The following is a 57671-nucleotide window of genomic DNA, read 5'->3' on the forward strand; positions in this document are numbered from 1 at the left end:
TTCCGAACAGAGAAGTTAAGCCCGCCCGAGCCGATGGTATTGCCGTAACAGGTGGGAGAGTAGGTCGGTGCCTTTTTTTAAACAGAAGCCTTAGAGAAATCTAAGGCTTTTTGCGTTTATAGACTTTGTTCAACATGACAGTCTATATTTATGTTGTCATCCTGACGACAGGAAGGATCTAAAAAGATGTTGATATTTAGATGTTTCACTACGTTCAACATGACATCTATACTTATGTTGTCATCCAAACGATAGGAAGAATCTCAAAAGAGGTGGATGTTTAGCTGTTTCACTACGTTCAACATGACATCTATACTAATGTTGTCATCCTGATCGCAGGAAGGATCTCAAAAGTTGTTGTTTTTAGATGTTTCACTACGTTCAACATGACAGTCTATACAAATATCCTCACTTGTCATCCTGATCGCAGGAAGGATCTAAACAAAGGTTTCATGCTGTTTAGATGTTTCACTACGTTCAACATGACAGTCTAAACACAAAAAAAACTTATTTGTTATCCTGACATTAGGAAGGATCTAAACAAAGGTTTCATGCTGTTTAGATGTTTCACTACGTTCAACATGACAGTCTAAACACAAAAAAAACTTATTTGTTATCCTGACATTAGGAAGGATCTAAACAAAGGTTTCATGCTGTTTAGATGTTTCACTACGTTCAACATGACAGTCTAAACACAAAAAAAACTTATTTGTTATCCTGACATTAGGAAGGATCTAAACAAAGGTTTCATGCTATTTAGCTGTTTCACTTTGTTCAACATGACATCTATACTTATGTTGTTCCATCTCTAACTAATCCTAACCATTTACCCCTTACTATTTCCCTAACTAAAACCCTAACCGTCATTTTTATTTCTACTGTTGAAATAGTGCTAACACTATACATATATTATACTCTTTGATAGTAAATATCTTGTAATATTAATTTGTGGTAATTAATTAAATACTATATTTGATTTGCAAATAAGTGAATACATATTATGCATTTGACCAAGACCTTAGAAGATTATTATAATTATTTCATTTATCGGTAACGTTTTCTAATTTGTTATAAGCAACTAAATATCGTATACATATGCTTTACGATTACTACTCTTAATAACCATTCTAATACTATGTCTATTAAGAGAGTAGTACTGGCGAATTAGTATGTTTAACGGCGCTAAAGGTTTTTTGTTGAAGATAATATGATCAAAGAAGTAATAATGGATGATAATTGTGGACAACAACAAGTTAATGTTGGATGCTTTGAAAAGATATAATTAGTACCGAAGAAAGCATTCAAAATAAGTATTTAGTATATATTTTTTATTGTGCCCGGTATGCGTATTGATATGTCTGTTAGGGAGGCTATATGTCGAAATGTAAAGGTGGATTTTCCTGCTATAATTCTTCAGTAGTATCCAAAGGTAAAATCGTATAGTAGTAGTTTAATTCAAAATTAAATATCATAATTAATGAAATTGATTACCAGAAAGGACTTTTTAATGTCGAGTAGCTTAGCTTTAGGATGGCTTGCTTCACATAAAGTCCAGGCTTTAGATAAGTCAAGTATACATCGTAAGCGTATCGGTATAATAGGTCTCGATACATCTCATTCGTTGGCATTTGCGAAAAGTATATTTGAAGATCCTAATCGCTATCTCAATTATCGAGTTGTCGCAGCATATCCTTATGGTACTAGAACCATTCCCTCTGCTACGGAGCGTATACCAAAGTATATAGAGGAAATTAAAAAGCTCGATGTCAAGATAATGCCCTCCATTAAAGAACTGCTAAAGGAAGTAGACTATGTATTATTAGAAACAAATGATGGCCGTCTACATTTGGAACAAGCTAAGGAAGTATTCAAAGCAGGTAAACCATTATTTATAGATAAACCATTAGCAGCTTCCTATGATGATGCTGTAGAAATATTTAAGCTTTCTGCCAAGTATAATGTGCCTTTTTTCTCTTCCTCTAGTTTACGGTATATAGATGGTATGCAAGAGGTATTGAGTGGTAAATATGGTCAAGTAATTGGTGCAGATGTTTATTCTCCTGCTGTATTAGATCCTTCACATCCTGATTTTTTTTGGTATGGAATACATGCTGTCGAAATGTTATTTACTGCAATGGGATTAGGATGTATATCTGTGAGTAGGACTTATGCTCCTAATTCTGATATGTTAGTCGGAGTCTGGCCCGATGGGCGAATAGGTACAGTAAGGGGAAAGCGAAGTGGTAAAAGTGATTTTGGAGGTACAGTTCATTGTGAATTAGCCACTATTAAGTTAGGCGAATTCAAAGGATATGATCCTTTACTACTAGAAATAGTGAAATTTTTTGATACTGGAGTAGTTCCTTTTGATGGTAAGGAAACATTAGAAATATGTGCTTTTATAGATGCTGCAGATAAGAGTAAATTAGCTAATGGTGCAGCAATAAAATTGGAAACCAATACATAATTTAAATTATGAACAGTAGAAGAGATTTTATAAAAAAGTCATTAGTCACATCAGCAGTAGTAAGTATTGGAGGGATACTCCCTTCTTTTAGTGCCAAGAGCTATAAGAATATAATCGGTGCTAATGAGCGATTACGAGTTTCTATGATGGGCGTAAATTCTAGAGGAAAGGCTCTAGCCGAAAATTTTGCTTCTCAGCCCAATAGTGAGGTTGTACATATTTGTGATGTAGATAGTAGAGCTATTATTAAATGTCAATCGGCTGTTTCTAAATTCCAAAATTCTCCAACTAAAGCAATTGAAGATTTTAGAATATCTTTAGAAGATAAAGATGTAGATATTTTAGTTGTCGCCGCACCAGATCATTGGCATGCACCTGCTGCATTATTGGCTTCTCAAGCGGGTAAGCATGTTTATTTAGAAAAACCCTGTAGCCATAATCCTTGTGAAGGTGAGTTATTGGTTGCTGCCGTGAATAAATATAATAATGTAATTCAAATGGGCAATCAACGCCGCTCTTGGCCTAATATATTAAAAGCCATTGCTTTTATTCATAGTGGTGGTATAGGTGAAGTATCTTTTGCAAAGACTTGGTATACCAACAATCGTGCTTCTATAGGGGTGGGTAAAAAATCTCCTATCCCAGATTGGTTAAATTATGAATTGTGGCAAGGTCCTGCACCTAGGCGTGATTATAAGGATAATATATTACACTATAATTGGCATTGGTTCTGGCATTGGGGCACTGGGGAATCCTTAAATAATGGTACACATATGGTTGATTTAGCACGTTGGGGATTAGGGGTTGATTATCCTTCAAAAGTAAGCTCTAATGGTGGGCGTTATGCATATCAAGATGATTGGGAGACACCAGATACTCAGGTGATCAATATAGAATTTGCTAATGATAAGTTGATTACTTGGGAAGGCCGTAGCTGTAATGCTATGCCTATTGAAGGTAGTAGTGTTGGTGTGCTTTTTTATGGTTCCAAGGGTGCTTTACAAATAGATGGGAGTAACTCTTATAAAGTGTTTGATATAACAGGCAAATTAACAGAGCATGTAAAAGATGATCGTGCTGTGGATACTAAAAGCTTGATGAGTCCATCTCAAAAGCTTGATGCTATTCATATTCAAAATTTCTTTTCGGCAATAAAAACAGGAGAAAATCTAAATTCTGATATTATCAATGGTCATAAGAGTACATTATTGATGCAATTAGGTAATATAGCACAAAGGACAGGTCATGATCTAAGGATTGATCCTACGTCAGGGCGAATCATCAATGACAATAAAGTAATGTCAAATTTTTGGTCCCGCGAATATGAAAAGGGATGGGATCCTAAGGTTTAACAGCTTATCTACGGTATAGCTAGATCTGTAAATAGTCATAGTATGCGTAAGACTTATTTTTCAATAGCCATACTAGCTGTATAGTTGTTTGTTTTGGGATTTGTAAGTTGAGTTAATTCAAAATTGATTCCATATTTTAAAACAACCTGCGAATTATCCAATTATCAATAGTATCGCGTAGCTTTTGCATTTTATATTTCTCTCCTTAGGTATCATCTTTACGAAAGGTGATATAACTTTATGGAGGCACATATGTGCTATATCTATTTGGTTTGTTATCCTATTTAGGTTGTGAAATCATTACTATGGATCGGAATATGGCCTTTAGCATGGCGTGATTTCGGAAGATTCACGAGACGTGGAGGAGCCTTATTAATCTTGGGATTGTGGGGAAATGCTATTATGCAGATGATATATGGATACATTGCTGAGTTATTCAATCTTAGATTAGCCTATTGAATTTTTAATCCATGTTATATTTATCTGATATTTTATGCTGTATAGGGCGTACAATTTGTCAATGAAAGTAAGTTAAATGAAATACTCTATTTATGGGTTTTTATAACTGCTGGTGAAATAAAGTTTTATGTCGAAATATAAAAGAAAATTTAATACAAGACTATTGGTGATAGACCCACAGCATTTTCATGCTGCATTAATACTAAAGGCGAATATTCCTTCACTTAGTAATGAAATTAAATTATTTGCACCTGATAAATTAGCTGCTGCCGATTATATATCTTTAGTTAGAGAATATAATTCGTGTAATGGTAGCGCAACTAATTGGCATATAATCCCTTACTATGGTGTTGATTTTTTAGAAAAGGCTGTACTCGATAAAAGTGCTGATATAGTTGTTTTAGCAGGTGATAATAGCCGAAAGATCACCTATATGGTAGAATCCATCAAATATAATAAGGCTGTATTTGCTGATAAGCCATTAGTAATAAATGAGAAGGGATATGCCCAATTACAAAAACTATTGAACCGTAATGGTCGCCATACTCCTATAGTATATGATATCATGACCGAGCGGTTTGATATTAAGAATATTTTGGTAAAACTTATCTTGTCAAATAAAACATTGACCGGAGGATTTGAACCCAATGCTGCTTTTCCTCTTATAGAATTTCATAGCAAGCATCATTTTAGTAAAGTAGTTGCTGGCCATCAACTTATTAGGCCAGCTATGTTTTTTGATATAAATAAACAAGGTGAAGGGATTGTAGATGTAACGACACATTATATTGATTTGGTCCAATGGATGTTAGCAGATAGTACTGTTATTGATATCCAAAGAGATTTGAAACTATTGAAATCGCAAAGATGGTCTACTTCAATATCTATGGCAGATTATGAAAAAATAACATCATTAAAAGAATATGCTCCGACATCAAATCATATCCTTGATGCGGATAATAATCTACGGGTATTTAGTAATGGTATGATTCATTATTCTCTTTTTGGAGTTCCTATTTCGGTGTGTGTACAATGGGATGTAAATTCTAATGATGGTGAAGGCGATCAATTGCGCGCTTTATTTAAAACAAAGAAATGTACCATAACAATCGAACCGGACAGTAATGGTGTTAGTAGTATTTTTGTGAAACCAAAGGATACATGTAAAGTCTTTGAAGAGGAGCTACAGCGTACATTGACGTCTAATGGGTACGCTAAAGTTACCGTTCAATACGTAGACAATTCCTACAAATTGATTATTCCTTATGCTATGTATTTGAGCCATGAAGATCATTTTTCAAAAGCATTACAGCAATTTCTTGACTATAAGGAACATGGTGCACTTCCAGAATGGGAGAAATCTTTTCTTTTAGCGAAGTATTATTTGACTACGCAAGCATTAAAAATAGCAGAAACTAAAACGTAATTTTTTCGTTAATCATATAAAATAGTCCTTATTTTTTGTGTTTTGTATTCTAAAAAGTGGATATTTATGTTTTGATATCTAACGCTATATAAGTTACAGATCGAATACCAATTATAGTAAACAAGTGCTTACTTAATAGCATACTAAATTATGAATATGGACTATGATGTGATTGTTGTCGGCTCCGGTATTACTGGAGGATGGGCTGCTAAAGAATTTGCCGAAAAAGGATTGAAAACATTGGTTTTGGAAAGAGGAAGGATGGTCAAGCATATTCAAGACTATCCAACAGCTAATTTGGACCCTTGGCAATTTGAACATTATGGTGCTAAAACGCAACAAGATATTAAGGAGTATCCTATCACCTCGGTACATTATGCTTTTGGTGAACCAACAAAACATTTTTACCTCAAAAGTGAAGAACAAGAGTATATACAAGAGAAACCCTTCAAGTGGATTAGAGGTTATCAGGTAGGAGGTAAATCATTACTTTGGGCACGTCAAACTCAAAGGTGGTCGACCTATGATTTTGAAGCTCCACAGAAATATAATTACAGTATAGACTGGCCTATACGGTACGCTGAATTGGCGCCTTGGTATTCTAAAGTGGAAAAATTTATAGGAATTTCAGGAACTAGAGACGGTATTGATGCCATGCCTGATTCTGAAGTTGTCGGCGCATTTGAAATGAATAAAGTGGAGAAAGCTATTGTTAGTTCCATTCATGAAAATTTTCCGGATCGTCATGCTGTTATTGGACGCTGTGCTAATCTAGCAGATGTCAAAGAGGAGCAATTGGCGCAGGGGCGTACCAAATGTATGGCTAGAGGAAAATGTGAAAGAGGATGTCCTTTTGGGGGCTATTTTAGCTCCAATTCGTCTACATTGCCTCATGCCGAAAAAACAGGCAATCTTACGTTGAAGACGGATGTTATTGTAGAATCTATTATTTATGATGAGGCCACAGGCAAGGCTTCTGGTGTTCAAATAATAGATGCTCATACTGGTGCTAAAGAGATTATTAATGCTAGAATAATATTTTTGAATGCTTCAACATTAAATTCCAATCTTATACTATTAAATTCAAAATCAAAGCGATTCCCTAATGGTTTGGGAAATGATAATGGCTTACTAGGTCGATATATTATATTTCATAATTACAGAGGGCGTATTACGGCAGATTATCCTGGCTACGAAGATTCGTATTACTATGGAAAAAGGCCGACACAAGTTTTTATGCCTGCTTTTAAGAATATAAAAACTACAGCAGAAAATTTTAAAGGTTCATATTTAATCGCTTTTTCCGCTTCGCGGGAAGGTTGGGGGCGTTCGGTAAATGGAGCTCAGGTAGGCCCTGAATTTAAAGATAAGCTAACGGAACCCGGCAAATGGAAGATTCATATGATGATGCAAGGAGAGGTATTACCGATCTATGAAAATCATGTCCGCTTAAGTGAGGAATTGGATAAATATGGATTACCTAAGTTGATAACGAGCGTTTCCTATACTCAAAATGATGTGGATATGATGAATGATTTTTTTGAAGAAGGGGAGCAAATGTTATTGAAGTGTGGCGCCACAAATATTGTCAAAACAGATCATCATATTGCTTTTGACAGGCAGCCAGGTTTAGAGGTTCATGAAATGGGCGGCGTACGTATGGGGAATGATCCTAAAGACTCTCTATTAAATAAATATAATCAAATGCATTTATGTCCTAATGTATTTGTAACGGATGGTGCTGCTATGATATCAACGTCTAATCAGAATCCTTCCTTGACATTTATGGCTTTTACAGCACGTGCTGCAGATTATGCCTATCAGCAGTTTAAAGAAGGAAAAATCTAATGCAAAAGATATATTGATTATAAAAATGTACTAAAAAATAAAGCGGTGAATATTCACCGCTTTATTTTTATCTTAAGTCCACTATTTCATAGCCTGGATATTTTTCCTTATTGAAGGAGAAAATTGAAGGAGGCAGATTCTTCCCTAGATATAATGACTGTATAGTATAGGTATAACGATTATTAGATTTATCAAAGATGGTAACATCATGAATATGATTATTACTATTGATACGTAATTTTATTTTATAATAATTCGTTTTGGTGTCAATAGGTGATAATTCTACAACTTTTAAGATTTCTGTTTTTCCATTTTTGGTAATCTTTTCATCCTCCATCAATAGGTATTTATATCCCGATTGATAGAATGTAAAAAGGTTATTAGGACCTATCGAGCTGTTATCATTTTCAGCATCCGTAATTTGTACTTCTTTGATATCTTTAGAAATATTCCATACTGATTTACCATTTGAAATGAATTCTTGATCCTTCAAAATTATAGCATACTCCTTCTTAGGCTTATTAAAGAACATTTCTCCCGCATCGCTATAATTTTTCTTGTTAGCGTCTTGGACAGATAAAGTAAAGTCCGATTGAATAGTTTTATAACTATTATATTTTTTGGATACTTCTGTTAATAATTTTTTAGCAGCAGGGTCATTTTGGCCATATGCAAATGCGGTGCTCGCTATTACAATAATACTTAATAACAATTTTTTCATTTTTATTATTTCTTTAATGTATCTAAAAATTGTTCTAAAGAGTATTCATCAGGGTATAAAACTTCTCTTGCTTTAGATCCTTCAAATGGTCCTACAATACCGGCAGCTTCCAATTGATCGATGATACGTCCTGCTCTATTATAGCCTAATTTCAACTTACGCTGAATTAAAGAGGTAGAGCCTTGTTGATGCATAACGATTAAACGCGCCGCTTCTTCAAAAAGTTGATCTCTGTCTGAGAAATCAAAATCTGTAGAACCTGAGCCATCACCAGATTCGTCTACATACTCAGGGAGCATGAATGCCGATGGATATCCGCGCTGCCCGCCGATAAAGTCTGAAATTCCTTCTACTTCAGGAGTATCGACAAAGGCACATTGAATACGAATCAAATCTGAGCCTGTAGATAAAAGCATATCTCCACGACCTATCAACTGGTCTGCACCACCGGAGTCTAGGATTGTGCGTGAGTCTACTTTTGATAATACTCTGAATGCTAGACGTGCAGGAAAGTTCGCTTTGATCGTACCCGTGATAATATTTACTGACGGTCGTTGTGTAGCTATTACTAAGTGAATACCAACAGCACGGGCCAATTGTGCTAATCGGGCAATAGGTGTTTCAACTTCTTTACCAGCAGTCATCATTAAATCTGCAAATTCATCAACTATAAGAACTATAAATGGTAAGAATCGATGACCCTCCTCAGGGTTTAATCTTCTATTGACAAATTTTGCATTATATTCCTTTAAATTCCTTACCTGTCCATTTTTTAATAGATCATAACGCTGATCCATCTCAATACACAAGGAGTTTAAGGTGTTTATCACTTTCTTTGTATCAGTGATAATAGCATCTTCCTCGCCTGGTAATTTTGCTAAGAAGTGTCTTTCTATTTTTTTGAATAATGATAATTCTACTTTCTTTGGATCGACAAGAACAAATTTTAGCTCGGCTGGATGTTTCTTATACAGTAATGACGTAAGAATAGCATTGATACCAACAGATTTACCTTGTCCTGTCGCACCGGCAACTAGTAAGTGAGGCATTTTTGCCAAATCGGCAATAAATACTTCATTGGAAATAGTTTTTCCTAATGCAATAGGAAGATCCATATCTGTCTTTTGAAACTTCTCTGTAGCTAATACGGAGCGCATTGATACCATTTCTGGATTACTATTAGGTACCTCAATACCAATCGTTCCCTTGCCCGGCATTGGTGCTATGATACGTATTCCTAATGCCGCTAAACTCAATGCAATATCATCCTCTAAATTTTTAATCTTCGAGATTCGAACACCTGGCTTAGGTATTATTTCATATAATGTTACTGTGGGACCAATCGTTGCTTTGATATGTTCGATCTCTATACTATAATGTCTAAGCGTATCTACAATTTTATTCTTGTTTGCTTCGAGTTCTTGTTGATTGATAGTGATTTTACCTGAGCCATATTCTTTAAGTAAATCTAAGGTTGGATGCTGATAGCCCGATAAGTCGAGCTTCGGATCATATTCACCAAATTGAGCTACGAGGTCATTTGCTGTTATTTGCTTCTCTTCTTTGACTTCTTCCACCGCCAAGGATAATGAAGTGTCTTCAACAGGCTCTTCTATCTCTAAAGGCGTATTGACCGTTAACTCTATAGCATTATCCTTTATTTCTTCGACGGGCTCCTCTATAAAAGTTGGTTTTGTTTCGAAAGTAACACTATTTATAGCTTCATCCTCTTCCAAAATTTCCTCTTCCTGCGGCAGGTTTTCCTCCTGCAAATGTGCATATCTTTCATTTAGCGTAAGAGGATTGTTTACTTGATTTTTTAGGGTATTGGAAACTTCGATAACCATTTCATTACCAAAATCATCTTCTTCTGGCTGTTCTTTGATTGTATTTATTGGGGCTGAAGGAGCGACGTCACTCTTGAATACATAATCTTCCTCTTCACTTTTTGTTTTGTTTGAGCTTGATGACAAAAATGAAAATTTGAGATCTAGATTATAAACTAAAACCAATAACGCCAAGTAAGAAAATATAATTAGACCTCCTACACCGTATTTACCGATTTGAGCATTTAATAGTTGGTTTGTCCAATATCCAAATTTACCCTCTAGTATTCGAGGCGTGTCTGCGATAAAATCTTGAATGAATCCAAATGTAATTGATAGGAATATAATACCTGTTAAAGTATATAAAAGGGTTTTCCAAATGGGAAGAATTGATTTCTTATACAGTAATTTATAACCAACAGTAAACATTAATAGAATGAATAGGAAGGAAGAGACACCAAACCATTCAAATATAAATTGATTGGCTAATAATGCGCCTAGTTTACCCAATTTGTTCTCCACAATTGGTAAATTACCTAATTGTTCTTCTAATTCTTCAGCCGTACTAAACAAAGTACTCCATCCTCCATTTGTAGAATTTATATAACTTTGGTCCTCTTTCCATGTGAATAGGTATGAAATAAAAGCTACGGCAAATAGAAATGAACTTATTATTAAAAATAAGCCTAAAATTTTAAGCGCTTTTTTTTGACCTTCTGAAAAATCTATGCTATCAAAAGATTTTATGAGTGGAGACGATTTCTTAGGTATTGCTTTAATAGTCGTTTTAGAGTCTTTTGGACGACTATTTTGACTATTATTTTTAAATGAATTTCCTTTGTATGCCATGAAAAATGTTTACTATTCCTTATTACAAACTTATTAAAAAAAGATCAAAATTTATTGCGTTATTACTTAAATAAGCAATGTTGTAGCATAAAGCTTTTTTTTATCGTTATACCTAATATGTGGCAGTTTTAATAATGATATGAATGTTTTTTAAGAATATATTAATAGTTTTTTGTGTAGTAATATTATCGATTCTCGGTTGTAATAAGGATGAAGATAGTGTTGTAAACTTGAATAGTTCGATTGCTAAGCTATCTTCTGTTGCTGTTTTCAATGCTATTCCTAATTCCACAGGTCTGACCTTATATATTGGACAAGGGACTACCCAACAAATGGTAATCTCTGATAGTGATAAATTGATTTTTGGAAGTTATGTAACTTACAAAAATTGGTATGCTGGTTCCTTCGATATAATGGTTCAAAATCAAATTGACAAAAGTAGAGAGCAAGTTAACTATAAATTATTATTGAATGCCGGTAAGTTTTATAGCCTTTTTTTATATCAGAAAAATGTACAGTTACAGTATCTTTTGACTGATGACAACATAATTAATCCTAAAGATGATTATGTGAAAATTAGAATTGCTCATTTGTGTGAAGATATTGCTAATATGAGTATAATGGATGGTACGGGAAGTTCATTATTGTTTCAAAATATAAAATTTGAAACTATTACTAATTTTATCGAAATCGATTTGAACAAATTAAAGGATCTAACAATTCAAATTGATGACCATAAAATTAATTTTAAAGATATGGCTATTTTTGTGAATAAAGGTATATATACGATTATGCTCCTACAGCCTCTTGACGATAGTAATGATGGAAAAATAACGGACTATATTAGTGTTATTAAACAATAGAAATTAGTGATAAAAAAAGCCGTTAATTAAATTAACAGCTTTTATCGATGACGACTATTTTGTCGATTTTGTAATGTATGCCGTAGCATATCATTAAAATCTTCAACAACCTGAAAAAATTGAGAAGCGCGAGATTGTCCTATGACTTTTGCAAACTCATTACGATATTGCTTTTTAATTTCTACCTCTTTCGCATCAAACGAAATAACATCTTGCCTTTGACGTTTTTTTTCCGCTTTTAATTGCCACATTAGATCATTGTATTTGTTATATACAGGGAAGAAACGTTGGGCTTCACTGGGTGTTAATTTTAGCTGTTTCGTAATGTAAGCTACTTTTTCACTTTCAATTGCTTCAAAATTATTCCTTTGCGCAAATGAGCTAAATTGTAAAGTGAACAAAAGGCACAATGTTGTAAAAATATACTTCAGTTGTAACATTATAGCATGTAATTTAAATATTCTTCTATTACATCATCTTCCAACTCTGAATTGAATTTAATTGATGCATCACTTTTATTATCAATCATTTTAGACAAATGTAGTAATTGATCACTATCATCAGATACTTGTGCCAAATAACTCACCAATTCATCATCACTTATATTTTGTAAGCTAGTACGTGTCAACGATTCTTCTGCTATAGTGGACTGGAATAATGTATTATTATTCACAGCAAAATAGCTCCCTATACCGATAAGTAATAGTACTGCTGCGGCACTATATCGAGACCAATTAGTACGTTTTGGTAAAGTGATTATTGGCGTATTGTCATTCTCGATCTTAGCAATTATTTTTTGCTCTAGATTTTCAAAATAGTTTGTAGGAGTAACAAAGCCATCACTTGATAATGTATCAGATAGTCTATCAACAGTTATATTATCTTTAATACGATCCGCTAAAGTCTCAAAATAAGAAGTAGGTGTACTAAAACCATCATTTGAAGTGACTAATTTTAAATTATTTTCAGCGATTTTTGAAGTAATAGAACTTTCTAAAGAGTTGAAATAATCACTAGGGATTTCAAATCCTATATTACTAATTTTATCCTTCAATTGAGCCTCAAATATCCTAGTTTGGATGGATTCTTCTAATTTGATAAAATAATTGTCGGGAATTTCAAATCCATCAGAGTTAATTTCATCTTTAAGTTTTATTTCACTGATTTTAGCTAAAATATTGTGCTCTAATTCGGCGAAATAACCCTCAGGGATATTTTTTTTTGTGTTTAAAGATGATGTTAGTCGATTTTCAACCTTTATTTGGTTAATAATTTCTTCTTTTTGGTGTTCAAAATAATCTTCAGGTACTACAAAAGGGTTTATACCTAAATAATCAGGGAGTTTGAAGGCTCCAAAATCATCCGTGTATGTGTTTTTTTCTTCCATAGTAGTTATAAGATACTTTTTTGTGCAAAAGGTTTAATCATGATTGTTAAAAAAGTTTTCAATCTTTTTAACGGCAAGATGATATGATGCTTTTAAAGCACCTACGCTGGTACCTAGAATTTGAGATATCTCTTCATACTTTAAGTCTTCAAAATATTTCATGTTGAAAACAAGTTTTTGTTTCTCTGGTAATGTTAATAGAGCTTGTTGTAATTTCATCTCTGCTTTATCTCCATTGAAATATTGTCCGTCTGCAAGGGTTTCTGCAAGATAGGATGTACTATCATCATCCAATGAAACATTGTATTTCTGCTTCTTTTTATTCAAAAAGGTAATACATTCATTGGTTGCAATCCTGTAGAGCCATGTGTACAGTTGAGAATCTTCTCTAAATTTCTCTAGGTTTTTCCACACTTTTACAAAAATATCTTGGGTCACGTCATCCGCATCGTCATGATCGATGACCATGCGTCTGACGTGCCAATATATTTTTTGTTGATATTTCTTCAACAACTGGCTGAACGCAGCTTCGCGCGTACGTTCATCGGCAAACATAGATATGATTTGCGCGTCTTCCATTTAATATTATTATTTTCTGCTAATAGCTTTTTGAGCAGCAGCTACAATGCTAGCAGCATTTAATCCGTATTTTTCCATTAATTGAGCTGGAGTACCTGATTCGCCGAAGCTATCGTCTACTGCAACATATTCTTGTGGAGAAGGTAGGTATTTCGCTAATACTTGAGCTACACTGTCACCCAATCCACCTAGGCGGTTGTGCTCTTCTGCTGTAACTACACATCCTGTTTTCTTAACAGACGCTAATATTGCTTCTTCGTCTAATGGTTTAATCGTATGAATGTTGATAATCTCAGCATCAATACCTAATTTTTCTAATTCTTCACCCGCTTGGATTGCTTCCCACACTAAGTGACCTGTAGCAATAATAGTAACGTCTTTACCTTCGTTCAACATTACTGCTTTACCGATTTCAAAAGTTTGATCAGCAGGTGTAAAGTTTGGAACAACAGGACGGCCGAAACGTAAATAAACAGGACCTTCATATTGCGCTACTGCGATAGTAGCAGCTTTTGTTTGATTGAAGTCACATGGATTGATAACCACCATTCCAGGTAACATTTTCATCATACCGATATCTTCTAAAGTTTGGTGTGTAGCACCATCTTCACCTAATGTAAGACCAGCATGTGAAGCTGCGATTTTTACATTTTTGTTAGAATAAGCGATTGATTGACGAATTTGGTCATAAACACGTGCTGTAGAGAATTCCGCAAATGTACCTGTAAATGGAACTTTACCACCAATTGTTAAACCTGCAGCAATACACATCATGTTTGCTTCAGCAATACCAATTTGGAAAAAACGCTCCGGAAACTCCTTAATAAAAGCATCCATTTTTAATGAGCCAATCAAATCAGCACATAATGCTACTACATTTTCGTTCTGTTTTCCGGCTTCTAATAATCCAGCACCAAAACCCGAACGTGTATCTTTAGATTCTGTAAAAGTATATTTTTTCATGTTGTTGTCGTAGTATTTAGATGTTAGTAGTTAGTATTTAGAATGATGTCTAATGTCTAACATCTGCTATCTAATTATTAATAATCGCCTAATGTTTCAGGTAATTGATTCAATGCACTAGCTAATTGCTCATCATTTGGAGCGACACCATGCCATTTGTGTGTACCCATCATGAAATCTATCCCAGAACCCATTTCAGTATGTAATAAGATGATAACAGGTTTGCCTTTACCAGTACGTGATTTTGCTTCTTCTATACCAGCTACAACAGATGTCATATCATTACCTTTTGTAACTTCTAATACGTCCCATCCGAAAGCTTCCCATTTAGCACGTAAATTACCTAATGATAATACGTGATCTGTAGAGCCATCAATTTGAGCACCATTATAATCTACAGCAGCGATTAAGTTGTCAATTTTATTGTGTGGAGCATACATTGCTGCTTCCCATACTTGACCTTCTTGCAATTCACCGTCCCCCATCAATACATAAACTAAACTATTGTCTTTATTTAGTTTTTTAGCTTGAGCAGCACCGATAGCAGTAGAAAGACCTTGTCCTAAAGATCCTGAAGCAATACGGATTCCTGGAAGATGTTCGTGTGTAGTAGGGTGTCCTTGTAGACGAGTATTGATTTTACGGAATGTCGCTAATTCGCTAACAGGGAAATAGCCTGCTCTCGCTAATGTGCTATAAAACACAGGAGAGATGTGTCCATTTGATAAAAAGAATAAATCTTCGCCAATGCCATCCATGTTGAAAGAAGGATCGTGTTTCATTGCGTGGAAATATAAAGCCACGAAATAATCTGCACAGCCCAAAGAACCACCTGGGTGACCTGATTGACAACCGTGTACCATACGTACGATGTCACGTCTTACTTGTGTTGCAGTCTGTTCAAGTTTATTGATATCTACAGTCATTATTGATTGTTTTAAACAAATTTATGCTTGTAAAGTTAATGATTTTTGTACATCTAGCCTTATAAATATCACTTTAATTGTGATGTATTTATGTAATAATGGCAGTTTTTGTATCTATAGTAGTATGTTCTGTGTATAATTATTTAATTTTAATAAAAACGAATTCATTATGATTAAAGGAAATATAAATGTTATCTATATTATCGCTACCTGTATTTTGTCACTATTGTTAGTTTTTAATCTACAAGCTCAAGATAAGGTCAATGCTACAGCTATTGTAAAGGGAGTAACGATTTTTGCAAATGCTGCAGAGATAAGTAATACTGTTGCCGTTAGTTTACCTAAAGGGAATAGTAGGTTGCTTATTCAAAATGTAGCCCAAGATATCGCTATAAATTCTGTACAAATTGCCGGAATTGATGGCGCAACTATTTTGTCTGTTAGCGTAGGTAGGGCTAGTGAAGCAGAAATACTCATACCTGCTCATCGCAGATTAAAAGATAGTCTGGATATCGCACAGGCCAAGAGAGAGGTTCTGGTCAATAAGCAGAAAGCGGCACAAGGTGCACTGAAAATATTGAGCAACGACCAATTATTAGGTGCTGGAGCTAAGTTAGATATGAATGAGTTAACCAAATTCGTTGATTATTATCAAGTAAAATCATTAGAGCTAAATACTGCTATAGAAAGATTTAATAAAAGTATTGCAGAAGAGGATAAAGTTATAAATAGACTTCAAAAGCAGATTCAAACTTATGTAGGTAATGGAAGTGTGTTGGTTGTTCAATTAACAAGTAATAAAGCTATTAAGGGCGATTTAGCATTGTCATATATGACTTATGCAGCCACTTGGCAGGCTTATTATGATTTGAAAGCCGCATCAATTAATGCTCCTTTAGCAATTTTGTATAAAGCTAAAGTGATGCAGTCAACTGGTGTTGATTGGAAGAATGTAAAGTTGATATTGTCTACTGGAAATCCGGCTCAAAATGGTAATGCTCCTGTATTGAATTCTAGCTATGCACAATTTTATACAAATGGTATTTTCGGAGATTTAGTTGGTCGTACTACAAGTATGCGTGTTCCTAAGGATAAACAATATGCTGCCGACGGGAATAATATGGAATTAGCAGAAGTATCTGTAAAGGGAATGGCCAAAGGTCCTGTAACTACTCTTGTAGAAAATCAATTGAGTGTAACATTTGATATTGATATACCTTATGACATACTTTCTAATGGAGAACCGCATTCTGTTACGCTTAAAGAATCTGTACAGCCTGCTAAGTTTACGTATTATGCGGTTCCAAAATTAGATAAAGATGCCTTCTTGTTGGCTGAAATAACTGATTTTGAAAAACTTAATCTAATTGCAGGTGAAGCAAATATCATATTTGAAAATATGCTTGTCGGTTCTTCTTATATCAACCCTAATGTTACAACAGATACACTAATTCTAACGATGGGGAGAGATAAATCGATAACCGTAAAACGTGACCGCATAATGGATGTCAAAAGTAGCCAGACAAGTGGTAGTACAAAACGACAAACTTTTAGTTATGAGCTCCAGGTACGCAATGGTAAATCAACAGCTATAGATATGGAATTGAAAGATCAATATCCTATTTCCACAGACAAAGCTATAGAGATAGAACTTATCGATAGTGGTGGAGCCGTAGTAAATAAGGAAACAGGGGTATTGACTTGGGATAAAAAAATAAATGCTGGGGAAACGCAGACGTATCGTTTTACCTATACGATAAAGAGTCCAAAGGATAGGGCACTAATTTTTAATTAATAGAGTTTTTAGACCAATAAAAAGCTCCTTCTTAAACTTAAGAAGGAGCTTTTTATTGGTTATACATTGCACTAACTTATTAGTTCAGCAATGACCAAGTAGACCAAGGTATTCTTGATAAAATAACGATTAAAGCAACAGTATACGTAATAAATACAATTTTGTTAGCAGCATAATCAGCAGGAGCTTTCTTTGCTTTTGAATATCCAATAGTGATTATGATAATTCCGATAAGCATCATCAATGGATGCTCCAAGAAATAGAAGCGAGCACCACTATTACTCATATTTGCACCGGAAAAACTTTGAAGGCCTAAAGGGGATGTAAAGTATAAAATTAAACCTACCAATAATTGTAAGTGTGCACTGATAAAACCTATTAAAGCAATTTTGCGGTTGTACGGTTTACTTTTGAAATAATTAATAGCTGTTATAACAATGGAGATTACTAAAGCCAATAGTAATATAACTGCTAAAGTTGAATGTAGATGTTTCATACCTGTTAACATATGTTTTTGTTTTTAAATTTCTTTTGATGTTTTACAAAAATACTATTTTGAAAGTCTTTTTTCTCCTAATTCTCTAAATTCTGATTTTGCCTTGAAATTAGGGTATGTTTTTTCGTGACTCATGGTGTAACCGATATCAAAAAACAACTTAATATCTTCTAGAATACCTTGGAAATCCCAATGCTCATCCACTTGGTCTGAAGGGGCATGATATCTACCGGCAAGGGCTTTTCTACGTTTTTCTATAGCGATGGTATCCGTGGATAGTAGCTCAGATCCCGATCCCATAAATAATCCCGGTACTCCTTTTTTAACAAAATTGAAGTGATCAGAACGGTAGAATCCTCCTGAGGTAGGATTTTTCTCTCCATGTACTGTTCTACCAAATTTTGAAGCTGAACGTATCACATAATCGTCGATTTCTGTTTGGCCAAATCCTACAATAGATACATCTTTAGTCGCTCCGAGGGGACTGAATGCATCCATATTGAGATTTGCTACTGTTTTATTTAGTGGATATATAGGGTTTGCAGTATAATATGTAGAGCCTAATAACCCCTCTTCTTCAGCAGTGAGTGCTATAAAAATAATGCTTCTTTCAGGTTTTACTTTAGCGGCTTTGAAAGCCTTGGCTATTTCGAATAGTGCAGCGACTCCTGCAGCATTGTCAATCGCTCCATTATAGATAGAATCACCATTTACAGCTTCACCAACTCCCAAGTGATCCCAATGTGCGGTATAGATAATGGTTTCTTCGGGTCTTGACGTTCCTTCAATCTTTGCTATTACATTATTAGAATTAGCATATCTATATTTATTCTTTAAGCTGATAGCCGTCTTTACATGCATAGGGAATGCCTTGAATCCTTTCTTTTTGGCACTGTCCATCAAACTAGGATCTAATCCACCAATTTCAAATAACTTCTTTGCTGTAGTATTTGAAATCCAGCCTTCAAAATCTGGAACAGGCTCTTCGGAAAGTGTATTCAATTGTGGGCCACTCCATCCGGAGCGTACAACATCCCAACCATAACTAGCAGCTGGAGTATCGTGCACCAATAGTATGCCTGTAGCACCTTGTCTACCTGCTTCCTCAAATTTGTATATCCATCGGCCATAATAGGTCATTGTATCTGCATTGAACAACGTACTATCGTACAAACCTGGATCAGATACAAGTACGACAACAGTTTTCCCTTTGACATCTAATCCTTCATAATCATTCCATCCGAATTCGGGTGCTACAATACCAAATCCCGCAAATACTAATGATGTAGAGTCGATGTTTATATGGTCTTGAATCTTACGTGAACTGATGACATAGTCATCAAGATGGTTGATGGCTAAATTCCCTTTCGTTCCCTCAAATGTAATTTTCTTAATGGTTGGTTGACTGCTTATCTCAACCATTGGTACTTCTTGAAAATAGGATGTACCATTTCCCGGTAATAAACCTAAATCTTTAAATTGCTTTTCGATGTAGTCAACAGTAAGTGTATCACCTTTAGTAAAAGGTTTTCTTCCTGCAAATTCATCTGATGACAAGTCTGAAACATATTTTTTATAGCTTGCTTCTGTTATTGATGCTAATGCGGTACTGTCTAATTTGCTGGCATCAAAGTTACTGCTATTTGTTTTACAGCTCACATTAATAAGTGAGCATATAAAAAGGAAATAAAGGTAATTCTTCATAAGGATTAGTAGTTCAATCAATGTTAAAAATACAATTTTAATTATGGTTAGCAGCGCTGTATCTAATCTTTGACAAGAAATACTTCTGCTAAAGGGTGAAATAGGTACGTCCTGTTTGTAGTCAGTTCGATGCATTTGAAGCGTTTACGAAGTTTTTCTCCTTTCCGAAATTGACGACCATTTTTAAGGTTAAAGATGGTGTTTTCGGCTAAGTCTTCGATGTGTATGGAGTCTTCCGCTTTATTATCGTAGTTCTTTAGGATTCTATAGAGATTTAAATCAGTACATGAGGATGCTGCGGGATTATTCATGTAGGATGATATGGCCTCTATGATATCTGGTGGAAATATATTGAGCTTTATGAAAGGGGACATTAAATTTTTAAAATTGTCTTTCCATTCTACACCATGTGGTTTGACCTGATTTTTAAAATCTTGGTACGTCTTCAGATGGGCAAATTCATGAATAGTAGTTATCAGAAAAGAATATGAATTTAAATCATGATTGACCGTGATCTGATGAGGATTACCTTTATATGGAGCGGTGTAGTCACCCAATTTACTACTGCGACTACGCGTTACCTTAAATCGACAGCCTGTATCATTAATCCATTGGGAGATGATAGGGGCTGCTGTTTCGGGTATATATTTGCTCAATTGCTTGGTGAAATCTGCCATTTGGTACAAACTTATTATTTTATAATGATAAGATGAATTTTTTCGGACTTTCAAAGCTTCAAATAATCAAGTATATTTGATACGATTATAATCCAAGATGCTTCATTAAGCTTCTTCGAATTCTAAGATGAGAAAGTAAAAATTTAACTATTCAACATTAGTTTATGCTTGTAAGATTATTGATAAAAAATTATGCCCTGATAGATAATTCGGATATCTCCTTTCATAAAGGATTAAATATGATAACTGGAGAGACGGGAGCAGGTAAGTCAATATTAATGGGTGCTTTGGGATTAATACTAGGGAATAGAGCTGAAGGGAAGCAATTTTTTGATGATACTAAAAAATGTGTTATCGAAGGTTATTTCAATATTAGCAATTATAACCTACAATCATTTTTTCAGGAGTACGATTTAGATTACGAGCTAGAAACGATTATTCGTAGGGAGATTGCTATTGACGGCAAATCAAGAGCATTTGTCAATGATTCGCCAGTGACCTTAAATACGTTAAAGCAACTGGGGGAGAGGCTTATTGATATTCATTCGCAGCATGCTACATTGCAGATTACAACAGAAGAGTTTCAGTTATTTGTATTGGATAGCTTGGCACACAATGAAGATAATTTAGTCCTATTTCGCCAAGATTGGAAAGAATTGAAGCGCATTGATAAACACCTACGTGATATCAAGGAACAGATGGCATCTGCTAATGCAGAGTTAGATTATAATCAATTTTTGTTTGATGAATTAGAGAAGTTGAATGTGCTTTCTGGGGAAGTCAAAAAATTAGAAGAGGAGCAGCAACAATTAGAAAATGCAGAAGAAATAAAGCGTAATCTTTTAGCTTCAAATTATTTAATTTCTGATGGTGATCAGAATGTTTTATCCTTATTGAAGGAAAGTATTCAGCAAGTACAATCGGCTAGTAAATTCTTATCTGATGCGACTTCGCTCGTGGATCGCTTGCAAAGTGCTTATATTGATATCAAGGATGTATCTAATGAAATCGCTTCTGAAGAAGGTAATGTAAATGTAGATGACAAACGTCTAGAGGATATCAATTCACGATTGAGTGAAATCTATAATTTGTTAAAAAAACATCGTGTAGATACGGAGGATGAATTGATCGCTATAAAAGATGCTTTAAGTCAAAAACTACTTATTGCCCTAAATCAAGATGAGGTTTTAGAGAAATTAGAGAAGGAACGCGAAACACAATTAACTAAAGTGACTGCCATCACGGCAAAGATTCATGACCTTCGTGTAGAAACAATTCCAAAGGTGCAAAAGTATGTACAGGATGTATTGACTTCCGTAGGAATGCCTAACGCCCAATTGAAAATCAACTTAGAACAACTAGGAGTTGATAAAATTAATAGTAATGGCTGTGATGCGGTTTCATTTTTATTCTCCGCAAATAAAGGTCAAAGCCTACAAGCTATACAAAAGGTAGCTTCTGGCGGAGAATTGTCACGTGTGATGTTAGCTATTAAATCTCTAGTAGCAAAAAGTTCTGCGCTACCAACCATTATATTTGATGAAATAGATACCGGTATTTCGGGGGAAGTGGCTTTGAAAGTAGGTGAGGTAATGGAAGATTTAAGTGAAAATATGCAAGTGATAGCGATCTCACATCTGCCACAGATTGCTTCTAAGGGAACAGCACATTTCAAGGTCTACAAAAATGATAAGGATAATAAAACCTATTCTAATATACTGTTGTTAGATAAGGAACAACGTATATTAGAAATAGCACAAATGTTGAGTGGTATAAATCCTGGTGAGGCTGCTTTGCAACACGCCAAAGATTTGTTGGGACAATAGTAACTAGGCGCCAAACATCTTATAGCCATCTCTGGCACCGCTTATAACTTCTTCTAATTGATCCGCTTCCAATTCATTGATCTTGGATTGGAAGTGTTTCCAAAGTGTAGGAAGTTGCTCTTGCTGGGTAGCGAGGTAATTAAAAGTAGAATTTTGAAAGGATTCGTATTCTTTGAGCTTTTTTAAGATCATTTTATTGCCTAACATTGCGCCCAGTACGATATAAAAAAGCCCTAAAGTATGGTATTTGTCAGTATCAGCCAGTGTAACGGTTGCATTAGCTTCAGTAGGTACCCCAAGGAATACTAAATCGGCGTGAAGTGCTTCTTTTTTTGTGCTCAAAATAACACTGTATTCAGGCCAATGTAAAGTGCTGCTGGGGGCAATAGCTGCTATATAAGTGTAAGATTTACGAAGGAAATTTTTATAGTGATCTGCTGTAAATTTATTTGAAAAAAGTAGTGATGAATGCATTACTTTTTCAATACTATCATGCAGATCTTGAGTTTGAGTTTTTAATTTAGTACTATTCATTTGGGAAAGATATTTTAAATGTTGTTCCAATACCTAGATGACTATCTATGCTTATTTTTGCTTGTAACTTATCGACAATTCTCTTTACGATAGACATACCAATGCCATCACCTTCAAATTCCTGTGCATTAGACAATCGCTTGAAGATACTGAATATATGTGGTTTTTCTTCTTCGGAGATTCCGATGCCGTTATCTTTAATATGATATATTGTATTGTTTTCTTCCATGAAACTATCGATAGAAATTCTAGTGAATTGCTGTTTACTACTAAATTTGATAGCGTTATTGATAAGGTTCATAAAAAGCTGAAACAATAGTGTTTTCTCTCCATAAATAGGCAATAACTCTCCTAAATCAACCTTATAATTATCAATTTTATAATTTTCGAGGGCTTGATTAATGAGTTGATTGATGAAAATATCTGTATTTATATATTCATAAGGCAAGATATCGGGCGTTGCTTTAGTGGATTCTAAGGTCTTGTTTATAATTTCATTTATGAGTGTCGTAGCATCAGCAATATTTTTGGAAAATTGGTAGATCTTTTCACGTGAGATCTCTTTTCTTATTTGAATAAATTGTGCTTTTATTTTTATTTCTGTCAAAGGATTCTTCAAGTCATGCGCCAATTGGTGCGTGTAGGTTTCTAGCCTGTTGTTAACTTCTATTAATTTTTCATTGAGTTGCTTGACAGGAATTATTTTTTGTAGGATAGAATTTCGTATCAATTTTTCAACCATGATTATGAAACCTTGGTCTATCAAAGACCATTTTTCTGATTGTCCTTTTACTTCATTTAACCATAGCTGGAATGATGTTCTAGGTGAATAGTGTATTACATTCTTTTCTTTACAATAGATGGGGTATTTTTGGGGTATACCAGCCCATTTTTCCGCTATTTTAATTTCTTCGCGAAACCAATATACAGAAGAATTATGTTGATCATCAAAACTAATGCGTGCGATGCCTGCCCAATTTGAATGGTCTATTTGTAGCGGTTCATTGTAGGTGAAATTGTGCGTGGTATAAATATTCTTCGCATCAATATTTTTATTTATATAAGCATGGATTTTGTCAAATTCATTTTTGTTAGGTGTTTTTCCTATAGTATAGAAATAATTTGCTGATTTTATTATCATCCCATGCGCTGATAATTTAACCATAAAATCTTCCGCAAATTCCATTAAGGTATCTTCCCAAGATTTATTATAATAAAGCCTTTCTTTTAAATTGATCTCGAGTTCTTTTATATCTTGCTGTTTTAAAAAAAATTTACGTTCCTTTTTTACTAAATATTTGCTAGCCGCATATTGTGTTATAACTAAGCACAAATACCTGTAATCATAAGGTATATATTTTGGCGTAAAGTTTTGACAAGTTACAAGTCCCCATAATTTATTTTCTATAATGATAGAAAAACTTGCACTAGCCCTGACACCAAAATTTTCTAAATATTGTAGATGAATGGGGGATAATGCACGTATCTGTGAATGTGAAAGATCTATATTTGAAGGCTCTAATCCAATGATATTTGATGTTGTGGCATAGATATCATGAACTTGTCGGGAGTGGTTCTTCTCATATAGTTGTCTCGCTTGCTGGGGGATGTCAAATTCCGGATAGCGATACCCCAACAGCTTCTCTTTATCTGGGCTTGTTTTTTCGGCGATTACGATACCACTGCTATCCTCTAGAAACTGATAGACCATTACTCTATCATAGCCCGTTACGGTACGGATATTTTCAACTAATACTTGCCATGTATCTTCGGATTGGTCTAGTTTTAGTTGAAAATCATTCAATTGACTTATGTGTATGATTTCTTTTTCATTCTCCTCAAACTCAAAGAATATTTTGTTATTATTCGTGTATATGGTTAATTGATATGTTTTATTATTAAGGATTATCTTATAAGAGGTCGTTTTATCTATGAGTGAAGATGGCAATTGCTCATGCAGTATAAAGCTATCATTACTACTACTTTTGAAGTAAGGCAAGAAATGATATATATCCTTATTTAATATATTTGCTGTATCGCAGTGCAGCCAGTCAGAGCAATTTTCACTTACAGCAATACAGTTTAGATCCAAATTGAATATAATTAGGTAACCAAAACTCTGGATTTTGCCGCACAAATGAATGGCCTCTTCATAACAATTTAAGGTTAATACGGTCATGATTATTTAGGTTTATTTCATGAATATGGTTAAGGTATTTTTTTTTGGTGCACTTAAATATAATAAATTATACTAATAAAGAGTTCATGATTTTTAAGGTTTGATTGTTTTTAATCTATATATTTTGACCGGGTGGTTGATATAGATATCGTGCTATACGAGAAACACCTAAATGATAATCTACAGTATTAAATATCATTTAGGTGTTTAAATTTTGTTATTGTGAATAGTAATTTATTTAACTACCACCATTGTCAGCATCAGTAAGTGTTATTTTGGCTTTCATATCCTTGTCAATAGCATTTGTATTACCTCCAGGTAATACTTCTGCAAAGACCGTAACATAGCCTACTGTATAGTCAAAGCTATAATGTACATTTTTGATCGTCGCAGGTATAGCGTTATAGTAACCTGCAGCATCTTTAAATTCTAAAGCTACCTGCACTGTACCTGATTCGTAGTACTGGTTATCTAATTCTGGGAAATTTAATTCTGCATAATAAATATTCGTAGAGCCACTCACCAATTTCCATTGATTTGGAGTAACATTTGTAGCATAAGATATACCTGGAAGGTAGTTTGTGATATATTCTTTTGTACACGAGTTAAGTGTAACTAATGATGCGCTTGCAATGGCAAATGCGAGTAATAGTTTTTTCATATTTGAGGTATTTGTTTTTCATATTTTAGGACAATATATAATATCCTAAGGTTTAATGTAATATCAAAAATATTGCCAAATTGGCTTATAGAAATAAGATATCGATTAGTTCTACCTTTTAAAAGGGTATAGAACCATTCGATATCTTATTTATCTTTTTCGTAGAACTATCTTTTATAAAGATATTTATTCAAAGGCGATTAATAAAGATTCCTTTAGTGCAGCAAGTGAAGTTGCCAAATCCTCTGCTGTATGTGCAGCGGAAATGAATCCTACCTCATAGCCTGAAGGGCCAAAATAAATCCCTCTATTCAATAATTCTCGGTGCATGATTTTATATTTTACCATCGATGCTGGGTCTATTTGATCAGCTCTTTGTATTTGGTTATCTGAAGTAAATGCAAACCAAAAGATAGATCCAATAGTGAAAATCTTAACTTCTAAGTTGTTTGCTGCAATAAAAGTGCGCAATTCTTCAACAAATGCTAAAGTTGTCTTTTCCAATTTTTCATAAAAGCCCGGTTGTGCTAATATGCTCAAGGTAGCAATTCCCGCAGCCATAGCAACAGGATTACCTGATAGTGTTCCTGCTTGGTAAACAGCTCCATCAGGAGAGATGTTGCTCATGATTTCTTTGGAAGCACCATATGCACCTACTGGCATACCTCCACCAATTATTTTACCATAAGTCAAGATATCGGGTTGGATATTATAATATTTAGCTGCTCCTTCAAAACCTAAGCGGAATCCTGTGATCACTTCATCAAATATCAATAGTGAACCATTCTCTTTTGTGATCTCACGCAAGAATTGGATGTACTCTTTATCTTGAATCAATAAGCCATTATTAGCAGGGACACCTTCAATAATAACGGCCGCTATTTGATCTTTGAAATCCGTGAATACTTGCTTTATTGCTTCTTTGTCGTTTAATGCTATAACGATAGTTTCATCAGCAAATGCTTTTGGCACACCTGCAGAAGAGGTTTCACCAAATGTTACTAATCCTGAACCTGCTTTTACTAATAGCGAGTCGGAGTGGCCATGGTAACAACCTTCGAACTTCACTATTTTATCACGTTTTGTATAGCCTCTAGCTAAGCGAATAGCAGACATCACAGCTTCTGTACCTGAGCTTACAAAGCGTATTTTTTCAATGAATTTATTATTAGAAAGAATAAGATCTGCCAAATTGTTCTCCAATGCTGTAGGAGCACCAAAGCTCAGCCCTTTACCTAACTGTGCTTGCACAGCTTCTCGGATTTCAGGCGTATTATGTCCTAAAATAAGGGGTCCCCAAGAACAACAGAAATCTATAAACTCGTTGCCATCAGCGTCCCAAATATGTGCTTTATCTCCTCGCTCAATAAATAAAGGTGTACCATATACAGATTTGAAGGCGCGGACAGGTGAATTTACACCTCCAGGGAAATAGTTTTTTGCTTTTTCGAAAAGTTCTGCCGACTTTTCTCTTGATATATCTTGTGCTTTCATTGTCTTGCTCATAAATTATACAAAGTTATCCATTTAAAATTAAAATAGATTCATCATGTTGTCAGGTTTTAGCTATAAGAAAAGCATCACCATATAGTGATGCTTTTCTTGATTCTCCAAAAAAAGATTTTATTTTATCCAACCTTTTTCGATTGCTTCTTTTGCGTGGTAGGTTAATATAGAAGTTGCTCCGGCACGTTTGAAACTTAATAACGTTTCCATGATAGCCGCTTCGGACAACCATCCGTTAGCGATAGCTGCCTTCAACATCGCATATTCACCAGATACATTATAGGCTGCAATCGGTAAATCAAAGTTGTCATTCAATAATTTGATGATATCCAAATAGGGAAGACCTGGTTTTACCATTAAGAAATCAGCACCTTCTTCCATATCAAGTTGTGCTTCGATCAGCGCTTCTCTAGTGTTTGCAGGATTCATTTGGTATGATTTCTTATCTCCTTTTTTCGGAGCAGAACCTAGCGCATCACGGAATGGACCGTAGAATGCTGACGCATATTTTGCAGTATATGACATCAAGGAAACATTCGTAAACCCATTTTCATCCAATATATTACGGATATAGCCGATACGACCGTCCATCATGTCGGAAGGAGCGATGATATCTGCTCCTTTTTGGGCATGTGCTAATGCCATTTTGCCCAATACTTCTAATGTTTCATCATTTAATATTTCGCCATTCTCAACGATACCATCGTGACCATCGGAGCTATATGGATCCATAGCGACGTCAGTAACAACACATGCCTCTGGAAAGTTTTTCTTTACTTCTTCTATGGCGCGTAAGTATAAAGTGCCTTCGCGGTAGCTTTCTGTAGCATATTTATCTTTCAATGATTCCTCTACAGCAGGGAATAAGTCGAATGCTTTAAGTCCGATATTCATACAACTATCGACTTCGCGTAGCAAGTTGTCAATAGAATAGCGATAGATACCTGGCATTGATTTAACCTCTACTTTTTGGTTTTCACCATCTACAATAAATAAAGGGAAAATTAAATTTGAAGCAGAGATATGCGTCTCTTGAATCATATCACGAATGACAGCTGACTTTCTATTTCTTCTTGGACGTTGTAACATAATATGTACTATTTGATCATAATCTGTATCCTCGTGCTATTTTTTTACGTGAATACAGATTAATGAGGTGAATTTTTTTAATTATATATCTAAACCAAATACAGCTTCTGCTAATCCCATTTCGTCAGGAGAGAATGGTAATACGTAAGATAATCCCATTGCTTCAATAGGTTTGGCTGTAGAATATCCGATACAAATAATCTTTTGATTCGGCTCAGCTAGGTTTTCTTTGAAATAGGCCTCTACATTGCTAGGGCTTGTAAAGATTAAGACATCAGCACTCGAGGCGCTAACATTATCCTCTACAACGGTTTCGTAAATTGGCATATCAATTACCGTCGTAGCTGCAGTCAATGCATTTTGAATACTCATCAGCGAATCCTTTGCACGTGGTATAAATACCGTTTGACCATCTACTAACTTGGCAAACTCTTTAGCAATTTCTTCTGTGCTGATTCCTAAATCATCACCCGAAAAATCTGCTATGCGGCCATATTTACGTAGAATAGTTTCAGAACCTCTTCCTAATACGCCAATTTTTGTCTTTTTTAATAATAAAGGCTTTAGGTTAAAGAAATGCTCTATTGCATTCTTACTGTTGAAGAAGATCCAATCTGCACGCTTTAGAATAAATGAATCCAATGTGTTAATTATTGGATATACTTTTATTAAGGAGCGATCATCAATAGCAATATTGTGTTTTTTTAGTGATTTGGCAAGGTATGAGTGCTCGTCCAAATCTCTCGATATGAATACTGAGCTAGGTAATTTTCTATCTTTTTGGTATTTGGCAAATATTTTCTCTGCCATTCCTTCCGTCGTTTCCGACTGTAGATAATAACGATCTGGAAAATCCTCATTTGTATCAGCTATAGATGTCCACGCTTCAAATTTACCATCTTTTTCACGACAATAACATCCTAATGGCGCATGGCAACCTGCATCAAACATATTTAAAACTTTACGTTCGACGGCGATAGTTTTTGCTACAGCCGCATTGTTTAACTTCTGTAAAGTATCAAATAGGTCTTTGTCTGTTTCACGGATTTGAATTGCTAATACTCCTTGAGCAGGAGCAGGGATTACCTCCACAGGAGCAATCTCCACAATGTGGAAATCTGATAAATCCATATCTATACGTGTAACACCAGCTTTGGCTAATACGATAGCGTCGTATTTCTCATCACGTAATTTTTGAATACGTGTTTGAAGATTACCACGTAAGTCTGTGAATTCTAAATCTGGTCTCAACGATAACAACTGTGCTTTTCGACGGTTGGAAGAAGTTCCTACAGTAGCATTATGTTTTAGGGATAATCGTTTGGTCAGGTCTACACAATCTTTGTGAATAATTATGACCTCTGAGGGATCTTCACGCTCTGAAACAGCAGCAATAATTAATCCCGGTGGATTGATTGTTGGTAAATCTTTGTGCGAGTGAACAGCAAGGTCAATTTTAGAACTTAATAATTCTTCTTCTAATTCTTTAGTAAAAAAGCCTTTACCTTCAAGTTTGTCTAATCTTAGGTGTTGAATGATATCACCTTGAGTTTTGATGATTTTCAATTCTGCTTCGACGCCGATTTCTGCCAATCTATCTTTAACAAAATATGCTTGCCACAAAGCAAGTTTACTACCTCTTGTTCCTATTATTAATTTTCTATTCACTGCTAATGATTTACGTTTCGTAAAAATTACATGCAAATTTAGCCAAATAGAAGCATATTCTGACCGTCAATATGTCAGAATAAAGTATCTTTTAGCCTAAGAATTGTCGAAGGGTTAGTTATTATCGAATTCTGTGTTTTTTACAAGAATATCTTTTGCCATAACCATAGGAACTTTAATGTATTTTTTTTCCATATAGTTGATTACTTTTTCTAATACTTCACGCGCTTGTGGATCAAGTTTGTTGATATCTTGAGCAAATACTTCTTGCATTGCCATATCACGAATCTCTTTAATCTTATTAGGAACTTGGCGCATTGCTACTTCAACACGTCTTTGTTTGATAATAGGTAAAAATTCTTTGATATTTTCGTCAATGATTTTTTCAGCATTTGATAATTCATTATAACGTTCTTGGATATTTTTTTCAGCAATAGCTTGTAAGCTACTTACTTCGATATAATGAATAGGGTTGTTTTCGAGAACCTCTGGAGCAATATCATTTGGAATCGCTAAATCAATAACTATTTTTTTGTCCGTTTCGCCATTTAATAGGCTTTGGTAAAGATTATTGTCTATGATAGATGTTGCAGCCCCTGTGCATGTAATTAATAAATCGAATCCTTTTTTGTAATTCTTTAACTCTGACAAAGGATATACCTCTGCATTTAAGTCATTCGCTAAAGTAGTCGCATTTTCTACCGTACGGTTGAAAATCACAAAACTCGCTTTACTATGTTTGGTGAAATACTTAGCTAAATTTCTATTTGTTTCTCCAGATCCCACGATAATCACACGAGGATTCTCTATTTGTTTGCTCTCTTTTAACTTGCGGTAAGCTAATGAAACTACAGAAATAGGATTACGGGATATATTTGTATAGGTGTATACTTCTTTGGCAGTTTTTACTAGACGATCCATCATTAGACGAAGGAAATCACCTGTAAAACCTGCGTTTTTACATTGCTCGTAGGCACGACGTACTTGTGCAAGAATTTCTTTCTCACCCACTACTAGGCTTTCCAGTGAACAAGACATACGGAATAGGTGCTTCAATGCCTCCAACCCCGAATATCGCGTTACTTGGCCTAGGTAGCATTGTAATCTATCTGATGGTACACAGAAGTTCATTTTGTCCATAAACTCAGCGATGAAATCATCCGTGAGTTCATGAGCACCATAAAAAACAAACTCCACACGGTTACATGTACCGATATAGAATATCTCCGGTATATCAAGACTGTTTTTAAGATTAATTAATCGGGAATCTAACTCCTCATTACAAATAACCAAATTGCCCAAATCCTTTAGGTCAACATGCTTATGTGTAAATGCTATAACTTTTAAATTCTTCAACGCTCTAATTTCTAGCTCAAATAACTTGATGCAAATGTAGAGTAAAACGTTGGCTATTCTGTCAAAAATCTGTCAAAGCGGCGTAATTTAGAATTGTTATAAATAATGTTAAATAAGTGTTAAATATCGGTTTCAACGTAATAAACATACTTTTTTACGTGTAAATATGATGACTGTCAGTAAAACATGACAAAATTGTGATGAGAATCAATATTTGAATTAATTAAGTAAAATAAGATTGTACTATCTTGAAAATCACTAATTATCTTTGATAAAATTATTTAATTAAAATGTTAAAATCAAGTAGTATGTATATGATTAGAAAAAAGATAGCTTTTATTGGAATTATTGTAGCTGCTGTATCTACAATTATGTGTCCTTTTCTAAAAGTAGTATTGGTTGGTAATTGGAACATGTATCAAACTGATGAAAATCTTTTTTTTATAACAAATGGTTTATTAGCTATTATGCTGTTGTTTATATTTATTCAAAAAACTAAACTATTTAATTTTTTTAGTAAATTATTTTTTGTTTGGTGCTTACTGGCAGTTTGCGCAGTTTATTTCAAAACAAATAATTATTTCGGCATGTCTTTAGCAGATGGTGTATTATCCAAAACAATCCATTTAAGGTGGGGGTGGATAGTATTATTCGGTGCAGCAGTAGTGTTATTAGTAAGTACCTCCAAAATAAAACCTAAAACAATTACCAATGAAGAGTCATCAAATAAACAATAATTCCATTAACCAGATTGTGTTAATCTTGGTTATTGCATTAATATCTATATTAATATTTACGAATTTAAGCTATTATCTAACCGGCTTTTTAGGGGCTGTGACCTTGTATATTTTATACCGTAATCTGTATAAAATATTAATTGAGAAAAAAGGTTGGAATAAGCCATTTGCAAGTATTTTATTTATCCTTATATCCATTGTATTTATTGTTTTGCCTTTATGGGCATTGATAAATTATTTAACACCACAAATTGTTAATATTGGAAGTAATACTGATGAAATTATTCGTCAATTCAATCAGGTGAAGGTTTATATGAGTAATAAACCCGTGCTAAAGAATATTGATATGTCTGATGAAGCACTTTTAGGTTTTCTTCAAGATTTTACTAAGTATTTACCGACGATTTTTAATTCTTTAGTAGAAGTTGGTGTTAATATATTGGTGGCGTTATTCGTTTTGTATTTTATGCTCGTTTATGGTGGTAGTATGGAAAAAACAATTAACAATGCGCTTCCATTTTCAAAAATGAGTAAAGATGAAATTTGGAATGAGGTATTCATGATGGTAAAATCTAATGCGTTAGGAATCCCAATTCTTGGATTATGTCAAGGAATTGTAGCCATGATAGGCTATTATTTTTTTGATGTTGAAAATTTTATTACTTGGGGTTTCCTTACTGGTATAGCTTCTTTAGTACCTGTACTGGGAACAATGATTATATATATTCCCCTTGGAATTGTTGTATTGGCGTCTGGTCAGACATACAATGGTATTGGTATATTGCTTTATGGCCTGTTTATAATTGGTAGTATAGATAATATTCTTCGTTTTACGATATTGAAAAGTTTAGGTAATGTGCCACCATTGATAACGGTTTTCGGGGTACTTCTGGGATTAAAGTTATTTGGAATGATGGGATTAATCTTTGGACCCTTGATTTTATCCTCTGTCGGTGTACTCTTAAAAGTATATAGTAATGAATATGGAAGGTCCAATGAAACCATAGAAATGGCCAATGCAAGTGATGAGGATACTATATTGGATCGTTAATAAGTGAGCACTTACTTTATTTTGAGATATATCTTTTATTGTATTGATTATCTGATTATGTTTGTAACACAAAGGGAGATGAAAAATCTATTGTGAGTTTCCACTTACAATATATAACCTCGAATAAACTAATGATAATGATAGACCACCAAGTCTTAAAACTGTAAGACATTTTTCTATCCAATTAATAAACTAATTTTGATAAAAAGACTTGACCATTCCATTATTGGCAAGTCTTTTTCCTTTTTAAGACATTCTCTTATCTAAGATGCCATTCAATTTTCTATCTTTGTACGGTATGATCGATTATAGTCGATTAGCACATTATATTAAATAGATTCAATATGGCGACGGAGAGTAAAAGACAACAACGATTCGCAGGCGTTATCCAACAAGATTTGGCCGAATTATTTCAGCGCGAGGGTACTGCTTGGGCACCAGGAGCTTTTGTGACAGTTACAAAAGTTCGTGTAACTCCAGATTTAGCGATAGCGCGTGTTTACCTTAGTTTTTTGAACACAAATACGGCAAAGGATGATTTAGCTAGTATTAAAAAGAAAACAAACGATATTCGATATAAATTAGGTGCAAGAATAAAACATCAAGCACGGATTGTTCCGCAATTAGAATTTTTCTTGGATGATACTAATGAATATGTAGAGCATATGGACAAGTTGTTTGAAGAGATTAGTAAAGAAACTAGACAGCCAGATTAATAAAATCTGGCTTTTTTGATTATGGTATTTGAATTAGACCCCGACGATTATTCTTTTCCCAAACCGGCGCTAGCCGAAGCGGATGGCCTATTGGCGATAGGAGGTGATCTGTCTACAGATAGGCTATTGACGGCGTATTATAACGGTATATTTCCTTGGTATTCTGAAGATACGCCGATACTATGGTATGCACCGCACGAGCGTTTTGTATTAGATCCTCAGGAGATAAAAATCAGTAAATCTATGTCCAAAGTTCTGCGTACTAATACCTTTCATGTTACCTATAATAAATCTTTTGATGCGGTGATAGACAATTGCTCTTCTGTAGCACGTGTAGATCAAGATGGTACCTGGATAGTGGATGACATGAAGCGTGCCTACAAGGAGTTGCATCGTTTGGGATTTGCACATAGCATAGAGGTGTGGCATGGAGAGGAGTTGGTAGGTGGTCTATATGGTATACTCGTTGGAAAAGTCTTTTGTGGAGAAAGTATGTTTGCTAAAGTTTCCAATGCCTCCAAGGTAGCATTGATTTATTTATGTCAGTCTTTCGATTTGGAGTTGATCGATTGTCAAATACATTCAGAACATTTGGAATCTATGGGTGCTAAAACCATTGAATCCTCTGAATTTTATGCTAAATTGGGACAACAATTATACGATCAACATGGACTTCAAAGATTATTTCGACATCCCTAATGGTATTACCTATCTCAATACGCCTGGGAATGGTTTGTTACCCATAACTAGCCATGTATGGCGCAGCGGATGGGAGAATGATTTTTTTGACCCTGAAGGTGATTTAAGGGATCAGCAATCTACTTTTATTAAAGCTGTTAAAGAAGATTTTGCATCTCTTTTTCATTGTGCTACTGATCGTTTGTATTTAGTACCTAGCTTTTCCTTTGGTTACAATACCTTACTCGAAGGATTAGACAAAAGATGTAAGTTTTTACTTTTGGCGGATGAATATCCATCACTCAATTATCCCGTTATCAGTAGGGGGTTTGCGCATCATATTCTTGCTATATCGCCACAGATAGAAGATGATATCTACCTGCATATCTTGAGTCATAAGCCTGATGTATTGGCATTAAGTATTGTAAACTATATCAATGGGCTACAAATAAATTTAGATTTTATAAAAAGGTTGAAAAGTGAATTTCCTAATCTTTTGATTATTGGAGATGCTACACAATATCTTGGTTCTGAACCCTTTTATTTTGATAATTCGGGATTTGATGCGCTAGGAGGTTCGGGTTACAAGTGGTTGATGTCTGGATTTGGCAATGGATATATGATGATCTCCGAAAAAATGTCTGAGTTATTATATAAAGATGCTAAAGGAAAAGATCGGCCACCAGAAGCTATGTGGTCGCACAAGACAATCTTGGATATATACTTTGAACCTGGCCATCAGGATACATTGAGTCATGGGACATTGCAGCAAGCTGTTTTATTTCTACAGAAAATAGGATTAAATAACGTAAAATCATATTTAGATGATCTTGTCAATTATGCTTATCGTATCTTTGGAGATAGAAATTGGTTATTGCCATTGATTGCAGATAGAAAGGAGCGTTCGGCATTGATCAATTTACAGATAGATCCAGCGTGGTATCCTTATTTGTTAGCAAATGGTATCAAATGCTTCCCACGAGGAACAGGTATTCGTATAGGTATTCATTTATATAATACCATAGAAGATATAAATAGATTAGTAGAGGTTATAGAGCGTAAAGAAAATGAATATAAAAATAGGTGATTTAGTACGATTTATAGATGAGCCTATCGAAGGACATATCACTTCGATACAAGCTAATGATATAATAGGCGTAACGGATGATACAGGATTTGAAATTCCGGTGTTGCGAACCAAAGTAACTTTAGTACATGGCAATATGCGTATGCCAGAGGATGATTTTGAGGAAAGTCCTGCACAGGCGAATATGCCTTTTGTGGATAAAGGGATTTATATAGGTATCGCTGGTGAGCAGAAGGATGGCTTGGCTAAATTTTATCTGATCAATGAAACTTCTTATGAGTTACTGGTTAGTATAGCTGAGGTATCAGGAACAAAGACAACGGGTCTTTTTGCTAATGCTATTCCTAAGCACGATTATGCACAAGTTTATACGGCTAATTTTTCTGCTGTGGGTAAGTGGCCTACTTTTCAGATTCAAATCATTAGACATACGCGTCAGGCACAAATACAGACTCAGCCTATCAGCAAAGAATTTCGAGTTAAGCCTTTGGAATTGATAAATTCTAAAGAGCGTGTAGACATGTTGAACGAAAAGGTTTGGTTATATGAAATTGATAAGATTGAAGAAGATATCGGTTTAGATAAATTAAAATCTCATTTTATCTCTCACCGTCCAAAGGGGAGATAATTTTAATACCTTAATAAAATAGTAAGCATTGATGTTCTTCAATGCTTTTTTTTATGCTATTTTATCTCTATAATCAATTTATGGCCGACTTTTAAAAGCCTTGAGTTGTAAATTCAATATTGGTATTTTAGTATACTATCTAGCGTATGGCATCTTTATGTTTTATAAAATGATGCTCCTATAGTGTCTCTTTGTATAAAGTGACGGTCGACTTCTGTGCTTTTGTGTCCTTTAAGGGATTGCCTATAGAGGTATACATTTACTACCTAAATCTTATTTAGGTAGGTTAAATATTTTGTTTTTGTTTTGACAAAACAGTAGAGTATCTTATAGTAACGAAATGTTGTTTCTACAGAAGCACAAATACATATTGTTAGCAGTAACTTTTAATCTGTGGATATTTTCAGCCCTATTAGTGATATAGCTAACGCTAACAGGATGAAAGCAATGTTGTTATCTATCAGTGTGACAAGAGATCATTGTAGGGGAAGTATTTGCAGGCTATTGCCATACGCTGTATTGCTACAGCTCATGGTGAGTATTTAGTACAACGTATTTAATATTATTTATTTCATCGGGCATTATTCATTAGTTTACTGCCGCGTGATTTGATTACAATAGATAATATGCATACTTAATTAGTAATTATACCGCATTAGAAATTACCAATATCCTAAGAATTTCCACCACAAACCGCCAATCAAACTCCAAATTATAAGGTTCACTATACTGACTATAAATCCTACTTTCCACCATTCGCCTAAAGTTGTATAACCAGAGCCAAATATAATCGGGGCTGTCCCCGTCCCATAATGTGTTATTGACATCATAATGGATGATGAAAAGGCTAATATCAATGCCCATAATACTGGTGGTGCTTGTAAAGCCATTCCTGCGATAAAAAAAGCACTAAACATAGCCGTAATATGTGCTGTAGTACTGGCGAAGAAATAGTGTGAATACACATATATCAATAAAAGGATCAGAATGGAAGCACTCCATGCTAAACCAAGATTATTGATTCCTGATCCTACAGTTTGAGCCAACCATGATACTAATCCCAATTTCCCCAAGAAGCTAGCCATCATGACCAAAGCTGAAAACCATGTGACTGTATCCCACGAACCTTTATTTCCTAATATATCATCCCATGTAAGTACTCCCGTTAATAGCAATATACTCAAACCAATAAATGCTGCCACTGTAGGAGGGACACTAAATTCACTACCAAAAATCATGGCAGGAATACCCGCCCAAAGTAATAGTAGTATAACAAATACAGCAATGGTAATTTTTTCTGGTAATGAAATAGAACCTAATTCTTTCAGCTTTCCTCTAGCAAACTGTGGCGCATCTGGTGTCTTTTTGATCGTTGGGGGGTAGATGAAATAAATAATCAATGGTATGATCATTAACGAAAATAAGGCCGGCAAAAAAGCCGCAACAGCCCACATTCCCCAAGTAAGTACAAATCTGGAGTCTTGGTATATAAAGTTGACAATGAGTGGATTAGGTGCTGTAGCTGTAATGAACATGGCAGAAGTAATCGGATTTATATTGTAGTTAACCAAAGCTAAATATCGGCCAACTTTTGTTCTAGAATCATCAGTGGGTTTGGAGTTGAAACTATCCGAAATAGAACGCATTATCGGGTGTATTATTCCCCCGCCACGTGCTGTATTACTAGGTGTCACTGGAGCTAAAATAACTTCAGCAACTCCTATAGCATAAGCAATACCTAATGTATTCTTGCCTACCAATGAAATAAAAAAATAACCAATACGAGCTCCTAAACCTGTTTTTATTAAGCTAATAGAAATCATAATTGAAGCCCCAATTAGCCAGATCAATTCATTGGAAAATCCACTCAAAGCATCTGCTAATGCCCCAGAAGCACTTTCTGGATTAGTGACTCTAGTAATAGCGACTGAAGCAATAGCAATAATAGATATTCCGCCGATTGGTAGCGCGTTACTGATTATAGCAGCTATCGTTCCAACAAATAGGGCTAAAAGATGCCATGCATTTGTATTTACGCCCTCAGGCACAGGTATAACAAACCAAATCAATAATGTGATGGCTAAGGAAATTAGTGCAGGAATTCGCTTAATTGGGGTTAATTTATACGACATAATGTAAGTGATCTTATATGTGTTTTAAGTGCCTTTTTTATTAACATGTAGTTTATGTAATTGTTTTACAGTTTGTTAGCTAAGTGGTGATTATTTAACAGAAAAAATAACTACTTACTGTATTTAACCTAGCAATTTCTAGGTAAAAAAAAGAAACCACATTATAAGTCAAGCTGCTAATAGAGATAGTACCAATAAAAAATGTTCTATATGATGGATTATTTATCGAAGGATTACCTATAAATAAGCATATTTTGTAGTAGTCCGTATCCTTTCTCAAATAGTAACCCTTATCCAAAAAGTCTCCCAAAAGCTGATTTCCTTATTTTATATTTAGAAATTCAAATGGCTCAGATTCTACAAATAGAGCAGATGTCTCACCGGCATATATTTCATCTTTCTCCAGCGCAAGCTTTCTTACCTTACCGTTAAAGTCTAAGTTTTTAAAATTTACCCATATCGCATTCGGGCTCAGCGCATCTTCGTAGTAATACGTTAAATTCTTTTGATCGGATACTGTTCGCCATCTTGTGGTCGACAAATTGGGATACCCTTCGATAGAAATACCATACGGTACAGAACACTGTCTTATCACGCTGAATGCACTAGCAATAGCTATCCGTTTGTCATCAGTTTGTGGAACTGCTGTTATGTAAAAAGAAGCTCTTACAAAGCGGTCTGGCGCACGATTTGTGCCTGGCAAGAATATTTTACCTGGTATATCTTTCCAGTATTCATTGATCGCTAATTGGCTTTCGTAGATTGGGTCATTAGTCATCACCGTATAGGAAGGGTGGTGGTGGATTGTTAATTTACCATTTATATATTCAAAAATTGCATTATCGCCCATTGCGTCCGATATAGAAAGGTGGACATCTACAAATCTATCCGTATTGGGGATATTATCTGAAACGATGGTAAATTTTTCCATTTTCAATTCATCTACAGCTTCAGCTACGGTAGCAAAATTATCTAAAACATATTGGGCCCAGTATGAAACTACTAAGTAGTTATCTTCAGTATCAGGATAAACATCAGGATATTGTGTACTTGTCAACCACAAGAGATTTGCTACTAATCCTTTTTCATTCATGCCGTCAGATACTGCCATATCATATGAACTGGTTGCTACGCTGCCATACTTCGAAGTCCATGATATTTCCCTTGTTTTATAAGAACTTGTTCTTTCCAGTCCTTTGGGGAATAACCAAAGGTTTGCAGGTATTTCCATGGTAAAATCCATGCTTCTAGCCGTTATAATAGTATTGTTAGGTCCCTTGTAAACTACTCTTGTACACATAATAATAAATTTAATTTTAGATTATAACTCATTATAATACAACAACACGGGAGAGTGTGTAAATGTTTTAATAGTATTGCTTATGAGATCTAATTGTAAATGTAGTACCAATCCTAATGGACTGTAAATTGCAAGCACAAATGGATACATAACTATTTTTTGTATGGAAATATCATAGTTTAGAAGTGTCATCACTTGCTCTTTTAGAGATTTACTTTTGTAGTAAGTATAGCTTTTGATTGGGTAAGATGCTGTTTAGTATTTTAGGAATGAATAGCGTGTAACAAGAGGTCTTGAAAGTAGGTATACTTTGGATGACTGCGATATATAACTATGGTCTACGCCATTATTATCGTCATGCACAGCATGAACTACGATGTAGTATGCTATAAAAAAGGCTTTTGTATTTCTACAAAAGCCTTTTTAATGGGGTATGAGTATTGTTACTTCATCAATAATTTGAAATAATGAATCATGCGCATATAATTGTCTATCGTTATAGATTCATTGTCATTATGGATAAGACGTTGATCATATTGATTGATTTCTATCGGCATAAAACGGAATACATTGTCCGATACAATTTCATATTTATAAGCATCTGTTCCTCCTATAGTCAGGTATGAAGAAATGATCGCATTTGGATATACCTCTGCTATTGTTTTTTGCACTTTCTGGAATGGCTCCCCATTGATATCTGATATCTTTGATGGTTCGCGTGAAGAGATTACTTTGTAATCGACATCATAGCCTTCACATACTTGTTTGACATGATTCATTACATCTTCAACGGTATTACCTTGCAGTATTCTGAAGTTTACCGTGATCTCTGTTGTTGCAGACAGCACATTGGGCGCATCGCTCGAGTGTGCCATAGTCAATGCTGTTGTGGTACGTATCAATGCATTGGAGGCAGCATCATTCTCTAAGCTCTTTATCAACAATCCTTTCAATAGCCATTGGTTGGAAATAGCCAATTGTGATTTGAAGTCCATGGACCCTCCTACATTTTTGAGGAAGTATTCAATAGGATCCGTTATCATAGCCGGCATTTGGTCTGTATTTAGTCGCTCTACGATCTCAGATGCAAGCACTAGAGAGCCTTTCTTTGGTGGCATAGAAGAGTGGCCACCTGTACCTTTTACAGTTATCTGCAACGTTAAGAATCCTTTTTCGGCAACTCCAACTAGTGCAATAGCTTTGTCTATACTTTTGATGACAGATCCTGGGCTTACTACGTATCCGCCTTCATCATATACAGCATCAAATTCGATATTTTTATTTTTGAAATATTCCGCTATTTTGAGTGCTCCTTGGCGGCCACTTACTTCCTCATCGTGACCGAAAGCGAAATATATATCTTGTTCGGGTTGGTAGCCTTCCTCTAGCAACTGATCAGCACCTTCTAAGATAGATATCAACATTCCTTTCATGTCCAATGTACCACGACCATATATTCTTCCATGATCTACAGCACCACTGAATGGGGGATAGGTCCAGGCGTCTTGATATTCTGTCAGTGGCGTAGCTTTTTCGCTGATATTGAACACCGGTGTATATGCTGGAGGGTTTGCAAAGTCATAATTGTTGATAGGGACAACATCATAATGCGATAAAAATAACAGTGGTTTTTTACTACTATTTTTACCTTTCCAGTGAAATACCAATCCATATTTGTTGACTGTTGCGGTATCTAATTTTTCAAAAATTAAAGGATATGATTGTTGCAAAAATGTGTGAAACTGCTCAAAGGGTTCGAAATTCGTTTCACCATATTCTACAGTACTCACTGTAGGGATTTGTATTGCTTCTGAGAGTCTTTTTACAGCTTTTTCATTTATCGGGAATTCAGCTGGATCTTTTGCTAAATTTTTGGTCGAAGCAAATGGATAGGTGAATGTTTTTATAATTAAGACAACTAGTAAAATAATCACAAGAATGATTATTCCTAATAATACTTTTTTCATATATTAACTTTTTGTGTGTACAGTTTTTGGATTACTATCTCGTATAATGATACATACTATACAATTGGACCTCCTTTATGTTTTGGTAATTCTTGTTTTTAGGTGTTTTTTTATATTATCAGCATTAATCCTCATGAATTGGTTTCTTTGGTGGGCCGACATAAAAATTTGTTTGTAGTTTGTTACTTCTTGGGTAATTAAGGAATTCATTATTATATTGCTTTGTAGACTTGGTGAATTTAAAAAATATACCTACCGCCATTTTTGGGAATATTTTTGCTAATAACATAGCTATTCTACGTGGAAAAGGATAGAAATTGCTTCCATAAAAGCTTTCTAATTGATAGCCTGATGGAAATCCTGTATTTAGGAATTTAATAATATCATTTTTTGTGTAGCCTCTTACATGTGCAGAATTATTTTTTATGCATGTTGGCTGTTTGCCTATTAGCAGTAATAATCTATTGTGAAAGGATGCTAAATTAGGTACGCCAATAATAAATGTACCTCCCGGTTTCAATACACGAGTGATTTCGTGACATATCCACCATATTTCCTTACAATGTTCAAGTATTTGATTGCATATTATAAGGTCTATACTATTGTCCTCAAAAGGAAGCACTCCTTTTTCGATATCTATACCATATACGGTAATACCATTATCTTTTAAGTTTTGCTGAAAACTAATAAATGCTTCGATCGCATATAATTGGGCCACAGGATGATGTTTTTGAACAATACTCAGATCTGTTCCATATCCAGCTCCAATATCTAATACTTTAATTGGAGTTGTAATATCTTGACAGAATTTATCAATTATAGCACGTCCATAATTTAGGTCCTTGCTATATTTTCTTTTCTGGTTCATAATGGTCATCATAATTACTAGGTTAATTCAATATAGTATTTAATTAAATATAATGAATCCTGTGTAAATAAAAAGCCCCACTTATTTAATAATAAGTGGGGCTTTGTTATAACTTTCTTTCGAAATTATGCACCTAATTGTACGCGTTTGAAAGCTTTTACAGTTAATCCTTTAGATACTGAATCTAAGAATTGAGCGATACTTTTAGAAGAATCTTTAACGAATTCTTGGTTCAATAAAGTAGTTTCTTTAAAGAATTTGTTCAATTTACCTTGAGCAATTTTCTCTGCCATTTCAGCAGGTTTACCTTCAGCAATGATTTGTTCTTTAGCGATAGCGATTTCACGCTCTACCGTATTTGCATCAACGCCGTCTTTATCGATAGCGATAGGGTTCATTGCAGCGATTTGCATAGCTACATCTTTACCCGCTTCGTCAGCACCTTCAACAGCAGCAGAAAGACCTACTAATACACCTAAACGGTAGTTACCGTGGATGTAAGCAACAACTTTCTCGCCAGTAACGATTTCGAATTTCGAAATATCGATTTTCTCACCGATAACACCAGTTTGCTCGATTAATAATTCTGAAATTACTTTACCGTCTAATGTTAATGCTTTTAATTCTTCTACTGTAGCAGGCGTGTTCGCTAAAGCTACCTCTGCGATTTTCTCCGCTAAAGCGATGAAATCAGAGTTTTTAGCTACGAAGTCAGTTTCACAGTTAACTTCTACTACGATACCAGTTTTGCCATCTGCTGTAGATTTAGCGATAACAACACCTTCGTTAGAGTCACGGTCTTGACGGCTAGCTGCTACTTTAGCACCTTTTTTACGTAGGTAATCAACAGCAGCTTCGAAGTCACCATTAGCTTCTACTAACGCTTTTTTACAATCCATCATACCTGCGCCTGTTTGTTGACGCAATTTGTTTACATCTGATGCAGAAATTTGTACTGACATGATATTTTCTTTTTAAATAAAATTACAATTGATGTATTTAACAGCTTGTAAATCACTGTTAAAAGTTGATTAACAAAAAAACCGGAAAGACAGGGCAGGTAAAGGAAGATTAAGCTTCCAGAAACCAACACTTGTCTATCCGGCTTTATATAGAATTATTATTCTACGTCTTTCGCTTTACGAGTGCGTTTTCCTGGAGTCGCTTCACCAGCTTCACCATTGTCAACTGCAGCTTTAGCAGCAGCAGCTTCTTTTTCCGCATCATCTTCTTTATCGCGTTTACGCTCTTCTAAACCTTCTACGATCGCTTGACCAATGATACCTGCGATTAAGCTAATAGATTTAGTAGCGTCATCATTTGCTGGAATTGGGAAATCGATGTTTGTAGGATCAGAGTTCGTATCTACCATTGCAAAAGTAGGGATGTTCAATTTGATAGCTTCTGCTACAGCGATGTGTTCTTTTTTCACATCGATGATGAATAAAGCTGCAGGCAAACGGTTTAAGTCAGCGATACCTCCTAAAAGGTTATCTAACTTAATACGCTCACGTTGAATCATCAACTTCTCTTTTTTAGACAATACATCAAATGTACCATCTTTTTGCATTTTGTCAATAGTAGTCATTTTTTTGATAGACTTACGAACTGTTGCGAAGTTAGTAAGCATACCACCTAACCAACGCTCTGTAACATAAGGCATGTTAACAGCCTTAGCTTGTTGCGCGATGATTTCTTTTGCTTGTTTTTTCGTTGCTACGAATAAAACTTTGCGACCTGATTTTACGATTTGTTTGATAGCTGAAGCAGCTTCTTCTAATTTCGTAAGTGTTTTGTTCAAGTCAATGATGTGGATACCGTTGCGTTCCATGAAAATGTACTTAGACATTTTCGGATCCCATTTACGTGTAAGGTGACCAAAGTGCACACCTGCATCCAATAAATCTTGATAAGTAGTTCTTGCCATTTTTTGATCCTCCTGTGATTAACGTTTACTGAATTGGAATCTTTTACGTGCTTTCTTGCGTCCTGGTTTTTTACGCTCAACCATACGGTCATCACGTGTTACTAAACCTTTCGCGCGTAAAGCAGGTTTTACTTCCGGGTTAAGTTCTACTAAAGCTTTAGCAATTGCTAAACGTACAGCTTCAGCTTGACCTTTAACACCACCACCTTGAACGTTAACTTTCACATCAAAATTTGCTAATGACTCGGCTACGCTTAATGATTGCGTAACGATGTATTGCAAAGGCAATGTTGGGAAATACTCTTTGTAGTCTTTACCATTTACGGTAATGATTCCGCTACCAGCTCCTAAGTAGATACGAGCAACAGCAGTTTTTCTTCTTCCTGAAGTGTTAGTTGTTGACATAATTGTTCTCCTTAAAATTTAACTGGTTTTGGATTTTGTGCCTCTTGTTTGTGCTCTGTTCCAGCATAAACGTAAAGGTTTTTAAATAACTGACGTCCTAAACGATTTTTCGGAAGCATACCACGTACAGCTTTCTCAATAATGCGCTCTGGATGTTTAGCCAATAATTCTTTTGGAGAAACAAAACGTTGACCACCTGGGTAGCCAGTGTAGCGAACATAAACTTTGTCGCCTAATTTGTTTCCTGTCAACTTAATTTTGTCTGCATTGATAACAATAACGTTATCTCCACAGTCTACGTGTGGGGTAAATGTTGGCTTGTGCTTTCCACGAATTACTTTTGCAATTTCGCTGGCCAAACGTCCCAAGATCTCGCCTTCAGCGTCAACAACGATCCACTCTTTGTTAACAGTGTTTTTGTTGGCAGAGACAGTTTTGTAACTTAACGTATTCACTTGCTTTTATTTAATTAATTAATAAATATTCTAACCGAGTGTAATCTCTACAATCGGAATGCAAAGGTATTAATTTTATTTGGTATTTTACAAGTAGTTAGCTGTTTTTATTTTTAACATTTTTTAAGATGGATAAGGCTAACTTTTGGTGACAATATCCTACCTTAGTGAGGTGTTAAAAAGTACGAATATGATGAATAATATTATTAAGAGTATATTAGTATTGCTTTTTGTATTAGTTTTTGCAGGAAAAAACTATGCTCAAAGTAATAATTCGCTATATAGAAGTGAGCTCGCAGAGGTAGAGGTTAAGCTTCGTGAAGGTAATTTTCCTGCGGCTATAAATATACTAGATCAAATCTTAGTTAAATACCCTACTGCGGCGGAGGTTTTTTATGCCAAAGGGTTATTGCTAGGGCAGGTTGGTAATTTGGATGGTGCCATCACTAATGTAGAAGAAGCTTATAAGATAGAGCCATTGGTATTATATACTAACTATCTAGTAGAGCTTTATAAGTCTAAAAAGGATTGGAAAAAAGCTGTGGAAGTATTGACGGCAGCACGTGCGAAATATCCCAATGATACTGCATTGGCTAGGGAATTGTTGTCGATATTGGGCTTTACAGATCAATTAGATCAAGCTTTAGTCGTATATAACCAAGAGAAAGATAAAGGGAATCATACAGATACCCTAGATGTAGCATTAGCCGATGTTTTCTTTTATGGTAATAAGAATAAAGAAGGTATAGCACTATTGCTGCCATGGTCAGGCAAATCTACATTGAGCAGTGTTTACGGTAGATTGGGGTATGGTTACCTCAATGAAAAGAAAGCTAAGAATGCTATTGCCACATTGGAATTAGGTGTCGCAAAATCCAATGATGCTAGTTTATATTTAGATTTAGCGGATGCCTATAAAATGGAAGGTAAATCAAAATTTACCTTTGATGCCTTGGAAAAAGCTTTTAAATCTACAGACGTACAGTACGTACACAAGTACCGTGTGATGTTGGACTTATTAGGTGTAGAGAATAAATCGCTCACTATGGATCAAGTGCAGTCATTAGCAAATACATTGGTGTTAGTTCACCCCCGAATTGCGGAAAGTCACATGATTAAAGGGGAGATTTTATGGAAGCGTGGTAACACCGCTGAAGCGAAATCTATGTTTTTAACCGCAGTAGGCATAGCACCAAATCAAATTGATGCTTGGCGGATGTTGATCAATGTAGATTTGGTCATGAAGCAAGTTGATGAAGCAATACAACATAGTAAGGAAGGTTTGAATGCAAATCCCGGTAATCCGGCTTTATTGTACTTTTCAGGGTTAGCTTATTTAGCTAAAGAAGATAATGCCTCAGCGCGACAATTATTGGAAGCAGCATTGAATAATAGTACAAATGAGAATAAATATTTGAGATCTATTATATATGGTTCTTTAGGGGATTTGTATCATAAGCTGAATATGGATGCTGCTTCGGATGTAGCATATGAGGAAGCCATAAAGCTGGATAGTACAAATGCTGTCGCTATGAATAATCTGGCTTATTACTTATCCCTACGTAAGTTGGATTTAGAAAAAGCAGCTGATTATTCTATGCGATCTATAGCATTAGAACCTAAAAGCTCCACTTACCAGGATACCTATGCTTGGGTTATGTTTCAACAAGGTAATTATACTGAAGCATTAAAATGGATAGAGAAGGCACTGAAGAATTCACCCGTTACTTCGGTTACCTTGATAGAGCATTATGGTGACATCTTATCCCAATTGGGGAAAACTAAGGAAGCTTTAAAACAATGGCAAAAGGCACTTACATTAGCGGATATCAGCGAGAAAGATAAATTAAAAATTCAAGAAAAAATTAAAGAGAAAAAATATGTGGAGTAGAGGAATAATCATCATGAGTTTGGCAATTTTTCTTTTTTCAAGTTGCGCATCAAAAAAGAAAGTTGTGGGCGATAAGACAGGGACAAATCCGGTCATGCTAAATGATGGATATACGATTAATAATTTGGACTTTCATACCTTTAATGGTAGAGCGAAAACAAAAGTAGAGTTTGGTGACGAAAAGCAAGATGTTACCTTGCATATTCGTATAGATAGAGATAAAGCTATTTGGATTTCCGTAACGGCTACTGTTGTAAATTATGAAGCAGCGCGGATATTGATTACGCCGGATACGGTGAAAATTTTAAATAAACTGCAAAGTGAGTATATTGTTAAGCCATTTAGTTACATATATAAGTATGCAGGGGAAGGTATTAATTTTGCTATGCTACAGGATTTGATTTTAGCAAATGTAAATACCAAATTGTTGCGTACAGAGAATCTTACGGTTGCTAGTGCAGCCGACGAGGTGCAATTAGTAGGGGTGATAAACGGTCTTTCTTTTCAATATAGCTTGAATGAAAATAATCGCCCAAAGGTATTTCGGTTAAATGCTATTGGTGCAAATGAGAATATTGAAGCATTTTACAGTAGTTTTGCTGCAGTAACAGGATATAATTTTCCACAAAACCAGAATTTAAAGGTCAATGCTGGGGCATTATCTATAAATGCTATACTCAACTACAACAAGCTAGAGTTTAATGAACCTATTGAAATGCCTTTTACAGCACCTGCAAAATATAAGGTGGTAAATTGATAATAAATGTTGGTAAAATCACTCATTTTATTAGGCATATAGTTTTGTTATCGTTATTTTTGGACATTTTAAGATAAGCTAAATAAGAAATAGCATTTTGATGAATTTGAATAAAATACTTTTTAGTATCATTATATTATGCGCCGCGACGCAAATTTCTTTTGGACAAAGTAGTGTTGCTCTAAAAAAGCAACGTGAAAAGATTGAAATAGAAATCGCTTCTTTGAACAAAGAGCTTGCCGCAAAGACGCGCGAAAAATTGCTTTCTCAAAAGGAAGTAAATGCACTCAGCCGTCAGTTAGCGTTGCGTGAGGAAAAAATCACGATTATCAGTCGAGAACTTAATAATCTGAGCACACAGATTAACAGCAACACCAAGACCGTTCAGTCGTTGAAAGAAGAATTACAAAAGATGCGTGATGATTATGAGAAAATGATCATGTTTGCTTTTCGTAATAAGAATGGCTATAATAAAATGATGTTTATTTTTGCTTCAAAGGATTTTAATCAAGCCTTTAAGCGGGTTAAGTATTTGCAACAATTTACGGATGCTCGGAAAATAAAGGTAGCAGAAATTGAAGTTGTTAAAAAAGAAATAGAGCTAAAAATAGCACAGCTAGAAGCTGATAGAAAGACACAAAAAGATCTTTTAGCAGATCAACAACAGGAACGTAATATTATAGCGAAGGATCGTGCCGAGCATCAGGGCCAACTGAGCCAAATAGTCAAAGAAGAACGGTCCGTAAAAGGTCAGCTTTCCAAAAAGCAACAAGAAAAGAAACGTGTCGATTCTCAGATTAGGGCTGCTATTGCGCGCGAAATCGCTGAAGAGCGTCGCAAAGCAGAGGAAGAACGCAAACGAAAAGCGGAGCTTGAAGCCAAACGTACCGGCAAAACTGTAGCGGAGGTAGAAAAAACAATTCCCAAGAAAACGGATAGTGAGATTTTACGCTCTACTCCAGAAGCCGCTCGCTTGTCAGCAGATTTTCAATCTAATAGAGGTAGGCTTCCATGGCCTGTAGGTCAAGGGAATATTGTACGAGGATATGGTCGTAGATCTGTCGAAGGTGTTACAATTGATGAACCAGATGTTGCTATTCGAACAGCCGACAACGCTGCTGTTAAAACGGTATTTGAGGGCGATGTGGTACAAGCATTGGGTGGTATTGTTGTCATCAAGCACGGTGAGTATTTTAGTTTTTATTCTAATTTAGGAAGTGTTTCTGTGCGTAAAGGTCAAAAAGTTACTAGAGGACAACAAATTGGTACAGCAGGAAGAGATGAAGATTTAGGTTATTCCGTTGTTAACTTTGGTTTGCAGCAGGGACAGCGTGAATTTGACCCATCGTCTTGGTTAGCAAGATAGTTGTTACAAAAAATTAATTATTTATTGATTATATTTGCTTAGTTTAGAAAAGATATAAAGAAAATAAAAATGTATACATCAAACTTATTATTTATAGGAACTCAAGAGATTATTATAATCGTTGTGTTGGTTCTTTTATTATTTGGGGGTAAAAAAATTCCTGAATTAATGCGTGGTTTAGGTCGTGGAGTAAAAGAATTTAAAGATGGTCAGCGTGAAGATAGTTCTGAAGCTCCTACTACTACTACTGACACAGAAAAAAAGAACAACTAATACATGTTGTTAATTTATTAAATAAAGATTTTACTAAGGCTTTCTTAGCTTTAGTAAAATCTTTTTTGTTTCATACTAAAAATATAATTCAATTTATTTTTAGCTAACTAATTTGTTATGAGATTAGTGCTCTGTTTATTCTCACTTTTTTTTATCGCTCATACTAATGTTCTTGCTCAAGAGGATATGAATGAGTCTTATAATGAAGATTTTCATAATGCTATTCTTGAGTTCATAGAAGCGAAAAATGAACAGTTAATAATGGAATTGGATTCAATTAAAGGGAATTCTGATTCGCCAATCACGCCTGAAGATATAGATATATTAAGGCGAAGTAAATTATTATCAAAAACGATCCCTTTAGAATATAATGAGCAGGTAAAATATTATATTGATAAATATACATCTGCAAATTACAGGCCTTATATGAATAAGTTATTAGGGTTAAGTAAGCATTACTTCCCTATATACGAATCTATTCTTTCAGAAGTTGGAGTCCCAGAAGAGATTAAGTATTTATCCTTAGTAGAGTCTTCTTTGGATCCACATCTTGTTTCTCGATCTGGTGCTGTAGGACCGTGGCAGTTTATGCATATTACGGCCAAAGAATACAATTTAGAGATGAATAGTTATTTGGACGAAAGAAAAGATCCTTATTCATCTAGTTATGCGGTATCGCAATATTTGCAGAGCGCATATAATCAATTTGGGGATTGGCTATTGGCTATAGCCTCGTATAACTGTGGCCGCGGTTGTGTGCAAAGAGCGATTAAAAAATCGGGCTATACGCAGCCTACATTTTGGGAATTATCTCCTTTCCTACCCGCAGAGACAAGAAATTATATACCAAAATATATAGCGATGAGCTATGTGTTGAGTGATCCTGGGTATTATGATATTTTTGGTGATAACTCAGATTTGAAATTTGATCATAAAGTATTATTTGTGTCCAATACTATAGATCTTAATAATGTTGCTTCCGCTTTAGGTATATCGCACGACGACCTCAAGAAGTATAACCCTGCTTATAAGCGCAATTTGGTCAATGGTAGTGTTCAGAAGCCTAAGCGACTATTATTGCCGATTACACAGAATACCAATGATAGTTTATTGTATTTAGCATTGAATGATAGTAAATCCCTATTGTATAATGATACGGAAAAAACGGATGAAGGAAGTATAAAAAAATATAAGGTAAAAAGAGGGGAGACATTAGTTTCCATAAGTCGCAAATTTGGGGTTTCTATTCAAAACCTTAAAGCTTGGAATGGCCTGGGGTCCAGTAATTATATTACGGGTAAAACGTTGATTATCGAAAAGCCTATCAACAATCAGTTAGCTAAGAATACAAAGGTGGCAACTTCCGTAAAGAATTCCTCTTCAAGAATGACTGTGTATACCGTCAAAAAAGGAGATTCTCTTGATGCAATTGCTAATTTACACAAGGGTTTAACAGTTCAAAAGTTGAAAGCTGATAATGGTTTACGTACTAATTTGATCAAACCGGGTATGAAACTTAAAATCAATAAAGGTTAATAAAAATGCAGCTTAGGAAAGCCAAGCTGCATCTTCTTCTTTATCAAATTCTTCTAAACAAACTGTTACGTGTTCTTTTAAAATCGTAGAAAGTTTTAAGCCATAAAAATCACTGAATATAGGGAATATATGATGACTTCTATCTATTAAGACCGCTGTTCTCATTTTCTTAAGTGGAATATTAATAAACACACCTAAGGCATAAGCCAATGTACGTCCACTATTTAATACATCATCAACAACAATTACCGTTTTATTATTAGCGACATCTGTAGGTTTGTCCGTTATGGCATCTAATGAGCGTTTGTTTTTCTGTATACTAACTTTTATAAGTTCAATTTCTTTGTCAGGAGCAATTTCATGTAGGATCACTTGTAGACGTTGCGCAAAAACGTATCCTCGATCTGCAATCCCTACTAATACAATATTTTTCTCATCAAAATTATCTTCTAATATTTGGTAGGCAATACGTCTTGATTTTTGTACTATTTGCGTCTTGTTTAATATTAAAGTTTTCTTAGTTGACATAATCTCTTTTTAACTGTACTAAATTAAATAAAAAGTCCGAATGAATATCAATTCATTCGGACTTTTATTAATATAGGAATTAATATTATTGTTCGTTATCGAATTCTGAAAGATCAGCAGTCATCATACGAGAATCTTCCGTTTTTGGACGTCCTCCATTATAGTAGTAGCGTTTCCAATACGAATCATTTAAATTACTTACCATTACTCCTTTACTAGAGGATGCATGTGCAAATTTGTCATCACCGATATATACGCCTACATGCGTGATACTTTTACTTCTGATTTTAAAAAATACTAAATCGCCAGGTTGTAGGTTGTTTTTTTCTATAGGGGTAACGTTAGCAAATTGATTTCTACTGTTGTAGCCAATAGTAGTGTTAAAAACATTTTCATATAAAGCTAGAGAAAATTTAGAACAATCAATTCCTTTTTTTGAATCTCCACCTAATCTGTATGGGGTACCTACCCAATCATAAACAAATTGATAAAGCTTCGTACTTGTTGTCGCATTTACAGCTACACCCATTATTTGAGAAAAATATTCCTTTGCAAGATTATCTTGCTCTTTAACTTTATTGTTTGTTTGTGCATGCGACACTAGACAAAAGCCTATAAATAACATTCCTGCTATTAGTTTTTTTGTGTTCATTAAATCGCTTTTTTTTAATTTACAACTTTGTTTTGATTTACTGAAAGTCATATATCCTTCCGTTTAGATCATAACGAAGATAGGGCTTCTTATATAGTAATCCAAGCAATTTTACCCTAATTTAACATTTTATTAACACTTTGCTATCTATAATAGTCTTTTAATAAGGTTTTTAAGTGATATTTAGTTCGCTGATTTTATGTTTTTTAACATTTTTTGTGTTTTAAGAGCTATTTCGTACAGTTTTTCAAATGTAACGGCATAAGTTGATATTTCGATTTATATAAAAATATATTAAATAAAATATTGTATTTATAAATTATATTTTATCTTTATGAAATATTTACAGAAAACAATGCAACAAGGCACGATTATTACAACGATTATTATTACCACTGGGATTACATACCTCGGAGGAAGTACTTCTATTGTTGAATAATTAGTGTTCAAAAGATATGTGAAGCCTTCCTCTTAAAAAGAGGAAGGCTTTTTTTGTTAGTCACTTATTTTAAACAACTATAAACAATAAACCAGTATGAAAGTATTAAAGTTTGGGGGAACTTCAGTCGGTTCTAAAGAGAGTATAAGGGCTGTTCTTGATATCGTAAAAAAATCTCATGATAATGGAGAAAAGCCTTTGGTCGTATTATCGGCAATGGCTGGCGTAACCAATCTTTTATCTAAGATGGCAGACAATGCTGCCGAACGCTTATCATTTGATGCCGATATACAATATTTAGAAGAGAAACATTTTGCTGTTGTAAAGGAGTTAATCGCAGTAAAATATCAAAATCCGGTACTTACCAAATTAAAGTTGATGCTTAATGATCTTGAAGAAATCCTTCATGGTGTATTTGCATTAAAAGAACTTAGTCCACAATCTAAAGATTTAATTGTTTCTTTTGGCGAGCGTTTTTCCAATTATTTGGTATCTAAAATTATGGAACAATATATCCAAGATGCTTTATATATCGATGCTTCGCATTATGTAAAGACGGATTCTAATTTTGGAAATGCACATTTGAATGAAGAATTAACTACACAATTAATACAATCTTTGGCGATAACACATGCAGATAAGTTATTATTTGTAACAGGTTTCATCGGCTCTAACGACAAAGGTCGTATAACTACATTAGGACGCGGCGGCTCTGATTATACAGCGGCTATTTTTGGATCTGTATTAAATGCGGAGGTCATTGAGATATGGACGGATGTGAATGGTATGCTTACAGCTGATCCTCGTATTGTGAAAAAAGCATTTTCTCTACCTGTTCTATCGTATACGGAAGCGATGGAGTTATCTTATTTCGGCGCTAAGGTGATCTATCCACCGACGATGATTCCTGCCTTTATGAAGCGTATTCCTATCGCTATACGTAATACTTTTGACCCCGAATTTGCAGGTACATTTATTCAGTTTGCATCAGATTGTACGCAATATCCTATCAAAGGTATTTCTTCCATATCGGATATCTCTATTATCAATCTTTCGGGATCGGGGATGATTGGAAAATCGGGCTTCTCTGGGCGATTATTTACGTTGTTGGCGCGCGAGCAAATCAATGTGGTATTGATTACGCAATCGTCATCTGAGCACAGTATTACTTTTGCAGTAAATCCTTCTGATGCTGAAAAAGCATTGAAGCTCATCGGTCAAGAATTTGAATTGGAATTGGAAGCAGCTAAGTTGGTGATTCCCGAGGTAGAAGAAAATCTATCTGTACTGGCAATCGTGGGTGAAAATATGAAACGTACGCCAGGTATGTCCGGTAAATTATTTGCTGCTTTAGGACGTAATGGTATCAATGTACGTGCTATAGCACAAGGATCTTCTGAGTTTAATATTTCGGTTATTATTTCCAAAGATGATCTAGCCAAAGCATTAAATGCTGTACATGATGCTTTTTTTGCGGAGCTAAAGAAAACATTACATGTTTTTAATTTGGGTACCGGAAATATTGGAGCGACATTATTCCGACAGTTAGCCGAACAGCATGACTTTTTGTTGGAAAATAATGATATTGAAATAAAAGTAGTAGGTGTTTCAAATTCACGAAAAATGGTGTTCAATTTAGAGGGCATTAATTTGGATACTTGGAGCGATGAGTTAGACGAAAAGGGGGAGTTAGCGGATTTGTCAGGTTTCGTAGAAAAGATGAAAGCTTTTAATTTGCCAAATTGTGTGTTTATAGATAATACAGCCAGTAAAGTGCCGGCCACATATTATGAAGATATTTTTAAAGCTAATATATCTATTGTTACGTGTAATAAAATAGCTAATTCTGGAGAGTATGCACAATATCGTTTGTTACATGATACGGCACGTAAGCATGGCGTAGATTTCTTCTATGAAACTAACGTAGGTGCAGGTTTACCTATCGTTAGTGTTTTAAAGGATTTGATGCTCAGTGGAGATCGTATTTTGAAAATTGAAGCTATTCTTTCAGGTACTATATCTTATATCTTTAATAATTTTATAGGCGATGCTTCTTTCTATGATGTGGTGAAGAAAGCCCAAGAATTAGGATATACAGAACCTGATCCTCGCGATGATTTAGGAGGTGTTGATTTTATGCGTAAGATGTTGATTTTGGCTCGTGATGCTGGCCATAAGATGGAGTCTTCAGATGTAAATTTGGGTGCTATTTTACCAGAATCATGCTTGAAGGCTAATTCGGTAGATGAATTTTATACTGAATTATTAAAGGCTGATAAATATTTTAATAGCTTGAAAGAAAAGGCAGCAGCAGCGCATAAAGTTATTCGTTATATCGGCAAATTAGAAAATGGAAAAGTGGATATTTCTTTACAGTTTGTAGATGAAAATCATCCTTTCTATGCCTTATCAGGCAGTGACAATATTATATCTTTTACGACAGAACGTTACAAAGAAAGACCGTTAGTGGTAAAGGGGCCAGGTGCTGGTGCTGAAGTAACTGCAGGTGGTGTATTTGCGGACTTAGTAAATGTTGGGTCAAAATAATTATTAGAGAAAAAATGTCAAATAATAAAGTGTCAACATCTATTGAAGGAAAAGCAGACCTATCACATGCAGTAGATAAAATTCGTGTATTTGCACCTGCTACGGTAGCAAATATGATATGTGGATTTGATATATTAGGATTCGCTGTAGATCACCCTGGTGATGAGGTGAAGATGTATAAAGTACCAACTCCTGGTGTTCGTATTCGTTCTATTGAAGGCGATGATGGACGACTTCCTTTGGATGCTGACAAGAATACTGTCAGTGCCTGTGTCAAGATGCTGCTTCGTGATTTGGGAATATTAGACCACATCGGTATTGAGATTGAATTGATTAAACATATGCCTATCGGTTCGGGTTTAGGATCTAGTTCCGCAAGTACTGTTGCTGGCTTATTCGCTATAAATGCGCTGTTAGGATTTCCATTGACCAAGGATGAGTTGATGCCTTATTGTGTAGAAGGCGAACGTTTGGCTTGTGGCCACGGTCACGCAGACAATGTTGCGCCTGCATTGATGGGGGGTGTTACCTTGATACGTGGACAGGAGGATTTGGATGTCATCAAATTGCCTGTTCCGCCAAAATTATATGCTGGTATTGTATTCCCTCAAGTTGATGTGCCGACACGCGAAGCCAGACAACTAATCAAAGACAAAGTATTGTTGAAAGATGCGGTCGTACAATGGGGAAATATTGCTGGATTAATAGCTGGTTTATTTCAACATGATTATGAACTTATTGGTCGTAGTATGCATGATGTATTAATTGAACCTACTCGAGCAATATTGATTCCTGAGTTTTATGAGATGAAGCGTATAGCTTTAGAAAATGGAGCATTGAGTTTCGGTATTTCTGGGTCAGGGCCATCTGTTGTGGCTATTACTAAAGGAGAAGAAATTGCTCGAATCGTGACCGAAAAGATTAAAGCGCATTTGTCAGCACGAGATATTGAGAGCTATCAATATGTATCTAATGTGAACGTAGAAGGTCCAAAAGTATTACCATTTAATGATTAATAGGAAATGAAATTATATAGTACAAATAATAAAGATTTACGTGTTTCTTTTGAAGAAGCTGTTTTTAATTCTTTGCCACAAGACAAAGGGTTATATATGCCTGTAGAGATACCTCAATTGGATCCATTATTTATAAAAAATATTCAACAGTATTCCTTACAGGAGATTGCCTTTACGGTAGCTAATGCTTTAATAGGCGATGATATCCCTAGAGAAGATTTAAAGAATATTGTGGAAGATGCCATTAATTTTGATGCACCTGTCAAGTTTTTAGATTCTACTACGGCCGTATTGGAGTTGTTTCACGGACCTTCATATGCCTTCAAAGATTTTGGTGCTCGATTTATGAGCCGTGTGATGGGTTATTTTGCGAAAGATGGTGATCAATTGTTAGATGTATTAGTGGCTACATCGGGCGATACCGGTGGTGCTGTAGCATTGGGGTTTTTGGGTGTAGCAGGTACGCGTGTTACCATCCTTTATCCTAAAGGAAAAGTATCAAAAGTACAAGAAGAGCAATTGACAACAAATGGACAAAATATTCGCGCTTTAGAAGTTGACGGTACCTTTGATGATTGTCAAGCTTTGGTAAAGCAAGCTTTTAATGATCAAGAATTGAATCAGCAGTTGCGATTAACTTCAGCTAATTCTATCAACATTGCGCGTTTGATACCTCAAACATTTTATTACTTCTGGGCTTATGCACAGTTGAAATCTCAAGGTATTAATGAGGTTGTGTTTACGGTACCTAGTGGTAATTTTGGTAATATTGGTGCTGGTTTATTAGCGTATAAATTAGGCCTTCCAGTAAAACATTTTGTTGCAGGAACAAACGTGAATGATGTAGTTCCACGTTTCTTACAAAGTGGCTCTTATGATCCAAAACCTTCCATCCAGACATTAGCTAATGCGATGGATGTCGGTAATCCGAGCAACTGGGTACGTATTCAAGATTTGTTTGCACATAATTTGGACGATTTGCGTGCGTTGATTTCATCATATACATATACAGATGAACAAACAAAAGTCGCTATGCAAGAATTATATGACAAATACAATTATATTGCTTGTCCACATACGGCAATTGCTTATATGGCAGCAGAAGCTTTTAAGAAAGATTTTCCCGGTGAATATGCTTCCGTGTTTTTATCTACCGCACATCCGTGCAAATTCCCTGATGGAATTGAAGCTTCTATTTTTGAACACGTAACCTATCCAAAAGGAGCAACAGAATTGGCTGAAAAGCCTAAATTGGCACATGATTTAAAAGTTTCCTATGAAGAATTTAAGACGTATCTGCTAGATAATAAATAACAGTATATAACTTAATTATTAAAAGCGGTGTTTATGCAAGTAAACACCGCTTTTTTTTGTTAAAATGGCATCGTAATTATGTTTTGTTATGATATATCATATTTTTTAGCGTAATTCGTTGATAATACTTAAATTATTACTACCTCTAAATCTATTGCATATGTCATTAAATGAATGTGGCAAAAAAGAAACTTTGCGAAGTCACTTTTCACAGCGTGTACCAAAATTAGGGACAGTTTTCTTA

General features: G+C 34.9%; 50 protein-coding genes (1 of these 50 running past the window's edge). 23 read left to right on the top strand and 27 right to left on the bottom strand.

The features are described from left to right. Window positions 1-1507 precede the first annotated feature (1507 nt). From IP023_RS12375 to IP023_RS12395, 5 genes are all read left to right on the top strand, one after another. Entirely contained in the window at window positions 1508-2467 is a 960-nt protein-coding gene (locus IP023_RS12375) for a Gfo/Idh/MocA family protein (protein ID WP_241790681.1), read from the top strand. Window positions 2468-2475: 8 nt separating this feature from the next. Then, entirely contained in the window at window positions 2476-3819 is a 1344-nt protein-coding gene (locus tag IP023_RS12380) for a Gfo/Idh/MocA family protein (protein WP_241790682.1), read from the top strand. A 291-nt stretch (window positions 3820-4110) separates the two neighbouring features. Further along, window positions 4111-4278 (top strand): hypothetical protein, encoded by a 168-nt coding sequence (locus IP023_RS12385; RefSeq protein ID WP_241790684.1) that lies wholly within the window; start codon window positions 4111-4113, stop codon window positions 4276-4278. Window positions 4279-4405: 127 nt separating this feature from the next. Continuing rightward, window positions 4406-5704 carry a putative oxidoreductase C-terminal domain-containing protein gene (locus IP023_RS12390; RefSeq protein WP_241790685.1) on the top strand — a complete coding sequence of 433 codons (1299 nt, stop codon included), beginning with the start codon at window positions 4406-4408 and terminating at the stop codon, window positions 5702-5704. A 150-nt stretch (window positions 5705-5854) separates the two neighbouring features. Beyond that, entirely contained in the window at window positions 5855-7552 is a 1698-nt protein-coding gene (locus IP023_RS12395; RefSeq protein ID WP_241790687.1) for a GMC oxidoreductase, read from the top strand. Window positions 7553-7619: 67 nt separating this feature from the next. Here the strand turns inward: IP023_RS12395 and IP023_RS12400 are convergent, their stop codons facing one another. Both IP023_RS12400 and IP023_RS12405 read right to left on the bottom strand, forming a co-directional pair. After that, window positions 7620-8273, bottom strand: coding sequence for a LolA family protein (locus tag IP023_RS12400; RefSeq protein WP_241790688.1), 654 nt, complete (start codon window positions 8271-8273; stop codon window positions 7620-7622). A 5-nt stretch (window positions 8274-8278) separates the two neighbouring features. Beyond that, complete coding sequence (locus IP023_RS12405; protein WP_241790690.1) at window positions 8279-10948, bottom strand: FtsK/SpoIIIE family DNA translocase; 2670 nt, start codon at window positions 10946-10948, stop codon at window positions 8279-8281. Window positions 10949-11178: 230 nt separating this feature from the next. Here IP023_RS12405 and IP023_RS12410 point away from each other — a divergent pair, with 230 nt between their 5' ends. Beyond that, on the top strand, window positions 11179-11811 hold the full coding sequence (locus IP023_RS12410; protein WP_241790691.1) for a DUF4397 domain-containing protein: 633 nt from the start codon (window positions 11179-11181) through the stop codon (window positions 11809-11811). Between the two features lie 41 nt (window positions 11812-11852). Here the strand turns inward: IP023_RS12410 and IP023_RS12415 are convergent, their stop codons facing one another. The 5 genes from IP023_RS12415 to IP023_RS12435 form a co-directional block, all read right to left on the bottom strand. After that, window positions 11853-12251, bottom strand: coding sequence for a hypothetical protein (locus IP023_RS12415; protein ID WP_241790692.1), 399 nt, complete (start codon window positions 12249-12251; stop codon window positions 11853-11855). Continuing rightward, window positions 12251-13198, bottom strand: coding sequence for a hypothetical protein (locus IP023_RS12420; RefSeq protein WP_241790695.1), 948 nt, complete (start codon window positions 13196-13198; stop codon window positions 12251-12253). The genes IP023_RS12415 and IP023_RS12420 overlap by 1 nt, the downstream gene beginning before the upstream one ends. A gap of 33 nt (window positions 13199-13231) precedes the next feature. Then, a complete protein-coding gene (locus IP023_RS12425; protein WP_241790697.1) occupies window positions 13232-13777 on the bottom strand; it encodes an RNA polymerase sigma factor in 546 nt (181 codons plus the stop codon). A gap of 9 nt (window positions 13778-13786) precedes the next feature. Further along, the gene (locus tag IP023_RS12430; RefSeq protein ID WP_241790698.1) at window positions 13787-14740 is read right to left on the bottom strand and encodes a transketolase family protein; all 954 of its coding nucleotides are present in this window, start codon (window positions 14738-14740) and stop codon (window positions 13787-13789) included. Between the two features lie 77 nt (window positions 14741-14817). Next, window positions 14818-15666, bottom strand: a complete 849-nt coding sequence (locus IP023_RS12435) for a transketolase (RefSeq protein WP_241790700.1) — start codon at window positions 15664-15666, stop codon at window positions 14818-14820. 169 nt (window positions 15667-15835) lie between these two features. On the opposite strand from IP023_RS12435, the gene IP023_RS12440 reads away from it, so the two are divergent. Beyond that, a complete protein-coding gene (locus IP023_RS12440) occupies window positions 15836-17461 on the top strand; it encodes a DUF4139 domain-containing protein (RefSeq protein ID WP_241790702.1) in 1626 nt (541 codons plus the stop codon). A gap of 79 nt (window positions 17462-17540) precedes the next feature. On the opposite strand, the gene IP023_RS12445 is transcribed toward IP023_RS12440, so the two are convergent. The 3 genes from IP023_RS12445 to IP023_RS12455 form a co-directional block, all read right to left on the bottom strand. Then, on the bottom strand, window positions 17541-17957 hold the full coding sequence (locus IP023_RS12445; RefSeq protein ID WP_241790704.1) for a hypothetical protein: 417 nt from the start codon (window positions 17955-17957) through the stop codon (window positions 17541-17543). A gap of 54 nt (window positions 17958-18011) precedes the next feature. Continuing rightward, on the bottom strand, window positions 18012-19616 hold the full coding sequence (locus tag IP023_RS12450; protein WP_241790706.1) for a M28 family metallopeptidase: 1605 nt from the start codon (window positions 19614-19616) through the stop codon (window positions 18012-18014). Between the two features lie 107 nt (window positions 19617-19723). Continuing rightward, window positions 19724-20392, bottom strand: a complete 669-nt coding sequence (locus IP023_RS12455) for a SprT family zinc-dependent metalloprotease (protein ID WP_317224551.1) — start codon at window positions 20390-20392, stop codon at window positions 19724-19726. A 110-nt stretch (window positions 20393-20502) separates the two neighbouring features. Here IP023_RS12455 and recN point away from each other — a divergent pair, with 110 nt between their 5' ends. Continuing rightward, complete coding sequence (recN, locus tag IP023_RS12460; RefSeq protein WP_241790709.1) at window positions 20503-22164, top strand: DNA repair protein RecN; 1662 nt, start codon at window positions 20503-20505, stop codon at window positions 22162-22164. Window positions 22165-22167: 3 nt separating this feature from the next. On the opposite strand, the gene IP023_RS12465 is transcribed toward recN, so the two are convergent. The 7 genes from IP023_RS12465 to hemA form a co-directional block, all read right to left on the bottom strand. Then, window positions 22168-22698 carry a biliverdin-producing heme oxygenase gene (locus tag IP023_RS12465; protein ID WP_241790711.1) on the bottom strand — a complete coding sequence of 177 codons (531 nt, stop codon included), beginning with the start codon at window positions 22696-22698 and terminating at the stop codon, window positions 22168-22170. Then, window positions 22691-24877, bottom strand: a complete 2187-nt coding sequence (locus IP023_RS12470; protein WP_241790715.1) for an ATP-binding protein — start codon at window positions 24875-24877, stop codon at window positions 22691-22693. Before IP023_RS12470 ends, IP023_RS12465 begins: the two co-directional genes overlap by 8 nt. 238 nt (window positions 24878-25115) lie before the next feature. Then, window positions 25116-25538 (bottom strand): hypothetical protein, encoded by a 423-nt coding sequence (locus tag IP023_RS12475; RefSeq protein WP_241790716.1) that lies wholly within the window; start codon window positions 25536-25538, stop codon window positions 25116-25118. Between the two features lie 186 nt (window positions 25539-25724). Continuing rightward, window positions 25725-27044, bottom strand: a complete 1320-nt coding sequence (gene hemL / locus IP023_RS12480; protein ID WP_241790717.1) for a glutamate-1-semialdehyde 2,1-aminomutase — start codon at window positions 27042-27044, stop codon at window positions 25725-25727. 117 nt (window positions 27045-27161) lie between these two features. Beyond that, complete coding sequence (gene hemB / locus IP023_RS12485) at window positions 27162-28133, bottom strand: porphobilinogen synthase (RefSeq protein WP_241790718.1); 972 nt, start codon at window positions 28131-28133, stop codon at window positions 27162-27164. An 81-nt stretch (window positions 28134-28214) separates the two neighbouring features. Further along, window positions 28215-29801, bottom strand: coding sequence for a hydroxymethylbilane synthase (hemC, locus tag IP023_RS12490; RefSeq protein ID WP_241790719.1), 1587 nt, complete (start codon window positions 29799-29801; stop codon window positions 28215-28217). A gap of 114 nt (window positions 29802-29915) precedes the next feature. After that, window positions 29916-31157, bottom strand: coding sequence for a glutamyl-tRNA reductase (hemA, locus tag IP023_RS12495; RefSeq protein WP_241790720.1), 1242 nt, complete (start codon window positions 31155-31157; stop codon window positions 29916-29918). A gap of 314 nt (window positions 31158-31471) precedes the next feature. Here hemA and IP023_RS12500 point away from each other — a divergent pair, with 314 nt between their 5' ends. The 6 genes from IP023_RS12500 (at window position 31472) to IP023_RS12525 (ending at window position 36054) form a co-directional block, all read left to right on the top strand. Continuing rightward, window positions 31472-31894 carry a hypothetical protein gene (locus tag IP023_RS12500; protein WP_241790722.1) on the top strand — a complete coding sequence of 141 codons (423 nt, stop codon included), beginning with the start codon at window positions 31472-31474 and terminating at the stop codon, window positions 31892-31894. Beyond that, window positions 31869-32945, top strand: coding sequence for an AI-2E family transporter (locus tag IP023_RS12505; protein ID WP_241790723.1), 1077 nt, complete (start codon window positions 31869-31871; stop codon window positions 32943-32945). The genes IP023_RS12500 and IP023_RS12505 overlap by 26 nt, the downstream gene beginning before the upstream one ends. A gap of 344 nt (window positions 32946-33289) precedes the next feature. Beyond that, window positions 33290-33661, top strand: coding sequence for a 30S ribosome-binding factor RbfA (rbfA, locus tag IP023_RS12510; RefSeq protein ID WP_241790725.1), 372 nt, complete (start codon window positions 33290-33292; stop codon window positions 33659-33661). A 21-nt stretch (window positions 33662-33682) separates the two neighbouring features. Continuing rightward, window positions 33683-34360, top strand: coding sequence for a leucyl/phenylalanyl-tRNA--protein transferase (aat, locus tag IP023_RS12515; protein WP_241790730.1), 678 nt, complete (start codon window positions 33683-33685; stop codon window positions 34358-34360). Continuing rightward, window positions 34329-35426, top strand: coding sequence for an aminotransferase class V-fold PLP-dependent enzyme (locus tag IP023_RS12520; protein WP_241790731.1), 1098 nt, complete (start codon window positions 34329-34331; stop codon window positions 35424-35426). The genes aat and IP023_RS12520 overlap by 32 nt, the downstream gene beginning before the upstream one ends. Next, the gene (locus tag IP023_RS12525) at window positions 35407-36054 is read left to right on the top strand and encodes a hypothetical protein (protein ID WP_241790732.1); all 648 of its coding nucleotides are present in this window, start codon (window positions 35407-35409) and stop codon (window positions 36052-36054) included. Before IP023_RS12520 ends, IP023_RS12525 begins: the two co-directional genes overlap by 20 nt. Window positions 36055-36716: 662 nt before the next feature. On the opposite strand, the gene IP023_RS12530 is transcribed toward IP023_RS12525, so the two are convergent. From IP023_RS12530 to rplM, 8 genes are all read right to left on the bottom strand, one after another. Further along, a complete protein-coding gene (locus IP023_RS12530) occupies window positions 36717-38186 on the bottom strand; it encodes a DASS family sodium-coupled anion symporter (protein ID WP_241790735.1) in 1470 nt (489 codons plus the stop codon). Between the two features lie 322 nt (window positions 38187-38508). Then, complete coding sequence (locus tag IP023_RS12535) at window positions 38509-39486, bottom strand: linear amide C-N hydrolase (protein ID WP_241790736.1); 978 nt, start codon at window positions 39484-39486, stop codon at window positions 38509-38511. Window positions 39487-39929: 443 nt separating this feature from the next. After that, window positions 39930-41453 carry a M20/M25/M40 family metallo-hydrolase gene (locus IP023_RS12540; RefSeq protein ID WP_241790737.1) on the bottom strand — a complete coding sequence of 508 codons (1524 nt, stop codon included), beginning with the start codon at window positions 41451-41453 and terminating at the stop codon, window positions 39930-39932. A 124-nt stretch (window positions 41454-41577) separates the two neighbouring features. Further along, complete coding sequence (locus tag IP023_RS12545; RefSeq protein ID WP_241790738.1) at window positions 41578-42321, bottom strand: class I SAM-dependent methyltransferase; 744 nt, start codon at window positions 42319-42321, stop codon at window positions 41578-41580. A 125-nt stretch (window positions 42322-42446) separates the two neighbouring features. Beyond that, on the bottom strand, window positions 42447-43283 hold the full coding sequence (gene tsf, locus IP023_RS12550; RefSeq protein ID WP_241790739.1) for a translation elongation factor Ts: 837 nt from the start codon (window positions 43281-43283) through the stop codon (window positions 42447-42449). A 158-nt stretch (window positions 43284-43441) separates the two neighbouring features. Then, window positions 43442-44248: a 30S ribosomal protein S2 gene (gene rpsB / locus IP023_RS12555; RefSeq protein ID WP_241790740.1), complete on the bottom strand. Its 807-nt coding sequence runs from the start codon at window positions 44246-44248 to the stop codon at window positions 43442-43444. Window positions 44249-44266: 18 nt separating this feature from the next. Continuing rightward, entirely contained in the window at window positions 44267-44653 is a 387-nt protein-coding gene (rpsI, locus tag IP023_RS12560) for a 30S ribosomal protein S9 (RefSeq protein WP_241790741.1), read from the bottom strand. Window positions 44654-44664: 11 nt separating this feature from the next. Next, window positions 44665-45108, bottom strand: a complete 444-nt coding sequence (gene rplM, locus IP023_RS12565) for a 50S ribosomal protein L13 (protein WP_241790742.1) — start codon at window positions 45106-45108, stop codon at window positions 44665-44667. Between the two features lie 190 nt (window positions 45109-45298). Between rplM and IP023_RS12570 the strand changes: the two genes are divergently transcribed. The 5 genes from IP023_RS12570 to IP023_RS12590 all read left to right on the top strand — a co-directional run bounded on the left by IP023_RS12570 (window position 45299) and on the right by IP023_RS12590 (window position 50931). Then, window positions 45299-46999, top strand: a complete 1701-nt coding sequence (locus IP023_RS12570; RefSeq protein WP_241790743.1) for a tetratricopeptide repeat protein — start codon at window positions 45299-45301, stop codon at window positions 46997-46999. After that, a complete protein-coding gene (locus tag IP023_RS12575; RefSeq protein ID WP_241790744.1) occupies window positions 46989-47756 on the top strand; it encodes a DUF4292 domain-containing protein in 768 nt (255 codons plus the stop codon). The genes IP023_RS12570 and IP023_RS12575 overlap by 11 nt, the downstream gene beginning before the upstream one ends. A gap of 100 nt (window positions 47757-47856) precedes the next feature. After that, the gene (locus IP023_RS12580) at window positions 47857-49122 is read left to right on the top strand and encodes a murein hydrolase activator EnvC family protein (protein WP_241790745.1); all 1266 of its coding nucleotides are present in this window, start codon (window positions 47857-47859) and stop codon (window positions 49120-49122) included. A gap of 69 nt (window positions 49123-49191) precedes the next feature. Further along, window positions 49192-49395: a twin-arginine translocase TatA/TatE family subunit gene (locus IP023_RS12585; RefSeq protein ID WP_241790746.1), complete on the top strand. Its 204-nt coding sequence runs from the start codon at window positions 49192-49194 to the stop codon at window positions 49393-49395. Window positions 49396-49512: 117 nt separating this feature from the next. Further along, window positions 49513-50931 carry a lytic transglycosylase domain-containing protein gene (locus tag IP023_RS12590; protein WP_241790747.1) on the top strand — a complete coding sequence of 473 codons (1419 nt, stop codon included), beginning with the start codon at window positions 49513-49515 and terminating at the stop codon, window positions 50929-50931. A gap of 12 nt (window positions 50932-50943) precedes the next feature. Here the strand turns inward: IP023_RS12590 and IP023_RS12595 are convergent, their stop codons facing one another. Both IP023_RS12595 and IP023_RS12600 read right to left on the bottom strand, forming a co-directional pair. Further along, the gene (locus tag IP023_RS12595) at window positions 50944-51459 is read right to left on the bottom strand and encodes a phosphoribosyltransferase family protein (RefSeq protein WP_241790748.1); all 516 of its coding nucleotides are present in this window, start codon (window positions 51457-51459) and stop codon (window positions 50944-50946) included. A gap of 85 nt (window positions 51460-51544) precedes the next feature. Further along, entirely contained in the window at window positions 51545-52111 is a 567-nt protein-coding gene (locus IP023_RS12600) for a C40 family peptidase (protein ID WP_241790749.1), read from the bottom strand. A 535-nt stretch (window positions 52112-52646) separates the two neighbouring features. On the opposite strand from IP023_RS12600, the gene thrA reads away from it, so the two are divergent. From thrA to IP023_RS12620, 4 genes are all read left to right on the top strand, one after another. After that, complete coding sequence (thrA, locus tag IP023_RS12605) at window positions 52647-55097, top strand: bifunctional aspartate kinase/homoserine dehydrogenase I (RefSeq protein WP_241790750.1); 2451 nt, start codon at window positions 52647-52649, stop codon at window positions 55095-55097. A gap of 14 nt (window positions 55098-55111) precedes the next feature. Continuing rightward, window positions 55112-56113, top strand: a complete 1002-nt coding sequence (locus IP023_RS12610; protein ID WP_241790751.1) for a homoserine kinase — start codon at window positions 55112-55114, stop codon at window positions 56111-56113. 6 nt (window positions 56114-56119) lie between these two features. After that, window positions 56120-57427: a threonine synthase gene (gene thrC / locus IP023_RS12615; RefSeq protein ID WP_241790752.1), complete on the top strand. Its 1308-nt coding sequence runs from the start codon at window positions 56120-56122 to the stop codon at window positions 57425-57427. 160 nt (window positions 57428-57587) lie between these two features. Then, a protein-coding gene (locus IP023_RS12620) for a SusC/RagA family TonB-linked outer membrane protein (RefSeq protein ID WP_241790753.1) crosses the window boundary here: on the top strand, window positions 57588-57671 show its 5' portion. Its footprint extends 3072 nt past the window's final position; only the first 84 of its 3156 coding nucleotides appear in the window; its start codon is at window positions 57588-57590; its stop codon lies beyond the right edge, outside the window.

This window comes from Sphingobacterium rhinopitheci (assembly GCF_022627575.1).
GTDB classification, from domain to species: domain Bacteria; phylum Bacteroidota; class Bacteroidia; order Sphingobacteriales; family Sphingobacteriaceae; genus Sphingobacterium; species Sphingobacterium rhinopitheci.

Coding starts and splice junctions, on each gene's coding strand:
- hemB (WP_241790718.1), bottom strand. CDS start 28,133: ATGTTACAACGTCCAAGAAGAAATAGAAAGTCAGCTGTCATTCGTGAT.
- IP023_RS12465 (WP_241790711.1), bottom strand. CDS start 22,698: ATGAATAGTACTAAATTAAAAACTCAAACTCAAGATCTGCATGATAGT.
- IP023_RS12415 (WP_241790692.1), bottom strand. CDS start 12,251: ATGTTACAACTGAAGTATATTTTTACAACATTGTGCCTTTTGTTCACT.
- hemL (WP_241790717.1), bottom strand. CDS start 27,044: ATGAGCAAGACAATGAAAGCACAAGATATATCAAGAGAAAAGTCGGCA.
- IP023_RS12395 (WP_241790687.1), top strand. CDS start 5,855: ATGAATATGGACTATGATGTGATTGTTGTCGGCTCCGGTATTACTGGA.
- IP023_RS12575 (WP_241790744.1), top strand. CDS start 46,989: ATGTGGAGTAGAGGAATAATCATCATGAGTTTGGCAATTTTTCTTTTT.
- IP023_RS12520 (WP_241790731.1), top strand. CDS start 34,329: ATGGACTTCAAAGATTATTTCGACATCCCTAATGGTATTACCTATCTC.
- thrC (WP_241790752.1), top strand. CDS start 56,120: ATGAAATTATATAGTACAAATAATAAAGATTTACGTGTTTCTTTTGAA.
- IP023_RS12590 (WP_241790747.1), top strand. CDS start 49,513: ATGAGATTAGTGCTCTGTTTATTCTCACTTTTTTTTATCGCTCATACT.
- IP023_RS12405 (WP_241790690.1), bottom strand. CDS start 10,948: ATGGCATACAAAGGAAATTCATTTAAAAATAATAGTCAAAATAGTCGT.
- IP023_RS12500 (WP_241790722.1), top strand. CDS start 31,472: ATGATTAGAAAAAAGATAGCTTTTATTGGAATTATTGTAGCTGCTGTA.
- IP023_RS12545 (WP_241790738.1), bottom strand. CDS start 42,321: ATGAACCAGAAAAGAAAATATAGCAAGGACCTAAATTATGGACGTGCT.
- recN (WP_241790709.1), top strand. CDS start 20,503: ATGCTTGTAAGATTATTGATAAAAAATTATGCCCTGATAGATAATTCG.
- IP023_RS12440 (WP_241790702.1), top strand. CDS start 15,836: ATGATTAAAGGAAATATAAATGTTATCTATATTATCGCTACCTGTATT.
- IP023_RS12570 (WP_241790743.1), top strand. CDS start 45,299: ATGATGAATAATATTATTAAGAGTATATTAGTATTGCTTTTTGTATTA.
- IP023_RS12535 (WP_241790736.1), bottom strand. CDS start 39,486: ATGTGTACAAGAGTAGTTTACAAGGGACCTAACAATACTATTATAACG.
- thrA (WP_241790750.1), top strand. CDS start 52,647: ATGAAAGTATTAAAGTTTGGGGGAACTTCAGTCGGTTCTAAAGAGAGT.
- IP023_RS12435 (WP_241790700.1), bottom strand. CDS start 15,666: ATGACTGTAGATATCAATAAACTTGAACAGACTGCAACACAAGTAAGA.
- IP023_RS12420 (WP_241790695.1), bottom strand. CDS start 13,198: ATGGAAGAAAAAAACACATACACGGATGATTTTGGAGCCTTCAAACTC.
- IP023_RS12425 (WP_241790697.1), bottom strand. CDS start 13,777: ATGGAAGACGCGCAAATCATATCTATGTTTGCCGATGAACGTACGCGC.
- IP023_RS12400 (WP_241790688.1), bottom strand. CDS start 8,273: ATGAAAAAATTGTTATTAAGTATTATTGTAATAGCGAGCACCGCATTT.
- IP023_RS12475 (WP_241790716.1), bottom strand. CDS start 25,538: ATGAAAAAACTATTACTCGCATTTGCCATTGCAAGCGCATCATTAGTT.
- IP023_RS12600 (WP_241790749.1), bottom strand. CDS start 52,111: ATGAACACAAAAAAACTAATAGCAGGAATGTTATTTATAGGCTTTTGT.
- IP023_RS12430 (WP_241790698.1), bottom strand. CDS start 14,740: ATGAAAAAATATACTTTTACAGAATCTAAAGATACACGTTCGGGTTTT.
- tsf (WP_241790739.1), bottom strand. CDS start 43,283: ATGTCAGTACAAATTTCTGCATCAGATGTAAACAAATTGCGTCAACAA.
- IP023_RS12380 (WP_241790682.1), top strand. CDS start 2,476: ATGAACAGTAGAAGAGATTTTATAAAAAAGTCATTAGTCACATCAGCA.
- IP023_RS12540 (WP_241790737.1), bottom strand. CDS start 41,453: ATGAAAAAAGTATTATTAGGAATAATCATTCTTGTGATTATTTTACTA.
- IP023_RS12470 (WP_241790715.1), bottom strand. CDS start 24,877: ATGACCGTATTAACCTTAAATTGTTATGAAGAGGCCATTCATTTGTGC.
- rpsI (WP_241790741.1), bottom strand. CDS start 44,653: ATGTCAACAACTAACACTTCAGGAAGAAGAAAAACTGCTGTTGCTCGT.
- IP023_RS12585 (WP_241790746.1), top strand. CDS start 49,192: ATGTATACATCAAACTTATTATTTATAGGAACTCAAGAGATTATTATA.
- aat (WP_241790730.1), top strand. CDS start 33,683: ATGGTATTTGAATTAGACCCCGACGATTATTCTTTTCCCAAACCGGCG.
- IP023_RS12445 (WP_241790704.1), bottom strand. CDS start 17,957: ATGAAACATCTACATTCAACTTTAGCAGTTATATTACTATTGGCTTTA.
- IP023_RS12530 (WP_241790735.1), bottom strand. CDS start 38,186: ATGTCGTATAAATTAACCCCAATTAAGCGAATTCCTGCACTAATTTCC.
- rbfA (WP_241790725.1), top strand. CDS start 33,290: ATGGCGACGGAGAGTAAAAGACAACAACGATTCGCAGGCGTTATCCAA.
- IP023_RS12610 (WP_241790751.1), top strand. CDS start 55,112: ATGTCAAATAATAAAGTGTCAACATCTATTGAAGGAAAAGCAGACCTA.
- rpsB (WP_241790740.1), bottom strand. CDS start 44,248: ATGGCAAGAACTACTTATCAAGATTTATTGGATGCAGGTGTGCACTTT.
- IP023_RS12390 (WP_241790685.1), top strand. CDS start 4,406: ATGTCGAAATATAAAAGAAAATTTAATACAAGACTATTGGTGATAGAC.
- IP023_RS12580 (WP_241790745.1), top strand. CDS start 47,857: ATGAATTTGAATAAAATACTTTTTAGTATCATTATATTATGCGCCGCG.
- IP023_RS12505 (WP_241790723.1), top strand. CDS start 31,869: ATGAAGAGTCATCAAATAAACAATAATTCCATTAACCAGATTGTGTTA.
- IP023_RS12525 (WP_241790732.1), top strand. CDS start 35,407: ATGAATATAAAAATAGGTGATTTAGTACGATTTATAGATGAGCCTATC.
- IP023_RS12595 (WP_241790748.1), bottom strand. CDS start 51,459: ATGTCAACTAAGAAAACTTTAATATTAAACAAGACGCAAATAGTACAA.
- IP023_RS12375 (WP_241790681.1), top strand. CDS start 1,508: ATGTCGAGTAGCTTAGCTTTAGGATGGCTTGCTTCACATAAAGTCCAG.